The organism is Streptacidiphilus sp. MAP12-20, from assembly GCF_041262525.1.
Taxonomy (GTDB): domain Bacteria; phylum Actinomycetota; class Actinomycetes; order Streptomycetales; family Streptomycetaceae; genus Streptacidiphilus.
Genome location: NZ_JBGCCK010000011.1, coordinates 169504 through 226186, shown reverse-complemented (window position 1 = coordinate 226186; position 56683 = coordinate 169504). Strand labels below are relative to the sequence as shown.

53 protein-coding genes and 1 pseudogene (2 of these 54 running past the window's edge) are annotated in these 56683 nt (G+C 71.1%); 14 read left to right on the top strand and 40 right to left on the bottom strand.

Annotated features, from left to right (window positions below):
• On the bottom strand, positions 1-1341 hold the 5' portion of the coding sequence (locus tag ABIA32_RS17610) for an aldehyde dehydrogenase (protein ID WP_370096189.1). Its footprint begins 45 nt before the window's first position; the window shows 1341 of its 1386 coding nt (coding positions 1-1341); the start codon lies at positions 1339-1341; its stop codon lies beyond the left edge, outside the window.
• Positions 1342-1367: 26 nt separating this feature from the next.
• Positions 1368-2741, bottom strand: coding sequence for a glutamine synthetase family protein (locus tag ABIA32_RS17605; protein WP_370096111.1), 1374 nt, complete (start codon positions 2739-2741; stop codon positions 1368-1370).
• 85 nt (positions 2742-2826) lie between these two features.
• Between ABIA32_RS17605 and ABIA32_RS17600 the strand changes: the two genes are divergently transcribed.
• From ABIA32_RS17600 to ABIA32_RS17590, 3 genes are all read left to right on the top strand, one after another.
• Positions 2827-3579, top strand: coding sequence for a FadR/GntR family transcriptional regulator (locus ABIA32_RS17600; RefSeq protein WP_370096187.1), 753 nt, complete (start codon positions 2827-2829; stop codon positions 3577-3579).
• Between the two features lie 372 nt (positions 3580-3951).
• Positions 3952-4692 carry a gamma-glutamyl-gamma-aminobutyrate hydrolase family protein gene (locus ABIA32_RS17595; protein WP_370096109.1) on the top strand — a complete coding sequence of 247 codons (741 nt, stop codon included), beginning with the start codon at positions 3952-3954 and terminating at the stop codon, positions 4690-4692.
• A gap of 76 nt (positions 4693-4768) precedes the next feature.
• Entirely contained in the window at positions 4769-6826 is a 2058-nt protein-coding gene (locus tag ABIA32_RS17590) for an alpha/beta fold hydrolase (RefSeq protein WP_370096107.1), read from the top strand.
• A 16-nt stretch (positions 6827-6842) separates the two neighbouring features.
• On the opposite strand, the gene ABIA32_RS17585 is transcribed toward ABIA32_RS17590, so the two are convergent.
• A complete protein-coding gene (locus ABIA32_RS17585) occupies positions 6843-7754 on the bottom strand; it encodes an SDR family NAD(P)-dependent oxidoreductase (protein WP_370096106.1) in 912 nt (303 codons plus the stop codon).
• A 199-nt stretch (positions 7755-7953) separates the two neighbouring features.
• Between ABIA32_RS17585 and ABIA32_RS17580 the strand changes: the two genes are divergently transcribed.
• Positions 7954-8871, top strand: coding sequence for a 5'-3' exonuclease H3TH domain-containing protein (locus ABIA32_RS17580; RefSeq protein ID WP_370096185.1), 918 nt, complete (start codon positions 7954-7956; stop codon positions 8869-8871).
• Positions 8872-8970: 99 nt separating this feature from the next.
• On the opposite strand, the gene ABIA32_RS17575 is transcribed toward ABIA32_RS17580, so the two are convergent.
• The 6 genes and pseudogenes from ABIA32_RS17575 to ABIA32_RS17550 all read right to left on the bottom strand — a co-directional run bounded on the left by ABIA32_RS17575 (position 8971) and on the right by ABIA32_RS17550 (position 14418).
• Positions 8971-10074, bottom strand: a complete 1104-nt coding sequence (locus ABIA32_RS17575; protein WP_370096183.1) for a chitinase — start codon at positions 10072-10074, stop codon at positions 8971-8973.
• 90 nt (positions 10075-10164) lie between these two features.
• A pseudogene (locus tag ABIA32_RS17570) lies at positions 10165-10734 on the bottom strand (carbohydrate binding domain-containing protein); the annotation flags it as partial.
• Between the two features lie 127 nt (positions 10735-10861).
• Positions 10862-12037 (bottom strand): MFS transporter, encoded by a 1176-nt coding sequence (locus tag ABIA32_RS17565; protein WP_370096104.1) that lies wholly within the window; start codon positions 12035-12037, stop codon positions 10862-10864.
• A 14-nt stretch (positions 12038-12051) separates the two neighbouring features.
• Positions 12052-12975, bottom strand: coding sequence for a hypothetical protein (locus ABIA32_RS17560; protein ID WP_370096102.1), 924 nt, complete (start codon positions 12973-12975; stop codon positions 12052-12054).
• Positions 12972-14183 carry a hypothetical protein gene (locus ABIA32_RS17555; protein ID WP_370096101.1) on the bottom strand — a complete coding sequence of 404 codons (1212 nt, stop codon included), beginning with the start codon at positions 14181-14183 and terminating at the stop codon, positions 12972-12974. The genes ABIA32_RS17560 and ABIA32_RS17555 overlap by 4 nt, the downstream gene beginning before the upstream one ends.
• Complete coding sequence (locus ABIA32_RS17550) at positions 14167-14418, bottom strand: arginase family protein (protein ID WP_370096099.1); 252 nt, start codon at positions 14416-14418, stop codon at positions 14167-14169. Before ABIA32_RS17550 ends, ABIA32_RS17555 begins: the two co-directional genes overlap by 17 nt.
• Before the next feature lie 396 nt (positions 14419-14814).
• Between ABIA32_RS17550 and ABIA32_RS17545 the strand changes: the two genes are divergently transcribed.
• Both ABIA32_RS17545 and ABIA32_RS17540 read left to right on the top strand, forming a co-directional pair.
• The gene (locus tag ABIA32_RS17545; RefSeq protein ID WP_370096097.1) at positions 14815-16197 is read left to right on the top strand and encodes a hypothetical protein; all 1383 of its coding nucleotides are present in this window, start codon (positions 14815-14817) and stop codon (positions 16195-16197) included.
• A gap of 391 nt (positions 16198-16588) precedes the next feature.
• On the top strand, positions 16589-18151 hold the full coding sequence (locus tag ABIA32_RS17540) for an MFS transporter (RefSeq protein WP_370096095.1): 1563 nt from the start codon (positions 16589-16591) through the stop codon (positions 18149-18151).
• A 19-nt stretch (positions 18152-18170) separates the two neighbouring features.
• On the opposite strand, the gene ABIA32_RS17535 is transcribed toward ABIA32_RS17540, so the two are convergent.
• Complete coding sequence (locus ABIA32_RS17535) at positions 18171-18578, bottom strand: hypothetical protein (protein ID WP_370096093.1); 408 nt, start codon at positions 18576-18578, stop codon at positions 18171-18173.
• 277 nt (positions 18579-18855) lie between these two features.
• On the opposite strand from ABIA32_RS17535, the gene ABIA32_RS17530 reads away from it, so the two are divergent.
• Positions 18856-19323, top strand: a complete 468-nt coding sequence (locus tag ABIA32_RS17530) for a GNAT family N-acetyltransferase (protein WP_370096091.1) — start codon at positions 18856-18858, stop codon at positions 19321-19323.
• A gap of 57 nt (positions 19324-19380) precedes the next feature.
• On the opposite strand, the gene ABIA32_RS17525 is transcribed toward ABIA32_RS17530, so the two are convergent.
• On the bottom strand, positions 19381-20043 hold the full coding sequence (locus tag ABIA32_RS17525) for a TetR/AcrR family transcriptional regulator (RefSeq protein ID WP_370096089.1): 663 nt from the start codon (positions 20041-20043) through the stop codon (positions 19381-19383).
• Between the two features lie 112 nt (positions 20044-20155).
• On the opposite strand from ABIA32_RS17525, the gene ABIA32_RS17520 reads away from it, so the two are divergent.
• Complete coding sequence (locus tag ABIA32_RS17520) at positions 20156-20992, top strand: alpha/beta fold hydrolase (RefSeq protein WP_370096087.1); 837 nt, start codon at positions 20156-20158, stop codon at positions 20990-20992.
• 110 nt (positions 20993-21102) lie between these two features.
• On the opposite strand, the gene ABIA32_RS17515 is transcribed toward ABIA32_RS17520, so the two are convergent.
• Together ABIA32_RS17515 and ABIA32_RS17510 are read right to left on the bottom strand one after the other, a co-directional pair.
• Positions 21103-21630, bottom strand: a complete 528-nt coding sequence (locus tag ABIA32_RS17515) for a HEAT repeat domain-containing protein (RefSeq protein ID WP_370096086.1) — start codon at positions 21628-21630, stop codon at positions 21103-21105.
• 80 nt (positions 21631-21710) lie between these two features.
• The gene (locus tag ABIA32_RS17510; RefSeq protein ID WP_370096084.1) at positions 21711-22091 is read right to left on the bottom strand and encodes a VOC family protein; all 381 of its coding nucleotides are present in this window, start codon (positions 22089-22091) and stop codon (positions 21711-21713) included.
• A gap of 262 nt (positions 22092-22353) precedes the next feature.
• On the opposite strand from ABIA32_RS17510, the gene ABIA32_RS17505 reads away from it, so the two are divergent.
• Positions 22354-23652 (top strand): ATP-binding protein, encoded by a 1299-nt coding sequence (locus ABIA32_RS17505; RefSeq protein ID WP_370096082.1) that lies wholly within the window; start codon positions 22354-22356, stop codon positions 23650-23652.
• A 150-nt stretch (positions 23653-23802) separates the two neighbouring features.
• Positions 23803-25863 carry a phosphocholine-specific phospholipase C gene (locus ABIA32_RS17500; protein WP_370096080.1) on the top strand — a complete coding sequence of 687 codons (2061 nt, stop codon included), beginning with the start codon at positions 23803-23805 and terminating at the stop codon, positions 25861-25863.
• A 14-nt stretch (positions 25864-25877) separates the two neighbouring features.
• Here ABIA32_RS17500 and ABIA32_RS17495 read toward each other — a convergent pair whose 3' ends face one another.
• Entirely contained in the window at positions 25878-26996 is a 1119-nt protein-coding gene (locus ABIA32_RS17495; protein ID WP_370096078.1) for a PP2C family protein-serine/threonine phosphatase, read from the bottom strand.
• Positions 26963-27388, bottom strand: coding sequence for an ATP-binding protein (locus ABIA32_RS17490; RefSeq protein ID WP_370096076.1), 426 nt, complete (start codon positions 27386-27388; stop codon positions 26963-26965). The genes ABIA32_RS17495 and ABIA32_RS17490 overlap by 34 nt, the downstream gene beginning before the upstream one ends.
• Positions 27389-27700: 312 nt before the next feature.
• On the opposite strand from ABIA32_RS17490, the gene ABIA32_RS17485 reads away from it, so the two are divergent.
• Positions 27701-29176, top strand: a complete 1476-nt coding sequence (locus ABIA32_RS17485; protein WP_370096074.1) for an MFS transporter — start codon at positions 27701-27703, stop codon at positions 29174-29176.
• A 14-nt stretch (positions 29177-29190) separates the two neighbouring features.
• On the opposite strand, the gene ABIA32_RS17480 is transcribed toward ABIA32_RS17485, so the two are convergent.
• Positions 29191-31251, bottom strand: a complete 2061-nt coding sequence (locus ABIA32_RS17480) for a phosphocholine-specific phospholipase C (RefSeq protein ID WP_370096072.1) — start codon at positions 31249-31251, stop codon at positions 29191-29193.
• A 278-nt stretch (positions 31252-31529) separates the two neighbouring features.
• Here ABIA32_RS17480 and ABIA32_RS17475 point away from each other — a divergent pair, with 278 nt between their 5' ends.
• Complete coding sequence (locus ABIA32_RS17475) at positions 31530-32828, top strand: multidrug effflux MFS transporter (protein ID WP_370096070.1); 1299 nt, start codon at positions 31530-31532, stop codon at positions 32826-32828.
• On the opposite strand, the gene ABIA32_RS17470 is transcribed toward ABIA32_RS17475, so the two are convergent.
• The 22 genes from ABIA32_RS17470 to arc form a co-directional block, all read right to left on the bottom strand.
• Complete coding sequence (locus ABIA32_RS17470) at positions 32747-33061, bottom strand: hypothetical protein (RefSeq protein ID WP_370096068.1); 315 nt, start codon at positions 33059-33061, stop codon at positions 32747-32749. The genes ABIA32_RS17475 and ABIA32_RS17470 overlap by 82 nt on opposite strands.
• Before the next feature lie 170 nt (positions 33062-33231).
• Positions 33232-33846 carry a TetR/AcrR family transcriptional regulator gene (locus ABIA32_RS17465; protein WP_370096066.1) on the bottom strand — a complete coding sequence of 205 codons (615 nt, stop codon included), beginning with the start codon at positions 33844-33846 and terminating at the stop codon, positions 33232-33234.
• A gap of 37 nt (positions 33847-33883) precedes the next feature.
• A complete protein-coding gene (locus ABIA32_RS17460) occupies positions 33884-34681 on the bottom strand; it encodes an ABC transporter permease (RefSeq protein ID WP_370096064.1) in 798 nt (265 codons plus the stop codon).
• Positions 34678-35766, bottom strand: coding sequence for an ATP-binding cassette domain-containing protein (locus tag ABIA32_RS17455; protein WP_370096062.1), 1089 nt, complete (start codon positions 35764-35766; stop codon positions 34678-34680). Before ABIA32_RS17455 ends, ABIA32_RS17460 begins: the two co-directional genes overlap by 4 nt.
• A gap of 202 nt (positions 35767-35968) precedes the next feature.
• Entirely contained in the window at positions 35969-36625 is a 657-nt protein-coding gene (locus ABIA32_RS17450) for a PadR family transcriptional regulator (protein WP_370096060.1), read from the bottom strand.
• Positions 36626-36690: 65 nt separating this feature from the next.
• Entirely contained in the window at positions 36691-37377 is a 687-nt protein-coding gene (locus ABIA32_RS17445; protein WP_370096058.1) for a transglycosylase SLT domain-containing protein, read from the bottom strand.
• A gap of 7 nt (positions 37378-37384) precedes the next feature.
• Positions 37385-40258, bottom strand: coding sequence for a DEAD/DEAH box helicase (locus ABIA32_RS17440; RefSeq protein WP_370096056.1), 2874 nt, complete (start codon positions 40256-40258; stop codon positions 37385-37387).
• Between the two features lie 146 nt (positions 40259-40404).
• Entirely contained in the window at positions 40405-41373 is a 969-nt protein-coding gene (gene tatC / locus ABIA32_RS17435) for a twin-arginine translocase subunit TatC (RefSeq protein WP_370096054.1), read from the bottom strand.
• A 51-nt stretch (positions 41374-41424) separates the two neighbouring features.
• Positions 41425-41712, bottom strand: coding sequence for a Sec-independent protein translocase subunit TatA (gene tatA / locus ABIA32_RS17430; RefSeq protein ID WP_370096052.1), 288 nt, complete (start codon positions 41710-41712; stop codon positions 41425-41427).
• Positions 41713-41827: 115 nt separating this feature from the next.
• Positions 41828-42055 (bottom strand): hypothetical protein, encoded by a 228-nt coding sequence (locus tag ABIA32_RS17425; protein WP_370096051.1) that lies wholly within the window; start codon positions 42053-42055, stop codon positions 41828-41830.
• Positions 42056-42228: 173 nt separating this feature from the next.
• Positions 42229-42465 carry a hypothetical protein gene (locus ABIA32_RS17420; protein WP_370096049.1) on the bottom strand — a complete coding sequence of 79 codons (237 nt, stop codon included), beginning with the start codon at positions 42463-42465 and terminating at the stop codon, positions 42229-42231.
• Positions 42462-43409, bottom strand: coding sequence for a helix-turn-helix transcriptional regulator (locus ABIA32_RS17415; RefSeq protein ID WP_370096047.1), 948 nt, complete (start codon positions 43407-43409; stop codon positions 42462-42464). Before ABIA32_RS17415 ends, ABIA32_RS17420 begins: the two co-directional genes overlap by 4 nt.
• Entirely contained in the window at positions 43406-44404 is a 999-nt protein-coding gene (locus tag ABIA32_RS17410) for a helix-turn-helix transcriptional regulator (RefSeq protein WP_370096045.1), read from the bottom strand. Before ABIA32_RS17410 ends, ABIA32_RS17415 begins: the two co-directional genes overlap by 4 nt.
• A gap of 173 nt (positions 44405-44577) precedes the next feature.
• Complete coding sequence (locus ABIA32_RS17405; protein ID WP_370096043.1) at positions 44578-44949, bottom strand: FKBP-type peptidyl-prolyl cis-trans isomerase; 372 nt, start codon at positions 44947-44949, stop codon at positions 44578-44580.
• Positions 44950-45036: 87 nt separating this feature from the next.
• Positions 45037-46041 (bottom strand): FKBP-type peptidyl-prolyl cis-trans isomerase, encoded by a 1005-nt coding sequence (locus tag ABIA32_RS17400; RefSeq protein ID WP_370096041.1) that lies wholly within the window; start codon positions 46039-46041, stop codon positions 45037-45039.
• Between the two features lie 91 nt (positions 46042-46132).
• Positions 46133-47494: a Pup--protein ligase gene (gene pafA / locus ABIA32_RS17395; RefSeq protein WP_370096040.1), complete on the bottom strand. Its 1362-nt coding sequence runs from the start codon at positions 47492-47494 to the stop codon at positions 46133-46135.
• A gap of 52 nt (positions 47495-47546) precedes the next feature.
• Complete coding sequence (gene prcA / locus ABIA32_RS17390) at positions 47547-48314, bottom strand: proteasome subunit alpha (protein ID WP_370096038.1); 768 nt, start codon at positions 48312-48314, stop codon at positions 47547-47549.
• A gap of 82 nt (positions 48315-48396) precedes the next feature.
• The gene (prcB, locus tag ABIA32_RS17385; protein WP_370096036.1) at positions 48397-49242 is read right to left on the bottom strand and encodes a proteasome subunit beta; all 846 of its coding nucleotides are present in this window, start codon (positions 49240-49242) and stop codon (positions 48397-48399) included.
• Positions 49194-49850, bottom strand: coding sequence for an endonuclease VII domain-containing protein (locus tag ABIA32_RS17380; RefSeq protein WP_370096035.1), 657 nt, complete (start codon positions 49848-49850; stop codon positions 49194-49196). Before ABIA32_RS17380 ends, prcB begins: the two co-directional genes overlap by 49 nt.
• A complete protein-coding gene (locus tag ABIA32_RS17375; protein WP_037606618.1) occupies positions 49804-50022 on the bottom strand; it encodes a ubiquitin-like protein Pup in 219 nt (72 codons plus the stop codon). The genes ABIA32_RS17380 and ABIA32_RS17375 overlap by 47 nt, the downstream gene beginning before the upstream one ends.
• Before the next feature lie 218 nt (positions 50023-50240).
• Positions 50241-51752 carry a depupylase/deamidase Dop gene (dop, locus tag ABIA32_RS17370; RefSeq protein ID WP_370096033.1) on the bottom strand — a complete coding sequence of 504 codons (1512 nt, stop codon included), beginning with the start codon at positions 51750-51752 and terminating at the stop codon, positions 50241-50243.
• Positions 51753-51932: 180 nt separating this feature from the next.
• Entirely contained in the window at positions 51933-53699 is a 1767-nt protein-coding gene (arc, locus tag ABIA32_RS17365) for a proteasome ATPase (protein ID WP_370096031.1), read from the bottom strand.
• Positions 53700-53917: 218 nt separating this feature from the next.
• Here arc and ABIA32_RS17360 point away from each other — a divergent pair, with 218 nt between their 5' ends.
• Positions 53918-54220: a ferredoxin gene (locus ABIA32_RS17360; RefSeq protein ID WP_370096029.1), complete on the top strand. Its 303-nt coding sequence runs from the start codon at positions 53918-53920 to the stop codon at positions 54218-54220.
• A 208-nt stretch (positions 54221-54428) separates the two neighbouring features.
• Positions 54429-55766: a cation:proton antiporter gene (locus ABIA32_RS17355; RefSeq protein WP_370096027.1), complete on the top strand. Its 1338-nt coding sequence runs from the start codon at positions 54429-54431 to the stop codon at positions 55764-55766.
• A gap of 109 nt (positions 55767-55875) precedes the next feature.
• On the opposite strand, the gene ABIA32_RS17350 is transcribed toward ABIA32_RS17355, so the two are convergent.
• Complete coding sequence (locus ABIA32_RS17350; RefSeq protein ID WP_370096025.1) at positions 55876-56469, bottom strand: hypothetical protein; 594 nt, start codon at positions 56467-56469, stop codon at positions 55876-55878.
• Positions 56470-56653: 184 nt separating this feature from the next.
• On the bottom strand, positions 56654-56683 hold the 3' end of the coding sequence (locus ABIA32_RS17345) for a tRNA (adenine-N1)-methyltransferase (RefSeq protein WP_370096023.1). The gene runs 936 nt beyond the window's last position; 30 of the gene's 966 nt are visible here — the last part of the coding sequence; the start codon falls outside the window, past its right edge; the stop codon is at positions 56654-56656.

Below are 56683 nucleotides of genomic sequence, written 5' to 3'. Positions count from 1 at the left end.
GGTGAGGGCCTCCGGGCCCAGCTCGCGGCCCAGGCCCGACTCGCCGAAGCCGCCGAAGGGCGTCCAGTAGCGAACGGAGCTGTGCGAGTTGATGGAGAGGTTGCCCGCGTTGACGCCGCGGGCCATGCGCAGCGCGCGGCCGATGTCGCGCGTCCAGAGCGAGCCGGAGAGGCCATAGCGGGTGGCGTTGGCCAGGCGCAGCGCGTCCGCCTCGTCGGTGAACGGGAGGACGACGGCGACGGGGCCGAAGATCTCCTCGGTGGCGGCGCGGCTGCCCGGGTCCTCGGGCGCGAGCAGGGTCGGCGCCTGCCAGAAGCCGGGGCCCTCGGGCGCGGTTCCCTGGGCGAGCACCGGCACGTCGTCCGTCAGGTAGGAGCGGACGCGTTCGCGCTGGAGCGCGGAGATGAGCGGGCCCATCTCGGTCGCGGCGTCGCGCGGGTCGCCGACCCTGACCGCCTCGATCGCGGGGGCGACCAGCGCCAGGAAGTCGTCGTAGACCTCACGCTGGACCAGGATCCGGGTGCGGGCGCAGCAGTCCTGGCCGCTGTTGTCCAGGAAGGACATGGGCGCGGAGGCGGCGGCCCGTTGCAGGTCGGCGTCGGCGAAGACGATGTTGGGGCTCTTGCCGCCGAGTTCGAGGGTGACCCGCTTCAGTTGGGTCGCGCAGCGGGACATGATCTGCTTGCCGACCGCGGTCGAGCCGGTGAAGACGATCTTCCGAATGTCGGGGTGGTCGACCAGCGCCTGCCCGGTGATCCGGCCGTGGCCGGGCAGCACCTGGAAGAGACCCTCGGGGAGCCCGGCGGCCAGCGCGATCTCCTGGAGCAGCAGCGCGGTCAGCGGCGTGGTCTCGGCGGGCTTGAGCAGCACCGCGTTGCCGGCCGCGAGCGCGGGAGCGAAACCCCAGGCGGCGATCGGCATCGGGAAGTTCCACGGTGCGATGACGCCGACGACGCCCAGCGGCTCGTGGAAGGTGACGTCGAGGCCCCCGGCGACGGGGATCTGTCGGCCCATCAGTCGCTCGACCCCGCCTGCGGCGTATTCGAGCAGGTCGCGGGCGTTGCCGGCTTCCCAGCGGGCGTTGCCGAGGGTGTGGCCGGCCTCGGTGACCTCCAGCTCGGCGAGCTCGTCGAGGCGCGCGTCGATGCCGTCGGCGAAGCGGCGGAGCAGGCGGGCGCGGTCACCGGGGGCCAGCGCGGCCCAGCCGAGCTGGGCCTTGGCGGCACGTCCGACGGCGGCGTCCACCTGTTCGGGTGAAACGGTCGGAACTTCCGCGACAAGCTCCTCGGTCGCGGGGTTCAATACGTGCAGGGATTCGGGGAGGTCAGTCAGAACAGTCAGAGACGACAGATCAGTCACGGGGCGGCTCACATGCGCTCGAAGGAGCGGAAGCGCTCCCAGTCGGTGACGGCGGTGTCGAAGGCGTCCTGCTCGACCTGGGCCATCGTCAGGTAGTGCTGCACGACATCAGGCCCGAAGGCGGCCTTGGCCAGATCGCTGGCGGCCCACAGCTCGGCGGCCTCGCGCAGCGTGGTCGGCAGGTGGGCGTAGTCGCCGGCGTAGGCATTGCCGGTGCAGGGTTCGGGCAGTTCGAGGCGCTGCTCGATGCCGTGCAGTCCGGCGGCGATCATGCCGGCGACGGCGAGGTAGGGGTTGACGTCCCCGCCCGGCGCACGGTTCTCGAAGCGCAGCGACGGGCCGTGGCCGACGATGCGCAGCGAGCAGGTGCGGTTGTCCTTGCCCCAGGCGACGGCGGTGGGGGCGAAGGAGCCGGGGCGGAACCGCTTGTAGGAGTTGATGTTCGGCGCGTAGAGGAGCGTCAGCTCGCGCATGGCTGCGAGCTGACCGGCGAGGAAGTGCCGCATGAGCTCGCCCATGTGACCCTGCTCGTCGGCGAAGGCGGGCCGGCCCTCGGCGTCGCGCAGCGAGAGGTGGATGTGGCAGCTGTTGCCCTCGCGCTCGTTGTACTTCGCCATGAAGGTGAGCGCCATGCCCTCCTGGGAGGCGATCTCCTTGGCGCCGGTCTTGTAGACGCTGTGCTGGTCGCAGGTGGTCAGCGCCTGGTCGTAGCGGAAGGCGATCTCGTGCTGCCCGAGGTTGCACTCGCCCTTCGCGGACTCCACGACCAGTCCGGCGCCGCCCATCTCGTTGCGGATCCGGGCCAGCAGCGGCTCGATCCTGGCGGTGGCGAGGAGGGAGTAGTCGGCGTTGTACTGGTTGGCCGGCGTGAGCGCGCGGTAGCCGCGGTCCCATGCCTGCTCGTAGGTGTCGCGGAAGACGATGAACTCGAGCTCGGTCCCGGCCCAGGCGGTCAGGCCCAGCTCGGCGAGGCGGTCGAGCTGCTGCCGCAGGATCTGCCGGGGCGAGGCGGCGACGGGTGAGCCGTCCTCCCAGGCCAGGTCGGCGGTGACGAGCGCGGTGCCCGGCTGCCAGGGCAGCAGGCGCAGCGTGTCGAAGTCGGGGAGCAGGGCGAAGTCGCCGTAGCCGCTCTCCCAGGAGGCCATGGCGTAGCCGTCGACGGTGTTCAGCTCCACGTCGACGGCGAGCAGGTAGGCGCAGCCCTCGGTGCCGTGCGCGACGACCTCGTCGAGGAAGTGGCCGGCCGCGAAGCGCTTGCCCTGGAGCCTGCCCTGCATGTCGGTGAAGGCCAGGGCTACGGTGTGGATCTCTCCTGACGCGACCAGGTCGCGCAGCGCGTCGAGGGTCAGCCGCCCTCGGGGGGCGGGCGCTTGAGAAGTCATGAGTAGTGCCTCCGGGTGCATCTGTACCGGGTCGGGCGCTTTAAAGGTATGGCCTTGTACCATTGGAAGGGAAGGGGGTGCCATGATCGAAAATGACGCGTCGGGCGCGGGCACGGACCCGTACGCCGCGGTGCTGCGTCCCGTTCGCTCCGGGAACACCTTTGAGGAGACCGTGCAGAAGGTGCTGCAGCTGGTCCGGCTGGGTCTGGTGCCCGTCGGCGAGCGGCTGCCGCCCGAGCGCGAGCTCGCCGAGCGACTCCAGATCAGCCGGGTGACGCTGCGTGAGGCCCTCAAGGTGTTGCAGGACGCGGGCGTGCTGGAGGTCCGTCGCGGCCGCTACGGCGGCGCGTTCGTGCTGGCCCCGGCGCCCGCGCCGCTCGTCTCCGACGGCGGCGAGGAACTGCGTCGGCGCGCGGTCGAGCTGGGCGACCGACTCGAGGACACCCTCCTCTTCCGCGAGGTGCTGGAGGTCGGCGCGGCGGAGCTGTGCGCGGCGCGCCCGCCGTCGGGCGCCGAGGCGGAGCGGCTGCGCGAGCTGCTCGCCGCGACCGGCAGCGCTTCGCTGGCGGAGTACCGGCGCATCGACACCCGGCTGCACCTGGCCGTCGCCGAGCTGAGCGGTTCCCCTTCCGTCGCCACGCAGTACGCGGCGGTCAGGGCGACGGTCAACGAACTGCTGGACTGCATACCGCTGCTCCCGCCCAACCTGCAGCACTCGCAGCGCCAGCACGAAGAGCTGGTCGAGGCCATCCTGGCCGGCGACCAGGGCCGCGCCCGCGCCGCGATGCGCCAGCACCTCGCCGGCACGGCGGCCCTCCTCCGCGGCTTCCTCGCCTAGCGGCGCGCGCCCCTCGCCCCGGCTTCGCCGGGATCGGTACAACACCTGCCCCTTGTCCGCTCTCCTCGCAGTCTCACGCACCGTCACTCGGCCCGGAAGGCCAGATCCCGCCCTCACCGAAACCGCTGTGGAGCTCGCCAGAAGCCATCCCATTCCCCTGTCCGCCCAGTTCCGACGCGGAAACACCCGGCCCGCACCCACTGCGCCCCCGCCGGGGCCATCCCCGCCCCGGCACATCCTCGTCCCCGCCCCCTTGCGCCGTCCCCACAGATCTGACGTTCCGGCATCCGGCCGGCAGGGCCCGGCACCCGCCAGTCCCGCCCCCTTCCATTTCCAGCTCCCCCGTCGAACACCGCCCCCGGAGGTCCGCCCGTGCCCCGCCCGCTCATCGGCATCACCACCTACGTCTCCCCCGCGAGTTGGGGCGTCTGGCGGGATGCGCCCGCCGACCTGCTGCCGCGGCGCTACCCCGCGCTCGTACAGTCAGGCGGCGGTCTCGTCGCGATGCTGCCACCGGACGAGCACCCCTCCGCCGCGGCGGAGGCCGTCGCCCGGCTGGACGGCCTGATCATCGCCGGGGGTCCGGACGTCGCCCCCGAGCACTACGGCGCGGCGGCCGACCCGCACACCCAGCCCCCCACACCGGAGTCGCGCACGCGAGACGCCTGGGAGCTCGCCCTCGTCGACGCCGCGCTCGACCGCGGGCTGCCGCTGCTCGGCATCTGCCGCGGCATGCAGCTGCTCAACGTCGCCCTCGGCGGCGATCTGACACAGCATCTGCCCGACCTGCTCGGCGGCAGCACGGAGCACTCACCCACACCCGGCGTGTACGGGCGTCACTCGGTCAGCGCGCTCCCCGGCACCCGTACCGCCGCGATCCTCGGCACGGAAGAGATCGACGTGCCCACCTACCACCACCAAAGCGTCGCCAAGCTAGGACGCGGTCTGCTCGCCTCCGCGCACTCCGCCGACGGCACGGTCGAAGCCGTCGAGGGCGAAGGCCCGGGCTTCCTGCTCGCCGTCCAGTGGCACCCCGAACAGGGCGACGACCCGAGGCTGGCCCAGGCCCTGGTCGACGCCGCCGCGAACTCGGCGCCCACGGCACGCGGCTGACAGTCGAACGCTCCGCTGGTGGCGAACACCGAACGAACCGCTGGTCGGAAGCCTTTCGTTTGGCAAGACTGACCGCATGCCAACCAACGACACTCAGCGGCCGACCCCTTTCCACAACCTGGATGACTTCCTCGCTGTCCCCCGCGTTTCCGGCCTCGCCCTCTCGCCGGACGGATCGCGCCTGGTAACCACCGTCGCCGAGCTCGCCACGGACCGCACCCGCTTCATCTCCGCGCTCTGGGAGCTCGACCCGCAGGGCGTCCGTCAGGCGCGGCGGCTGACCCGGTCCGGCAAGGGCGAGTCCGCGCCGCGGTTCCGCGCCGACGGCACGCTGCTCTTCGTCTCCGCCCGGCCCGAGGCCGACCCGGCGAAGGGCGAGCCCGAGGCGAAGGACGCCGCACTGTGGGCACTGCCCGCCGACGGCGGCGAGGCCGAGCGGGTGCTGACCCGGCCGGGCGGGATCGCCGGCTACGTCACCGCGCGCGACTCCGACCGGCTCGCCTTCACCTCCGGCCTGCTTCCCGGAGCCGAGGACACCGAGGCGGACGCGAAGCTGCGCACCGCGCGCGAGGAGGCCAAGGTCTCCGCGCTGCTGCACGAGGGCAACTCGCTGGTCCGCTACTGGGACCAGGATCTGGGGCCGGACACCCCGCACGTCTACGCGGTGGCCGGTGGCGCCGAGGAGCTCCACGCCGCCGCGGCCCAGGCCGTCGACTGCGGCGTCAACGACCCGAGGGAGCCCGCGCTCGCCGTCTCCCCTGACGGCACGCTGATCGCCTACTCGGTGCTCGTCGGCGCTGAGAGCGGCGAGTTCCGCGGCTCCGTCGTGGTCGCCGACGCCGCGACAGGCAAGCAACTGCGCCGGATCGAGGCCATCGACGCCGAGTTCGGCGCGCCCGTGTTCACCGCCGACTCGCGCTCGCTGATCGTCGAGCGCAACAGCATCGGCGAGTTCGAGCGCAGCAGCGCCGCGACGCTCTGGCTGATCCGGGCCACCGACGAGCAGGACGGCGGTCGCGATCTGCTGCCCGACTTCGACAACTGGCCCGCCAGCGCCGTGGTTTCGCCGACCGCAGGCGCCCCCGTCGTCTTCTTCGTCGCCGACGAACAGGGCCACTCCCCCGTCTTCCGGCTCGACACCGCCGACGGCACAGTCACCCGGCTCACCGCCTCGGGCGCCTACACGGACATGGTCGTCGCCCCCGATGGCGAGACCCTCTACGCGCTGCGCAACGGCATCGACGCCCCGCCCGCCCCGGTGCGCCTCGACGCCCGCCAGGCCGACCAGTCCGCGCCGGTCGCCCTGCCCTCCCCCGGCGGCGTCAGCGAACTGCCGGGCCGGCTGACGGAGGTGCACACCACCGCCGAGGACGGCACGGCGCTGCGCTCCTGGCTGGTGCTGCCGGAGGGCGCCTCCGCCGAGCGGCCCGCGCCGTTCCTGCTCTGGGTGCACGGCGGACCGCACGGCAGCTGGAATGCCTGGACCTGGCGCTGGAACCCGTGGATCGCCGCCGCCGCCGGGTACGCCGTGCTGATGCCGGACCCGGCCCTCTCCACCGGCTACGGCCAGCAGATGCACGAGCGCGGCTGGGGCGACTGGGGCGGCACGCCGTTCCACGACGTCATGGCCCTCACCGACGCGGCGCTCGAGCGCGAGGACGTCGACCCGAACCGCACCGCCATGATGGGCGGTTCCTTCGGCGGCTACATGGCCAACTGGATCGCCACGCACACCGACCGGTTCAAGGCCATCGTCACGCACGCCAGCCTGTGGAACCTCGACTCCTTCGGCGGCACCACCGACGCCCCGTTCTTCTGGCGCCGCCACTTCGGCGACCCGCTGACCCGCCCGGAGCGGTACCTGGACTCCTCCCCGCACCGGCACGCGGCGAACATCCGCACGCCGATGCTGGTCGTCCACGGCGACAAGGACTACCGGGTGCCGATCGGCGAGGCGCTCGCGCTCTGGAACGACCTGGTGCGCTTCGAGGTCCCGGCGAAGTTCCTCTACTTCCCCGACGAGGGCCACTGGGTGCTGCGGCCCAACAACGCCAAGGTCTGGTACAGCACAGTGCTCGCCTTCCTCGCCCACCACGTGCTGGGCGAGGAGTGGCAGCGCCCCGAACTGGTGTGACCCGCTGGGAGAAGCCTCAGAGCGCGTAGCTGACGCCCGTCAACTCCTCCGACACCGACCACAGCCGACGCTGTACGTCGGTGTCGTGGGAGGCGCGGTTCGACCTGGTCAGCTGCGGCGCACCGCGCAGCTCCTGGAAGCCGTCCGGTCCGTAGTACTGCCCGCCCTGCGCCTGCGGGTCACTGGCCGCGCGCAGCGTCGGCAGCGCGCCCTGGACGGCGGGCTGGGCGAAGAACGGCTCGACCAGCAGCCGGTTCAGCGGCTGCAGCAGGCTCGGCAGATGGCGGGTCAGTTCGGTGCTGGAGTAGCCGGGGTGCGCGGCCAGGGCGATCGTGCGGGCACCGGCCGCGTCCAGGCGGCGCTGCAGCTCGTACGTGAAGAGCAGATTGGCCAGCTTGGACCGCCCGTACGCGGTCAGCCGACTGTAGCTGCGCTCGGACTGCAGGTCGTCGAAGTTGACGCCGCGCCTGGCCAGCTGGTGGGCCAGGCTGGCGAGCACCACGATCCGCGAGCCCGGCACGTCCGTCAGCCGGTCCAGGACGAGACCGGTGAACGCGAAGTGACCCAGGTGATTGGTGCCCAGCTGGAGCTCGAAGCCGTCGGCGGTCTTGCTGTACGGGGTGTACATCACGCCGGCGTTGTTGATCAGCAGGTCGATCCGCTGGTGCCGCTCGCGCAGCTCCACCGCGGCGGCCCGGACGGACTCCAGCGAGGCCAGGTCCAGCGCGAGCAGCTCCGTCTTGCCGCCCTGAGCGCTGATCTCCTCGGCGGCGGCGCCCGCGCGCTTGGGATCCCGGCAGGCGAGCACGACCGTGGCCCCGCGCGCGGCGAGCACCTTCGCGGTCTCCAACCCCAGGCCGCTGTTCGCGCCGGTGACGACGGCCACGCGGCCGCTCTGATCGGGTACGTCGGCTGCGCTCCAGGCCATCGGTGGCCCTCCGGATTCCGAAATGGGGACTCTGGCGTGAACTCTTGCAGCGAGCCCTGAAGTAAACACTGTAAACACTGAGAACGCTCCGATCCTGCGCCCCCCGCCGCCGCGCTGTCAAGCGCGCGCTGTCACTGCCGTGCGGCAAGATGAGCCCATGAGCCGAACCGCCACCAGTGCCCCCAGCGCCCCCAAGCTGATGCTGCTGGATTCCGCGAGCCTCTACTACCGCGCCTACTTCGGCGTGCCGGACTCCCTGCGCTCCCCCCAGGGCGAGCCGGTCAACGCGGTCCGCGGCCTGCTCGACTTCATCGCCCGGCTGGTCACGGACCACGCCCCGGACCAGCTCGTCGCCTGCATGGACGCGGACTGGCGCCCGCAGTGGCGGGTCGATCTGATCCCCACGTACAAGACCCACCGCGTCGCCGAGGACCCTGCCGCCGCCGAAGCCGGCGAGGAGGAGACCCCGGACACGCTCGCCCCGCAGATCCCGGTCATCGCGGCGGTCCTCGACGCCCTCGGCCTGGCCCGCGTCGGCGTCGCGGACTACGAGGCCGACGACGTGATCGGCACACTGGCCACGCGGCACCAGGGTCCGGTCGACGTGGTGACGGGCGACCGCGACCTGTTCCAGCTGGTCGACGACGCGCGCGGGGTCCGCATCCTCTATCCCCTCAAGGGCGTCGGCACCCTCCAGATGACGGACAACGCGCTGCTGATGGAGAAGTACGGCGTCACCGGCGCCCAGTACGCCGACATGGCAGCCCTCCGCGGCGACCCGAGCGACGGCCTCCCGGGCGTCCCCGGCATCGGCGAGAAGACAGCCGCCAAGCTCATCGCCCAGTTCGGCGATCTCCCCGGCATCCAGGCCGCCGCCCTCGACCCGGCCTCCAAGCTCACCCCCACCCAGCGCAAGCGCCTCATCGACGCCACCCCGTACCTGGCGGTGGCTCCCAAGGTCGTCCAGGTCGCCGCCGACGTCCCCCTCCCCGACTTCGACCCCACCCTCCCCAGCGAGCCCCTCGACCCGATGGCCCTGGAGGAACTCTCCGCCCGCTGGGGCCTCGGCACCTCCCTCCAGCGCGTCCTCGACGCCCTCGCCCAGGCGGGAACGTAGGCCGAGCCAACGCGGACCAGGGACGACCAAGGCGGGGCCGCGGGAGCATCCCACGCTTCCCGAGACCCCGCCACCCCGGCGCGCGAGCTCAGCGGGACATCAACGTCCCTGGAGCGACTTGACGTTGTCGCCGAAGCTCCAGCCCTGTGAGCCGTCCCAGTTGATCGACCACGTCATGATTCCCTTCAGGGCACCGCCGAAGGCGTTCCACGACTGACCGACCAGGCTCGGCGTCATATAGCCACCGCCCGCGCCGGACTGGGCCGGAAGGCCGGGCACCTGCTTGTCGTACGGCACCTTGATCGTGGTGCCCTGGATGACCAGGCCGTTGTTCAGGCACGTGGTCTGCGCGGTGAAGCCCTGGACGGTACCGGCCTGGTAGGAGTCGCCGGAGCAGCCGTACATGCTGCCGTTGTAGTACTGCATGTTCAGCCACCACAGTCGCCCGTTGTCGACGTACTTCTTGACGATCGGCAGGTAGGAACCCCAGATCGACCCGTAGGTGACGCTTCCGCCGGTGACGTACGCGGTTTCGGGGGCCATCGTCAGGCCGAAGCCCGCGGGCATCTGGGCCAGCACGCCATCGATGATGCGCTCCAGGTTGGCCTGGGAGTTGGACAGCGTGTTGACGTTGCCGCTTCCGGTCAGGCCCGTCTCGATGTCGATGTCGATTCCGTCGAAGTTGTACTTCTTGAGGATCGGGACGACGGTCGCCACGAACCGGTCGGCGACGGTACTGGAGCTCAGGTCGATGCCTGCGGCGGCCCCGCCGATCGACATCAGGATCGTCGCCCCGGCCGCCTTGGCCTGGCACATCTCGGCCGGGGTCGCGACCTTGACGTTGGTGTCCATGCCGTCCTGCCACTCGACGGTGCCGTCCGAGAGGATCACCGGGAAGGCGGCGTTGATGACGTTGTAACCGTGCACGGCGATCCGGCTGTCGGTGATGGGGATCCAGCCCATGCCGGGGTGAACGCCGTTCGCGGCACCGTCCCAGTTCTCCCAGTAGCCCTGCAGGACCTTGCCCGACGGCCTGGGCTTTGTGGCGCAGGTGTCGCCCGGCGGCGTGGTGGTGGGCGGGGCGGTCGTGGGAGGCGTGGTCGTGGGCGGGGCAGTGGTCGGCGGCGCGGTCGTGGGAGGCGAGGTGGTGGGCGGTGTGGCGGTCGGCGTGGGGCTGCTGCCGCCGGGGCCGGTGAGCGACACGTCGTCCGCGTAGTACGTGGGCTGCCCGTACCAGCCGTGCAGGTAGACAGTCACCGATGTGGTGTTCGACCCGGTGGTGAAGCCGACGCTGAGCTGGCTGTACGACGGACTGCTCGGCGTCCAGGTGGACGGATCACTGGTGCCGCCGGTGCCGGTGGCGCCCAGGTAGACGTAGCTGCCCTGGACGTAGGCGCTCAGCGTGTACTGGGAATTGGGCTGCACGCTGATGGTCTGCGTGCACTGGGCGTCGTCCTGGCCGACCGGCGTGGCCTTCAGCGCGGAGGCGCCGGAGTGGACGGGGCTGCTGACGACCGTGCCGGAGCCGCTGGAGCAGGTCCAGTCGGTGAGTCCGTTCTCGAACCCGGGGTTGGCCACCAGGTTGGTGGTTACCGCACCGGCGGTGACGGAGCCGGCTACGAGGATGCCTGCGCCGATGACGGCGGCGGCGCTCACCCCCGCGAGTGAGCGCCTCAGGGCAGTTGGTCCGTGTTCGGCGCGGCTGGTCGGGTTCACCTGCGGTGCGCGTCCCACGATCGCCCTCTGCGGGCGGGGGGCTCGGAGCGGCTCGCTCCCGGCCTGGTCGCCTTCGAGGCGGGCTGAAACCGGACAGGGGCGGACATCACCCGGCAGGCGTGTCGTACGCGACCTCCGACGGAACATGCAGTGCTCCCTTCCCGCCGAGCGCCATGGACATGACCAACGCGTGGGGGCGCGACGCCCGGCTCTGGGTGAGGTGGGGACATGTGGGGTATGCCGAACCGGATCGTAGAAGGGGCGGCGAGGCCCGTCAATAGGTCTGGACCAATGCAGTTGCGCCCTGCCGTGGCCGGCGGGCCTCCCGGCTCAGACCGGGACCTCCTCCGGCACTGCTGCCGCGCCGACGGCCGGGGCCTCGTCCAACACGCCGCGTACGGAGGGGAGCAGCCAGAGGCCGAGCATGCCGAGGAAGGACACCACCCCGGCGGCGGTCAGCAGAGCCAGGTTGCCGACGGCCGAGGACATGAGCGGCACCAGCATCAGACCGAGGGGCAGCAGCGCCACCGAGACCAGGTAGTCGTAGCTGAAGATCTGACCGAGGATGGCGTCGGGGACCCCCGAAGGCCCCCACTCCGGCCACCGCGACGACCAGCACGCGCCGCAGCCTGAGCCGGTTGGCCAGCACCGCACCGAGCAGCGTCCCCCCGCCGATCGCCGCCTGTACGTAGCCCCAGGAGTGCGCTCCTCCGTACCGCTGGTCGACCACGAGGGCGCCGGCGACCAGGAACGGCGCCCACACCAGCAGGTGCCAGACCGCCGCGTACGCGTCGACCGCGACCAGCCAGCGCTGGCTGCGGAAGTACTGCCAACTGGAACGCATCTGGGCGAGCACCGAGTCATCGGTGCTCCCGTGGGCGTCGGCTGCCACGCGGAGCATCAGCACCGCCGACGCGGCGTAGCCCAGCGCGCATGCGCTCCAGGCCCCGGCCTGTCCCGTCACCGGCGCCAGGGCGCCCACGAGGGCGGGGCCGACGATGCTGCTCAGGGAGCCGACCAGGCTGCGGATGCTGTTGGCTGCCTGGAGGTTGGCCTGCTCGACCGTCCTCGGGAACAGCGACCGGTACGCCGGAAACAGCAGGGCCTGGTTGGCGCCGTTGACGGCGGCGACGAGGCAGAGCGCCGCCTCCGAGGCACCGTGCATCCAGAGCAGTGCCGCCACGAGCGCGCAGGTGCCCGCGCTGACCACATCGGCCGCGATGACCAGCCGTCGGCGCGAGAAGCGGTCGCTGACGACCCCACCGACGAAGAGGAACAGCACCGCCGGGGCGGCCTCGGCCGCCAGGACGGCGCTCAGCGCATGCGGCCCGTGCGACGTCGACAGCACCGTCATCACGAGCAGCACGGGCACGGCCGGGCCGGCCAGCGCCGAGCAGATCCTGCTGGTCAGCAGCGTCCGGAACGCAGGCTCAGGGGGTACGGAGAGCACAGGCTCGACGTCCTTCAGGAAAGGCGCCCGGCGGCGCGGTCGATGCGGGCGAGTCTTGCCGTCAGCGAATCGAACTGGTCCGCGCCGACAGCGCCTTGTTCGAATCGCGCGGTGCCGCCCGTCGTGGCCAGGACGAGCCCGGTGCGGTCGACAGCAGGCGACGCGCCGCTGCGGAAGTAGGGGCGTCTCCCGTCGGCGGAGGCGAGGACCGCATCAGTCCAGCGGAGCTTCTCCAGCACCACCGGGACGTACCCTCGGTCGACCCACGCCGTGTCGGCTCCGTAGGAGAGGGCGGACCAGCCGCCCTGGGCCGCGGCGACCGCGAGGGCGTGGAGGAAGGCCCGCCGACAGTCGGCGAGGCCGCGCTCCAGGCTGTACACGTCGCCGACGAGCGTCCGCTCCAGGCTCGGCCGCCGACCCGCGACCAGGAGGTCCAGGCGTGACAGGTCGTCGGACCGGAGCAACGCGGCACCGCAGGTACGGTTCCCCTGCCGCACCAGCGCGACCACGGCATGCGGCGGGGCGAGCCGGCGGAACTGGGCCAGGTTCTGCGCGCCGTGCGGAGCACGGCCGCGCGAGTACAGCTCCCGGACCAGGATCGGGAAGTAGAACTCCTCCTCCAGCCGGTCCAGCCCGACCTCGCTGACGCTGGTGAGCGCAAGGCTCAGCCGGTTCGCCCGCCAGGCCGCGAGCGAGGCAGACAGCGCGAGCCGGCTCTTCCGGTCGCCCGATCGCGGGTCGGCGAGCAGGTCCCGTACGCAGTGCCACTCGGAGGCCAGCGGCCGGAAGCCGGTGCGTCGCAGCACCAGCGCGGCCCGGGACTTCGGCTCGGCCGACACGAGCACGCTCCGACGTCTGCTCAGCAGTACCGCGCTTGCCACCTCCGCCGGATCGGAACCCAGATGGTGGATCCTGGTCGCCCCAGTCATCCTGGTCACCCCAGCCGTTCCATGAGGTCCGTCGCCACCGCAGCCGACACCCGGAACCGACGACTGGTCACCTGGTGCGAGAAGACGAAGTCGCCGTCCAGCCGCCGTCCGAGGATCCCCGGTCCGCGCAGCACGGCGGGCGACTCCTGCCGCGCCGTGCCCGCCATGGCATACGGGTAGCGGAAGACGGAAGCCTGCGCGGCCACCGAGTCCAGCAGCCGGGACAGCGCGTCCAGGGAGCCCAGTTCGGCGACGGTGGCCGGCAGGAAGACCAGCCGCCGAGCGATGTCCTCGGCCACCGGGCAGTCACCGCTCAGGTCCGCGCCCGCCGGTTCCAGGTACGGCGGGGTGACCGGATGCGTGAGCAGGGGGATCCGCTCCGCCATCGCCACCCGGTGGAGGTCGCGCGCCGAGACCGGGTAGTCGGCGGGCAGGAGGAACGGCACCACCACCGTGACGCCCGGTGTGTCGGCGGCGCGGGGCGGCGCCAGCGGCTCCAGCGCGGTGGCCGAGGCGACCCGCTCCCGGACCCGCTCCACCTCGTCGACCCTGGCAACATGATGCTCCTTGAGCCAGGAGACCTGGAGGTCCAGAGCCGACGCCAGCCGGTCGGCGGAGGTGTACCTCCTCGCACGGCGGGTCCAGCTGAGGTTCTCGTAGTGGTGCCGCAGGATGCCGCGCAGCTCGTCGTACAGACCGCCGTCCTCGACCAGCAGCAACCCGCCGCCGCCCGGAAGGCCGAGCGGCTTGGCCTGTCCGAGGCTGATCACCGCAGCGGCGAAGCCGTCCACCGCCCGCGACGCGGCCGGGGCCCCGAAGACCGAGAGAGTGCAGTCCAGCACCCTGGGCCCGGACACCGAACGCAGCTCCGAGGCGAAGTGCTGCGCTCCGACAGTGCCGCCCCAGGGCTGGATCAGGACCGAGGGGTCCTCGCCGGCCGGCCCGATCGGTTCGCCCCTGCGGTCCACGTCGTAGAACTCCGGACGTCCACCGATCCCCTCCACCGCGCTGGTCAGCGTCCAGCAGCCGAGGCCCGGCAGCCGCACCGGACCGCCGCGGCCCGCCGGACGGGACGCAGAGAGCGCATCGAGGAGGAGGGAGAGCGCGGCACTGCCGGAGTCCAGCAGCAGCATCTTGCTGTAGCCGAGCCAGTCCTGCAGGGGCGTCGGTGGGGCCGCGGGGTTCGCGCGGTTGGTGGAGTCAGCGTAGGCAGGCATCGATCGACCGCATGAGGAGATGAGCGGCCGTGGCGGCGTCGGCTACGCCCGCCGACTCGGCCGGCGCGAACTCGGTGAGCATGAACTGCCGCACGCGTCGCCCGTGCGCGGCCGCCGCCTCGATCACAGCCTGGAGCTCGCCGGGGCCGAGACCGTCCGGGAGCGGATTGGTGACGCTCCGCATAATGTGCGGATCCAGCACGTCGATATCGACGGAGAGCGCCGTGTCCTCCATAGTCCGCGCACCGAGTGGAATCCCACTCACAGCCGACTCGAGGCGGACCGGCCGCCGTCACCTTGGGAGGGCCCCTCCAGCGGGTACGCGATGCCCCCGCCGCCGCGGTCGGCGCAGGAGCCGTCTACATTCATGTAGACGTCATAACCGGAATCAAGATCCCGTCACATGTTCGACCCTTAGATTGCTTCCGGCGAGCACCCACCCCAGCTCACTGGCCGTCGCCAGGCCTCAGTGCTGCGGCGCACGCCCGCCAAACCGGACCACCGCCGGGCGCAGATGTAGGCCACGCCTCCTTATTGAGCTTTCGGAGCAGAACGACAATGACCCATACGCGGGAGCGTCGCCGCCTCTCGCCCGCACCCCGGCACAGGTCAGTACGGTGAGCGACCAGTGGTGACAGTCAGCAAGGAGCAGGGCGCGGTCACAGCCGCCCTCCCCGGGGTGCCGTCACGGCCCGGGACGGTTCGGTGGGCGGGCGCGGACCGTCTCGCGAGCGCACTGGCCACTCCTGTTACCGCGGTCTCGGTGTCCGTGCTGGGCGTGCTGCTGATGGTGCTGGTGGGAGCAAGCGCGCCGAACGATCACACGGTCGCGGTACGACTGCCGCTCTCCGTCCTTCCACCCATGTCAGCGGGCGCCTCCACCCTGGTGATGTGCGGCGCGATAACCGCGCAGGCCCTCGGACTGCTGGGCATGCTCGCAGCGACGCGCCGCGGATGGCGACCCGGCGTACCGCGCTTGTTCGCGGCCGGTACCGCTGCTGTGCTGCTCTGCAGCTCCATGACTCCCACCGGCTCCGCGGACGTCGCGAGTTATGCCGCCTACGGCCGCATCGCCGCTCTGGGCGCCGATCCGTATCGCGTGAGCCCGGCAGACCTGGGCGGGAGCTACGCGCAGTTGGTCAGCCCCAGCTGGCTGCATACTCCCTCCGTCTACGGGCCGGTGGCGACCTGGATCCAGGAGGCGGCCGCGGCGGTCGGCGGCGACCGACCCTGGCTGACGATATGGCTGCTGATGCTCGCCAACGCGGCCGCATTCCTGGCCGCCGGTCTCCTGCTGGTGCGCGTGGCCGAGGATCGAAGCCGCGCCGCCCTGCTGTGGGTGGCCAATCCCGTCCTGATCGGGCAACTGGTCGCCGGCGGTCATCTGGACACCTTTGTGGCCGTCCTTGCCGCCGGAGCCGTGCTCGTCAGCATACGTACGGGCGCGTGGCACCGGGACGCGACCGCCGGCGTGCTCCTCGGGCTGGCCTGCGGTCTCAAGGTCAGCGCCGGTCTTGTCGTCGCGGGGCTGATCCTCGCGCTGCTGTGGGAGCGCGCCTGGGCCCGGGCGCTCCGCCTGTCCGCCGCAGCGGTTTCCACCGTGACGGTGCTCTACGCCGGCTACGGACTCCACGCCCTTGCCCCTTTGCGTGCGGCCTCCCATCTGGTTTCGGTCCCCTCGCTCTGGCAGGCCGTCCAACATCTCGGGAACTCCACCGTGGGCGGGGCCGTGACGGAAGCTGCTATCAGCGTGGCATGGCCGGTGGCGACGATCGTGATCGCCCGGCGACTTCAGCCCCGGCTGCCACAGGCCACACCCCTCGTGGTGGGAATCCCGTTCGTCCTGACCTTGGCATGGGTGCTGGCCGCCCCGTGGGCCATGCCCTGGTACAGCGCCGTCAGCTGGCCTTTCGCCGCCGTACTCCGTCGCAACGCGCTCGTCGGATGGCTGCTGGCGGCCACGACCTTTCTTGCACTGATGCACAACACCGGCGGACGAGGATGGTCCTGGTGACGCCGCGCAGTGGAGGCGACTCCATGCCCCTGAACCGTCCCTCGGCGCCATCCGCCCCGCCATCTGCCCCGCCATCCGCCCCGCCATCTGCCCCGCCATCCGCCGGAGGTGCTCCGCAGTCGGCGCCCCACCGCTGACCGACCCGGGCATGCCCACCCGGCCGACCGACCGCCCCGCGGCTGCTCCGGCAGCAGCCGACTGCCCAGAACTGATTCCGACGCCAATGATCCGCACGCCCCGCGCCAGCCTCCTGACCCTCCCGGCCATCAGTCCCCCGGTCGACAGGGTCACCATCCCCAACCCCCGCCAGGGCCGAAGCCTGGAGTCGGTCGGCCGAAGGCCGGTTCGCCCTGCGCGCTGGTCGTGGCGGACGTGGTTGCGCCATCCGGTCGTGGCGGCCGTGCTGTTCGCGGGATCGATCCAGGCCGGGTGGGCTCTTTGGCTGGCCACCGACGGCGGCGACATGGCCGCTCAGTACGCCTGGGCGCAATTCGCCGCGGCCCATCCGGGGTCGGTCTACGATCTCGCCTGGTACGGCGGCATGCACCTGGCCTCCTACAGCGTGCTCACCCCCTACCTGATGGCTCTTCTGGGAGTGCGCGCCACCGGAGTCGTAGCCGGGACCCTCGCCGCGGCCCTCCTCGCACGGCTGCTGATGCGCTCAGGGGTCCCTCGCCCGCTCTTGCCCGCGCTGTGTGGCGCGGCGGGGTTGGCGTGCAACACGGCCTCCGGGCGGATCACCTTTGCCGTCGGCGCGTTCTTCGCGCTCGCTGCGGTGCTGACCGTCTACGAGACCCGCGGGGCAGCCGGACCGCGGGCTGCGATCGCCGGCCTGCTCGGCCTGCTCGCGACCCTGGCCAGCCCGGTGGACGGCCTGTTCCTCCTGGCCATTGCCCCCGCCCTGTTCCTGACCGGCAGACGTGCGGCTGCCGCCGTCCTGGCCGCCGGACCACCCCTGGTCGTGGGAACCACAGCTCTGCTCTTCCCCTTCTACGGCGTTCAGCCCTACATCCTGCTCCAGCTCACCCTGGTACTGGCCACCACCCTGCCGCTCGCGCTGCTCGCACCGGCGTCCTGGCGGGCGGTGAGGATCGGAGCCTGGACCTACGCGCTCGGCAATCTGCTCACGGTTCTGATTCCCTCCCCCATAGGCAGCAACGTCGAACGGCTCGCGCTGCTCTTCGCGGCAACCCTGCTGCTGGCCGCGGCAAGGGTCTCCAAAGGGCGTCGGGCACGCGCACTGTGGATCACCTTCGCGATCGCACTGTCCTGGCAGACCATCCAACCGCTGACGGACATCTTCGTCGCCGCACCGGCTTCCGGATGGACGCAGTACGCCAAGCCCTTGGCCGCCGAACTGACCAGACTCGGGGCCGACCAGGGCCGCGTCGAGGTCGTGGGAACCGCGTCGCACGTCGAGGCATCAAGCCTCGCGGCCACGGTGGAACTGGCCCGGGGATGGAACCGACAGGCGGACCTCATACGCAATCCGCTCTTCTACAACGGCACCCTCGACGACACCAACTACCACGCCTGGCTCCGGAACTGGGCAGTGGACTACGTCGTGCTCCCCGATACGTCATTCGACTACGCCTCGACGACCGAGAGCCGCATCGTCGCCTCCGGGCGGCCGTGGCTCGAGCCGGTGTGGAGCGACAAGCACTGGAAGGTGTACCGGGTCGCGGACGCACTTCCGCTCGCCGACGCTCCGGCCACCGTGGTCGACGCGGGACAGGCCGCACTCACGCTCCAGGTGTCCACGCCCGGAACCGTGCTCGTCCGGATCGCCTGGTCGCCCTGGCTGTCCGTGGTCGGCACAGGGACGGGATGCCTCACAGCCGACGGCCCCTGGACACGACTGACCGTACAAACCCCGGGAACCCTGCAGATCGGCACCAGCTACGCACATCCCACGGGCAGCCCGTGCCCCGAGATCGTCGCGAGCGGCGGCTGAGGCAGGTAGCGCGGGCCCCTCAGACGCTCTCAACCGACTGCTGTCGAGCCTTCGTTGCGCTGACAAGGACCCGCTCTCGCGCCGGGCGCAGCACCACCACGGCCACCGCGATCGCCGCGACCAGAAGCCCCGCGCCGACGCCGAAAGCGAGGTGGTAGCCGGCCAGCAGCGCCTCCGTGGGTGTGCTGCCATGTCGCGAGGCAGCCCCGCTGCGCCCCGCGGCCAGGGCGGTGAGCACGGCCGCGCCGCCCGCGGAGCCGAGCTGGGCCGTGGTGTTGTAGAGCCCCGAGGAGAGCCCTGCGTCCTCCTCCCGCGCGCCGGACATGGCCAGTCCCGCCGCCGCGGGCATCGCCAGGCCGCCGTGCGGCGCGCCGGTTGGAGGCGGGACCCCAGCGGCGGCCCTGGACGGCACCGGAGCGGTCCACATCTTCTCGGTCGGTACGCCGAACGGGGATCTGGACGAGTCGTGGCCCGGTGCCAGCGCCGGTTGGCAGACGGCCGATCGGACGAGCGGGACGCCGAACACCCCGCCGGTCGGAGTCTGACGGATCGATCCAACGCTCGGGCGAAGGGTCTGTCGCAGACGGCGGTCTGCGACAGGCCCCTCGCGAGGGCCAGGCGCGGTTCGACCTGGCCAGGGCACGAAATGGATTGCTGAGCTCCTGGATCTGTTGCCGGAGCAAACGGATACGTATCGTGCCGCCATGATGCCCGTCTCACCCTGGCTACGGCTGGAGCAGGTAACGGCTGCGAACGTCGACGCAGCCTGCGCGCTGCTGGTGCGCCCCGAGCAGAGTGGCTTCGTCGCCCCGGTGGCGCGGTCTCTCGCCGAGGCGTACGCACACGGATCCCATGCCTGGCCGCGCCTCGTCTTCGACCGGGAGCAGTTGGTCGGCTTCGTCATGGGGAGCTTCGATCCGCTCAGCCCGGTCGAGGCGTTCCGCTGCGGGATCTGGCGACTGAACATCGCCGCCGACCACCAGCGCCGCGGCTACGGTCGCTTCGCGGTCGCCGCGATCTGCGCCGAGGCCCGCAGCCGGGGCGAGCGCCGCGTCAGTGTGCTGTGGGTGCCGGGCCATCACGGCCCGGAGTACTTCTACCTGCGTCTCGGCTTCCGCCCGACCGGCGAGATGTTCTACGGGCAGGTGGCCGCCGAGCTGCGGCTGGCTTAGCGCAAGCGATCCGGAGACGCGCGGCGCCGCGTCGCACCCGGATCGCGCCCCCGCAGGTCAGGGCCCCTCGGTGGCTGCCCGGGTGAGGGTCGTCGCGGTGTGCACCGCGCTCGCGATGGCCTGGTCGGGGGCGAGGCCGCAGAGGTCGGTGAGGGTGAAGAGAGCTTCGGCGCTGATGACCACGGCCAGGTCGCGCTTCAGCTGCGCGAGCGACTCGGGGGCGGTCGCGCCGAGCGTCTCCGCCAGGGGGGCGAGCGCGTGGTCGATCAGGCCGACGCGGAGGGCGGGGCGCGCGCCGACGGTCGCGGGCTGGGTGATCGTCGCGGCGATCATGGCGCGGGTGGCGCCCTGGTAGGTGAGGACCATGCGGAGCAGATGTTCGGTCGCGGCGGCGATGCGTTCGACCGGGTCGGTCGAGTCCGCGACGGACGCGAGGGCCTCGGCCGGGGTGGGCCACTCGCCGACCATGGCCTCCTGGAGCAGGCTCGCCAGATCGGGGAAGTAGCGGTAGGCCGTCGCCTCGGAGACCAAGGCGGCCTTGGCGACCTCGGGCATGGACAGCTCGCGGCCCGTGCGCATCTGTTCGGCGGCCGCCTGCAGGATCGCGTTCCGCGTGCGCAACTTCTGATTGGCCCGACCGCCACCGCCACCGCCACTGCCACTGCCCGTGGGCGCGGGGGCGGGGGCGGGGGCGGGCGTCTTGGGTTCGCTCATCTGCATGAGGACAAGCATAGCAAGTTCGCCCTGGTAATGAGAGAGCACTTGCATAAAGCCGTGAGGGCGCTCTACATTCATGACAGTTAACTCTCACCAAGCAAGAGGAGTCCTTGTCATGACTGCCCCCGCCCCTGCCGGCACGACCCGCACGATCGAACTCCGCGACGGACTCACCCTCACCGTCCAGGAGTTCGGCGAGAACACCGACGGCACCGGAGTGCTGATGCTGCACGGCGGGGCCGGTCCCCGCTCGATGGCGGGATTCGCCGCCGGAATGTCCCAGCACGCCTACGTGGTCGTGCCGACCCACCCCGGCTTCGACGGCACCCCTCGCCCGGGCCGGACCGACACCGTCGCCGACCTCGCCACCGCCTACCTCGACCTGCTCGACGAACTCGACCTGCGCGGCGTGATGGTGGCCGGCAGTTCGGTCGGCGGATGGATCGCCGCCGAGATGGCACTGCGCGACAACCGCGGCCGGATCGCCTGCCTGACCCTGCTCGGCTCCACCGGCATCGCTCCCGAGCCGCCCGTGCAGCTGGCGAACCCCGCCGAGATCGGCCCGGCCAGGACCGGCGAACTGGCCTTCCACAACCCCGACCTGCGCATCGACCCGGCCGCGCTCAGCGCGGAGCAGCTCGCCGCCATGGCCGCCAACCAGCGCACTCTCGCGATCTACGCGGGGGACCCGTTCTGCCACGACCCGAAGCTGCGCGGCCTGGACCAGCCACGACGGATCGCCTGGGCGCCGGCCTGGAAGCGGCTGGCCGCACCCAGCCGGGCGAGAAGTTCGGTGATACGGCGGCGCAGGGTGCGCTCGCTGCTGCCGAGCGGACGCCACGCGGACGAGCCGTCCCTGGTGGCCGCGACCGCAGGCCCCGGCTACGACACGGTCACCGGCCTTGGCTCCCCCACCGCCGGCGTCGACGGCGCGTGGGCGGCGATGAAGTAGTCATCCGCCGCGCGGCGGAGGCGACGTGGTGCGGGGCGGTCCGTGGACTGCCCCGCACCAGCGTTTGCTCCCGTTCTCGACCGGCCTGGGCCCGCTCTCAGGGCGCTCTCTCAGGGCGCGGTCCGGCGGTGGATCGGCCCGCCGGGCGCATACCAGCCGGCCTTCTTCCTGACGGCGGGCGAAGGATCGTGGTCCCGCGCGTCGACGAGCGCCTCGGCCGCTTCGGCGTGGCTGTGCACCCAGAGGCCGACGAGCTCCGCGGCCCTGGCCCGCACCTGGGCGTCCGGGTCCTGGCGCAACAGCCGGATGCCACGCGGCAGCACGGCGACCCGGTCGGGGCGGCAGGCGTCGGACTTGCACCGGTCGCAGGAGACGGCGTGCACGGCGGCGACCCGCACGCGCGCGTCGGGATCGTCGAGCATGGCGACGAGGTCGTCCAGCGCGTCCTCGACGAGCAGATGGTCGAGGAGCTTGCAGCAGTTCTCGCGGACCACGGGGTCGGCGTGGCCCAGTCCCCGCCGGATCGCGGGCAGCACGTCGGCGCCGCAGCGCAGCAGTTCGCGGAAGGCGACCGGGCGCCGCGGCTCGCTGCCCAGCGCACACACCAGGGTGTCCGCGCGCGTTCGTGTGGTGGACATGTGCTCTCCCTTCCGCCCGAACGAGTCTGCGTACCAACCCGCCGCGCCGACAACCCATTTGTTACCGAGCGCGGGCCCTCTCAGGCGCGCTCGGCCGCGCCGCGCTCCACGCAGAGCTCGTTGCCGTCCGGGTCGAGGAGGGTGACCCAGCCGGTGCCGTCGGGGCGGCGGTGGTCCTCGTGGAGGGTCGCGCCGAGGGCGAGGAGGCGGGTGACCTCCTCGTCGCGGGTGCGGTCGGTGGGGGCGAGGTCGAGGTGGACCCGGTTCTTGACGGTCTTGCCCTCGGGCACGGTGATGAAGAGAAGGCGCGGCCAACCGCTGTCCGGCGGCGCCAGGCTGGCCTCTGGATCGCCGGGGAAGTCGTCGTCGGCGAGCGGCCAGCCCGTCACCTCGGACCAGAATCCGGCCAGCGTGTAGGCGTCGCTCGCGTCGAAGGTGATGCTGTGCATGAGGGAGCTCAACGGTTCTCCTGAGGACGAGTCACTGTGGCCTGGTCATCCTGCCACCACCGGTGCCTCCTGATGCTGTGTCACAACCGGCCTCGGGCGGCGCTGATCCAGGGCCTGCGCTACTTCGCGGCGCGCCCGCCGCGCGGTTGAGCGACGCGGCGCAAGCCGCAACCGCGTACGGTTCGTCCACGCCGCATTGTCCGAAGCGGAGTGGGACGAACCGCAGGAGCTGCTTCTAGGGTCACCGGAACCCGAGCAGAAGAGGGGCAGCCCCGTGAACTGGCTCATCCACGACTACCGCGAGGACGACCTGGCCGCCGTCGTCCACCTGATCGACAGCACGGCAGGTCTCGGCCAGGAGTCCGTGTTCTCGCTCGCCGAGTGCATCGCCGCGCTGACCTCGCGCCAGCCGGCCGTCGTCGCCGTGCACGACGGGGTGCCGATCGGGGCGGCGCTCGCGCAGGTCGCGGGCGCGGGTGAGCGCGCGTGGGTGATGCGGATCGCGATCGCGCCCGCCTGGCGCGGACGCGGCCTGCCGAGCGCGCTGCTGCGCGAGCTTGAGCGGCGGCTGGTGGACGCGCGGGTGCGGCGGATCGCCTACGTGCTGCCCGAGGAGGAGCTGCTCGGCGAGGGCCTGCGCAACGCCGGCTACGAACGCCGTCCGGCCGCGGCGTACTTCGAGAAGACCGAGCCGGCCGCAGGCTCCGCCGCAGGATCGCTGGAGGAGCTGGGCGGGCGGGTGCTCGGCGGCGACCTGTGGGAGCAGGTCGCCGGGATGACGGCGGAGAAGGACCTGATCGAGCGCCGGATCGTGCTGCCGCTCGCCGAACCCGAGCGCGCCGCCCGGCACGGCGTGCGGCCGCCGCGTGCGATCACCCTCTTCGGCCCACCCGGCACCGGCAAGACCACCTTCGCCCGCGCGATCGCCTCGCGGCTGGGCTGGCCCTTCGTCGAGCTGCTCCCCTCCCGCCTCGCCGACGAGGGCAATCTGGCGGCGGCGCTGCGCAGCGCCTTCACCCGGATCGGCGAGCTGGAGCGGGTGCTGGTCTTCATCGACGAGGTCGAGGAGATCGCCCCGGTGCGCGGCGAGGCCGGGCAGGGCGGCGGCGGGGGCGTGGGCGGCGGTATGCACGCGATGCACGGGGTGACCAACGAGCTGCTCAAGCTGATCCCCGGCTTCCGCGAGCGCGACGGCCGGCTGCTGGTCTGCGCGACCAACTCGGTCCGCTCGATCGACCCGGCGTTCCTGCGCACCGGCCGCTTCGACTACGTGATCCCGATCGGCACCCCCGATCCGGCCGCGCGCGCCGCGATCTGGTCCCGCTACGCGCCGGCGCTCGGCCGCACCGATGTGGACGTGACGGCGCTGGTCGAGGCGAGCGAGCGCTTCTCCCCCGCCGACATCGAGCACGCCGCGCGCCTGGCCGCGCAGACCGCGTTCGAGCGCGACGACGCCGAGGCGGGCGCGAGCACGGCCGACTACCTGGACGCGATCGCCGCCAGCCGACCGACCGTCACCACCGCGATGGTCGAGGCCTTCCGCGCCGACATCGGCTCGCACGCCCGACTGTGAATCCTGGGGCGAGAGTTACTGTTTGGTAACGAGTCTGGTCCAAGCGTTCGCTTTGTTTCATCCCGCTGCCACTTTGTTACCGGGCAGTCGTCATCTGGCTGTTCGAGAGTCCCTGGGTTGGAGTCGCGTTCTCTCGTTCCGGAGGCCATTGTGGCGCCCGTCACTCGTCGTACCTTCCTCGGTTCCGCCGCCGCGCTCGGCGCGGCCCTGGGCCTGGAGTCCCTGCCCGGCAGCGCCACGCGCGCGGCGGCGGCAACCACCGGCACCATCACCGACGTCAAGCACGTCGTCGTGTTGATGCAGGAGAACCGCAGCTTCGACCACTACTTCGGCGCCATGAAGGGCGTGCGCGGGTTCGGCGACCGCGCCACCATTCAACTGCCGGGCGGTGACAGCGTCTTCAACCAGCCCAACGGGTCCGGACGCCAGTACCCGTGGCAGCTCAGCGCGACCAACACCTGGTGGTGGGGCGCGAGCAAGGAGCAGCTGGCGCAGTGCGACGGGTCGCTCGACCACTCGTGGTCGACCCAGCACTCGGCCTGGAACAACGGCAAGATGGACAACTGGGTCTCCGCCAAGAACTCGGTGCGGACGCTCGGGTTCATGGCCCGAAGCGACATCCCGTTCCACTACGCGCTGGCCGACAACTACACCATCTGCGACGCCTACCACTGCTCGATCCTGTCGGCCACCGGCCCCAACCGCACCTATCTGTGGTCCGGGCAGATCGACCCGTCGGGCGCGGCCGGCGGTCCCGCCTACGACGGCGGCTCGGAGTCGGGCCTGAAGTGGCAGACCTACGCCGAGGCGCTGCAGAACGCCGGGATGAGCTGGAAGGTCTACCAGAACGCGAGCGACAACTACGGAGACAACGCGCTGGCCTACTTCTCCCAGTTCAGCAGCGCCCCCTCGTCCAGTCCGCTGGCCCAGCACGGCATGGGCTCGGTGCCGTCGACCGGCTCCACGCCCGACGACATCGCCGCCGCCATCAAGGCCGACGCGCTGGCCGGAACGCTGCCGCAGGTCTCCTGGGTGGTCTCCAACCAGCTCTTCTCCGAGCACCCGGACGGCCCGCCGGAGAACGGCGCGCACTTCGTCAACCTGGTCGTCCAGGCGTTGGCCGCCGATCCCGATGTCTTCGACTCGACCGTGCTGTTCCTCAACTATGACGAGAACGACGGCTTCTTCGACCACGTGCCGCCGCCCGTCGCGCCGTCCGGCACGGCCGGGGAGTTCTACTCCGGCACCAACATCGGGCTCGGCTTCCGCGTCCCGATGATCATCGTCTCGCCGTGGACCCGTGGCGGCTGGGTCGACTCCCAAGTCTACGACCACACCTCGGTGCTGCGCTTCCTGGAGACCTGGACCACCGCCATCGGCACGCCGGCCGCCTGTCCGAACATCTCCACCTGGCGCCGCCAGGTCTGCGGTGACCTGACCGGCGCGTTCGACTTCGCCAACCCGGTCTACGGGCTCCCGGGCCTGCCGGACACCAGCGCGACCATCAGCCAGGCCACCGCCAACACCATGATCAACCCGAGCCCGGGCACCAACTCCCTGCCCACCCAGGAGCCGGGCACCAAGCCCGCCCGCGCACTGCCCTACCAGCCCAACGCCTGGGTCGACCGGATCGAGTACGACGCCAACGGCAAGACCCTGCTCTGGATCGACCTGGCCAACCAGGGCCCGCAGGCCACCGCGTACGCCCACTACTCGCTCTACGCCAACGCCTACCGCAGCGGCGGCCCCTGGCAGTACACCGTCGCCCCCTACAGCAACGGCACCGACGGCAGCACCAGCGACTTCTTCAACATCGGTACCGGCTACGGCGACGGGCAGTACGACCTCACCTGCGTCGGCCCCAACCGCTTCCTGCGCCGCTTCACCGGCAACGCGACGACGGCCGGCAAGAGCTGCGAGGCCACCACGTCCTACGCGCCGGCCCCGGACACGGGCAAGGAGTCGGTCTGGTTCACCATGACCAACACCGGGACCAGCACGGTGACCTTCACCATCACCACCACGAACTACCGCAGCGACGGCCCCTGGACCTACCAGGTCGCCGCCGGGGCGTCGGTCTCGGACTACTTCAACGCGATCGCCTACACCAACGGCTGGTACGACTTCACGGTCACCGTCAGCGGCGACTCGAGCTGGAGCCGCCGCGCGACGGGCCACATCGAGACGGGGAGCGCGAGCGTCAGCGGCTGACGGTCAGCAGCTGATCAGCCGCCGGCGGACAGCGCCATCAGCGCCAGGTCGTCCTGCCGGCTCTCGGAGTACGCGGCGAGGTCGTCGCCCAGGAAGGCGATGACCTTCGCCGGAGAGCACTCCGGCCCGCCTGCGCCCGCCGGGAACCGCTCGGCCAGGCGCGACCTGAGCGGGTAGAAGCGCCCGTCGGCGTCGCGGGCCTCGCTCGCGCCGTCGGTGTAGAGGAGCACGACCTCCTCCGGCGCCAGCCGGTGCCGGAGGAGCTCGCCGCTCGGTCCGCCCAGGTCGCCGAGTCCGAGGGGCAAGGCGGCTGGGGTGCGGAGCGTGCGGACCGCGCCGTCGGCGACCAGCAGCGGGTCCAGGTGGCCGCGGTTGACGACGGTGAGCCCGCCGTCCGCGTCGTACTGGACCAGGATCGCGGTCGCGAAGAGCTCGCCGTCGCCGGTCAGCGCCGCTTCGCGCAACAGCCGCCGGTCCATCCGGGCGGCCACCTCCTCCAGGTCGGCGACCTCGTGCGCCGCCTCCCGAAAGGCGCTCAGCACGGCGGAGACCGTCTCCACCGCCGTCAGGCCCTTGCCTCGCACGTCACCGACCAGGGCCCGGCAGCCGAACGGCGTCGTGGCCAGGTCGTAGAGGTCACCGCTGATCGGCGTGCCGGCCTCGGCCGGACGGTAGAGGGCGGCGGTCCGGAGCCCGCCGACCCGGTCGGGCACCGGGCGCAGCAGGGTCTGCTGGAGCGCCTCCGCGACGGACCGGGCGGCGACCAGGTCGCGGAACTGCCTGCGCCGCTGGCGCGCCAGGGCGGCCGAGACCAGCGCGACCATGCCGGTCACGGCGTAGGCCATGACGTGGTGCTGCTCGGTGACGTGCTGCTGGGGCAGCGCGACGACGGCCTGCAGTCCGAGCGAGACGAGGGCGAGCAGCCAGACGACGCGCGGCCCGCTGGAGAAGGCGGCGAAGGCCGGCAGCGCGATGAAGAGGAAGCCGACGGCGAAGCGACCGGCCGGCGTGACCTCCAGCAGCAGGCCGACCGCGACGAGCGCGAGGGGCAGCGCGCGGACCCAGCGCGGCGGCGTCGGAATCCCCCCGGCGAGCGCGGTCAGACGGCTGGACGGACTTGGAACCACACCCATTTCCCGCCCTCCTCCCGCTCGCATCCCCACTCGTCGCTCAGCGCCTGGATCAGGTCCAGCCCGCGCCCCGACTCGGCGGGCCCGTCCTGCGGAACGCGTTCCGCCATGGGGACGGACGAGGTCGGCCGCAGCGCGCGGGGGTCGCTGTCGAAGACCGCGCAGTACATCGTGCCCGTGCCGGAGTCGACCGAGAGCTCGACGGTGACCTGCGCACCGACCGTGTGTTCCACGGCGTTGGCGACCGCCTCGGTGACCAGCAGCTGGCCTCGGTCGGCCACGTCCTGGTCATGCGGAGCGGCGAGCGCCGCGACCGTGTGGCGGGCCTGGGAGGCCGCCCTGGCGTGGCGGGGGAGCCGCAGGATCGCGGCCGAGCTGCGGGCATGCGCGTTCATGTCGTTCCCCTCGGCAGGACGGGCGCGGGCACCGGCGGTGAGCCGTAGGAAAGGGAGCGGCGGCGGGGCACCACCTCGCCGACGCCGCTCCCCCTCTGTCCTCGAGCCTAGGCGGACGAGCCCGCCGTTCCCTGTGCCCAAAGGTGGATCCCCGACGGCCGAAGGTGTACAGCGCGTCAGGCCGAAGGGCCTGTCCGAGGCTCGAACAAGCCGGACGCGCAGGTGTCGCCGAACGAGCGGCGCCATCCGGACAGAGCGGTGTCTCGCGCACTTCCTCGCGCCCCCGACGGGTTGCCTGGCTAGGCTTCGAACATGGCTCCAGCTCTGCGATTTTCGACCGGCCCCGGTCGGTGGGTCCTGGCCGCCACCGTGCTGGGGTCGGCGTTGGCGTCGATCGACGCGACGGTCGTCGGGATCGCACTGCCCGCGATCGGGCGGGATTTCGGGGTCGGGTTGGCCGCGCTGCAGTGGGTGGTCACCGCCTACACGCTCACGCTCGCGGGCCTGCTGCTGGTCGCCGGATCGCTCGGGGACCGCTACGGGCGCAAGCGGTACTTCCTGATCGGGGTCGTCTGGTTCGCGCTCGCGTCCGCGCTCTGCGGGCTCGCGCCCAACGCGCCGACGCTCATCGCCGCCCGTGCGCTGCAGGGCGTCGGCGCCGCCCTGCTCACGCCGGGGAGTCTCGCCATCCTCGAGGCCTCGTTCGTGCCCGAGGACCGGGGCCGGGCGATCGGCGCGTGGTCCGGGCTGAGCGGGGTCGCCACCGCCGTCGGACCGTTTCTCGGGGGGTGGCTCGTCCAGGCCGTCTCCTGGCGGCTGATCTTCGCGATCAACCTGCCGGTCGCCGTGCTGGTCGTGGTGCTCGCGCTGCGGCACGTGCCCGAGTCCCGCGACCCGGGGACCGTCGGCGCGCGGATCGACATCGTCGGCGGGCTGCTGGTGACGCTCGGGCTGGTCGGGCTCACCTACGGCCTGATCGAGGGGCCGTCCAGTGGATGGCGCAGCGGCAGCGTGCTCACCGCGTTGGTCGGCGGCGTGCTGCTGCTGGTCGCCTTCGTCCGGTGGGAGGCGGCGACACCCGCCCCCATGCTGCCGCTCTCGCTCTTCGCCGCGCGGCAGTTCACCGCGACGAACGTGGTCACGTTCGTGATGTACGGGGCGCTCGGCGGCGTGCTCTTCCTGCTGCCGATCCAGTTGCAGCAGGTCTCCGGCTACTCGGCGCTCCAGGCCGGGATCTCGCTGCTCCCGCTGACGCTGATGATGCTCGCGCTCTCCGCCCGCTCCGGCGCGCTCGCCGCGCGGATCGGACCTCGGCTGCAGATGAGCGTCGGGCCCTGCCTGGTCGGGCTGGGCATCGGACTGCTGGCGGCCGTGAACGGCTCGGGCTCCTACGTCACCGAGGTGCTGCCGGCCGTGCTGGTGCTGGGCCTCGGGCTGGCCGCGACAGTGGCGCCGCTGACCTCCACGGCGCTCTCCTCCGCACCGGCCGCGCACGCGGGCATGGCGTCGGCCGTCAACAACGACGTCGCCCGCGCCGCCTCGCTCATCGCGGTCGCCGTGCTCCCGGCGCTCGCCGGGATCACGGGTTCCGCATACCTGCATCCCGCCGAGTTCTCGGCGGGCTTCCACCGCGCCTCACTGATCTCGGCGGCGCTCTGCGTGCTCAGCGGCCTGCTGGCCGCGGCGCTCATCCGCAACCCCGTCCGCGCGAAAGCGACGGAGGCCGAGGAGGCAGCGCCGCAGCACAGCTGCGGTCTGGACGCGCCGCCGCGTCACCAGGGCGGCTGATCAGCGGCTGACCGTCAGCCGCTGACGCTCGCGCTGCCGGTCTCGATGTGACCGGTGACGCGGCGGCTCCAGCTGGAGTCGCTGCTGACGGTGACCGTGAAGTCGTACCAGCCGTTCTGGTACGCCACCGCGTTGAAGTGGTCCGAGACCGTCGCCCCGGCCGCGACCTGGTAGGTCCACGGTCCGTCGGTGCGGTAGTTGTTGGACTTGACCGTGAAGGTGACGCTGCCGGTGCCGGTGTTCGTCAGGTGCACCCAGAGCGCCTCCTGCCCGGTGTCCGGTGCGACGGCGTAGCTGGTGGTCGCCTCGCAGGTCTTGCCGGCCGCCGTGGTGTTGCCGGTGAAGCGGCGCAGGAAGCGGTTCGGGCCGACGCAGGTGAGGTCGTACTTGCCGTTGCCGTAGTTGGTGCCGATGTTGTAGTAGTCGCTGGTGCTGCCGTCGGTGCCGTTGCTGTAGGGGGCGACGGTGTACTGCCACGGGCCGCCGCTGCGGTAGGCGTTGGCGTAGACGGAGTAGTGGGCGTAGGAGGTGGCCTGCGCACCCTGGTTGGCCATCTTGAGCCAGAGCAGCGTCTTGCCGTTCGCGTCGAACTCGAGGTGGTCGACCCAGGCGTTGGGCTGGTAGGGCAGCGCGCGGGCGGGCTTGGTGCCGGACTCCTGCACGGGCAGGGAGTTGGTGGTCGGGCCCGGGTTCGGCAGCGGGTCGCAGTTGGCCTGCCCGAAGACCGCGCTGGTGGCGGGCAGGGCGGGAACCCCGTAGACCGGGTTGGCGAAGTCGAAGGCGGCGGTGAGGTCGCCGCAGACCTGGCGACGCCAGGCAGAGATGTTGTTGCAGACCGCCGGGGTGCCGAGCGCTGCGGTCCAGGTCTCCAGGAAGCGGATCACCGAGGTGTGGTCGTAGACCTGGGAGTCGACGAAGCCGCCGCGGGTCCAAGGGGAGGCGATGATCATCGGGACGCGGAAGCCGAGGCCGATGTTGGTGCCGGAGTAGAACTCGGCTGCGGTGCCCGAGGGCGCGGCGGGCGGCGGGACGTGGTCGAAGAAGCCGTCGTTCTCGTCGTAGTTGAGGAACAGCACCGTCGAGTCGAAGGTGGCGGAGTCCGCCGCGAGCGCCTGGACGACGAGGTTGACGAAGTGCGCGCCGTCGTTCGGCGGGCAGTCGGGGTGCTCGGAGAAGGCCTGGTTGGCGACGACCCAGGAGACCTGCGGCAGCGTCCCGGCGAGCGCGTCGGCCTTGATGGCGGCGGCGATGTCGTCCGGGGTGGAGCCGGTGACGGCCGGCACGGAGGCCATGCCCTGCTGGTAGAGGGCGCTGCTGGTAGAGGCGCCTGTGAACTGGTTGAAGTAGGCGAGGCCGTTGTCGCCGTAGTTGTCGTTGGCGTTCTGGTAGACCTTCCAGCTCACCCCGGCGTTCTGCAGGGCCTCGGCGTAGGTCTGCCAGGACAGGCCGGACTCGGAGCCGCCGTCGTAGGCGGGGCCGCCGGCGCTGCCGGAGGGGTCGATCCAACCCGACCAGAGGTAGGTGCGGTTGGGGCCCGTCGCCGACAGGATCGAGCAGTGGTAGGCGTCGCAGATGGTGTAGGCGTCGGCCAGCGCGTAGTGGAACGGGATGTCGCCGCGCGAGAGGTAGCCCATGGTGCGGTTGGAGCCCTTGGCGGAGATCCAGGAGTCCATCTTCCCGTTGTTCCACGCCTTGTGCTGCGTCGACCAGGAGTGGTCGAGCGAGCCGTCGCACTGGGCGATGGTCTCCGAGGTCTGCCCCGAGGCGGGCGCGGTGGTGCTCATCTGCCACGGGTACTGGCGACCTGACCCGTTGGGCTGGTCGAAGACGTTGTAGCCGCCGGACAGTTGGACGGTGGCGCGGTCGCCGAACCCGCGCACGCCCTTCAAGGTGCCGAAGTAGTGGTCGAAGCTGCGGTTCTCCTGCATCAGCACGACGACGTGCTTGACGTCGGTGATCGTGCCAGTGGTCGCTGCCGCGGCGCGTGGGGCGCTGCCGGGCAGGGACTCCAGGCCCAGGGCCGCGCCGAGCGCGGCGGCGGAACCAAGGAAGGTGCGACGAGTGACGGGCGCCACGAGAGTCCTCCGGAACGAGAACGAGAGAGTTCGACGTGGGGACTATGGAGCGCGCAAGTGACCTGAGCCCCCATCCAAGGTGGCAGGGACATGAAGCGGAGCCTACCGTTTGGACCAGACTCGTTATCGCTTTGTGATGTTGGAACTCGCCTGTCGCTGACCCGCCCTCAGATGAGCGCCCGACCCGAGCTTCTCCAGATACCTTCCAAGAAAGGTAGTCTGAATCCATCCGACCGCCGCTCGGCCGATCCGACCCCACCCGCAAGGAGCCGTCCGACGTGGACTCCGCCGCCTCCCTCCCGTTCACCGAGGCCATACCGGCCCCCAGTGACGGCGACGACGAGCCCCTCCGAACCGGCGGTCTCCGCCTGCTGCTCATCCTCGGCGCGCTCTCCGCCTTCGGGCCGCTGAGTCTCGACATGTACCTCCCCGGACTGCCCCAACTGGCCGGGGACTTCCACGTCTCCGACGCCGCCGTCCAGCTCACCCTCACCAGCTGCCTCATCGGTCTGGCCCTCGGCCAGCTGGTCGCCGGTCCGATGGCGGACGCGTGGGGGCGGCGCAGGCCGCTGCTGATCGGGCTGGCCGCCTACGCGCTGGCGTCCGTGCTCTGCGCGCTCGCGCCCTCGGTCGAGACGCTGACCACGCTGCGGATCGTCCAGGGCCTGGCAGGCGGCGTCGGCATCGTGATCTCCCGTGCCGTCGTCTCCGACCTGCACAAGGGCGTCGCGGCCGCCCGGTTCTTCTCCGCGCTGATGCTGGTCAACGGCACCGCACCGATCCTCGCGCCGGTCATCGGCGGACAGTTGCTGCGCTTCACCGACTGGCGCGGGGTCTTCCTCGCGCTCGCGCTGATCGGCTGCCTGCTGCTGGCCGCGGCGGCACTGGGCCTGCGCGACACGCTGCCCCCGGCCGGGCGCAGGCGGGGCGGGCTCGGCGAGACCCTGCGCGGCATGGGCGCGCTGCTGCGCGGCCGTGCGTTCGTCGGCTACGCGCTCTGCGGCGGCTTCGCGCTGGCGGCGATGTTCGCCTACATCTCGGGCTCGTCGTTCGTGCTGCAGAACGTCTACGGGCTCGACGCGCAGACTTTCAGTTTCGTCTTCGGCAGCAACGCACTGGGCATCGTGCTGTTGGGGCAGCTCAACGGGCTGCTGCTGCGCCGCTTCGCGGTCGAGACGCTGCTCCGCGCCGGGCTGCTGCTGAGCGCGACGGGCGGGCTCGGCCTGCTGGCGTCGGTGCAGTTCGGCTTCGGCCTGCCCGGCGTGCTGGCCAGCCTCTTCGTGCTGGTCTCCAGCATCGGCCTGATCGGCCCGAACTCCACCGCGCGGGCCATGGAGGGCCACCCGGGCCGGATCGGCGCGGCCTCCGCGCTGGTCGGCCTGCTGCAGTACGGCGTGGGCGGCCTCGCCGCCCCGCTGGTCGGCCTCGGCGGCAGCGGGACGGCGCTGCCGATGGCGAGCGTGGCGGCGTCCTTCGCGCTGGCGTCGGTGCTGGTCTACGCGCTGCTGGTGGGCAGGCGCTCGACCGGGGGCTCGACCCCGGTACCGATCCAGCGGACCACGTCCGCCGCGCGGTAGGCCGCGCCCTTCGGGGCGAGCGCGGCGAGAAAGCCGAGGTCCTTGCCGAGCGTCAGCAACGGCGGCTCCTCGCGGCCGCCGGGGCGGCGCTGGCCCAGCCGGACGGTCGCCAGCAGCCCGTTGCAGAGACACTGCCGCCCTGCCGTGTCGGCGGCCTGCCCGCCCTTGCGGACGTAGGCCGCGACCGGCTCCGCGGAGCAGCGGTAGTCGAGTCCGCCGTCGGCGCGGCGCACGGGCGGCCGGTTGCACGATCAGGGGCGCGGGGCTCTGCTTGATCAACTGCGCGCGCGGCAAGCCACCGGGGAGGTGGGTCCCCGAACGAGCAGGGCCATCGGCACGGCGGCAGGTGGTTACGCGCGCGCAGTTGATCAAGCAGAGCCCCGCGCCCCCAGATCGTGCAACCTCAGCTGGTGAGGCCGCGTTCGACGAGATCGAGGGTCGATTCCAGGACCGCTGCGAAGTCCTCAGGACCGCAGCTGGCGAGGGGGCCGTCGATGGTGAGCAGCGCCAGCCCGTGCAGGGCAGCCCACGCCGGCAGCTCGGCCCCGGGCCTGCGCTCCGCCGGTATCAGGCCGACGGCCAGCAGCGCGTCCAGCGCCGCGCCCACGGTCTGGAAGGCGCGGTACTCCCCCAGTGCCTCCGGGCCGACGGCCAGTTCCCGTGCGCCGTGGCAGAAGGCCGTGCGGAAGAGGCCCGGTTCCGCCTGGGCGAAGCCCACATACGCCGCGCCCAGCGCCCGCAGCCGCTCCCGTGGCCCGACGACGGCGTCCAGCGCGGCGTCCAGCGCGTCCGCCAGCAACTCGTGGCCGCGCTCCTTCGCGACGCGCAGCAGCTCCTCGTGGGAGGAGAAGTGCCGGTAGGCCGCCGCCGCGGAGACGCCCGCGCGGCGGGCGGCCTCGCGTAGGACCACCGCCTCCGGGCCGCCCTCGCGGGCGAGAGCGACCGCCTCGCGGGCGAGCGCGTTGGCGAGGTCGCCGTGGTGGTAGCGGGCGCGGGCGGAGAACCGGGAGTGGGGCACACCCCGATTCTGCCGCCCGCGACGCGGAAACGTGACGTCAGACGGACTTCTGGTAGGAACGGAAGGTCCGCATGGAGAGCCAGATCGCACCGGCTGCCAGCAGCACCAGCCACCCGCCGTGGCTCAGCACGGACCACCAGTCGGCGTGCTCGGACATCGCCGCACGGCCCGCCTCCAGCGCCCAGTTGACCGGGTTGAACCGGGCCACGACCTGCATCCAGTGCGGCATCAGACCGGTGGTCATGAAGGCGGAGGAGAGGAAGGTCAGCGGCAGCAGCATGAAGGTGTTGATGCCGATGATCGACTCACGCTCCCGCACCAGCATGCCTATCGCATTGGAGAAGGCCCCGAAGACCGCGCCCAGCACGGACGAGGCGACGACCAGCACCAGCAGGCCCGCTGCCCCGCCGGGGTAGTGCGCGCCGCCGAGCCAGCCCAGCAGCACGATGACGACCGACTGGAAGGCCGTGGTCAGTGTCTGCATCAGCACATTGGCGTTCATGATCGCGCTGCGGTGCACCGGCGTGATCAGGAAGCGGTTCAGGGTGCCGCGCTCGATCTCCTCGAGCGTGCCCATGCCGGCCCACATGTTGGAGGAGACGGCGCTCATCACGATCACGCCGGGGACCAGGTAGTCGAGGTAGCTGCCCGCGCCAAAGCCCGGGATCTCGACCACCCTGCGGAACAGTGCGCCGAAGAGGAAGAGCCAGATCACCGGCTGGATCAGCGTGATGATCAGGTACGCGGGCTGCCGCAGGAACGCCATGAACTGGCGCTGCGTCATGAACCACGTCTCGCGCACGGCCGCGGAGGGAGCGAAGACTGCGGTGCTCATCGGGAGGCTCCTTCGGCCGCGTGCTCGATCACGTTCTCGGCGGCCGCGAAGCTGCGGCCCGCGTAGCGGAGGTAGACGTCGTCCAGCGAGGGACGGGAGACCGTGACCGCGGCGACGCTCGCGCCGATCCGGTCCAGTGCGGCGAGCACGGCCGGGACCGCCGCGGCGCCGTCGTCCGCGCGAGCCGCCACCCGGCGGCCGTCGACGGTGATGTCCCTCAGGCCCGACACCGCGCCGAGCGCGCCGACCACCGGCAGCTCGTCGGCCGCAGGACGCGACAGTTCCACCGCCACCGCGTCGCCGTGCAGTTCGCCCTTGAGCGCGTCGGGCGTGCCCTCGGCGACGATACGGCCACGGTCGACGATGGCGAGGCGGGCGGCGAGCTTGTCGGCCTCCTCCAGGTAGTGCGTGGTGAGCAGGATGGTCAGGCCCTCGGCGCCGGCGAGACGCTCGATCTCCTCCCACATCGCCGTGCGGGCCTCCGGGTCGAGGCCCGTGGTCGGCTCGTCGAGGAAGAGCACCTGCGGGCGGTGGACCAGCCCGATCGCGACGTCGAGGCGGCGCAGCATGCCGCCCGAGTACGTTTTCACCTGACGCCTGGCGGCCTCGGTGAGGTCGAACCGGGCGAGCAGCTCGTCGACCCTGCGGGTCAGTTCGACGCCGCCCATGCCGTAGAGGCGGCCCTGCAGCAGCAGGTTGTCACGGCCGGTGGCGACCGGATCCGCGCCGGAGCGCTGGGCGACGACGCCGATGGCTCGGCGGACCTTGGCGTGTTCGCGGGCCACGTCGAAGCCGGCCACCGTCGCCGTGCCGGAGTCGGCGGCGGCCAGGGTGGTGAGGATCTTGACGGTGGTGGACTTGCCCGCGCCGTTCGGGCCGAGCAGGCCGAAGACGATGCCGGGCTCGACGCTGATGCTGAGCCCGTCCAGCGCGCGGACGCCCTCGGGCGCGGCCTTGCCGCGGCCCTTGGGGTGGTAGGTCTTGACGAGGTCGACGGCGTGCACGGCCGCGCCCGCCCCGCCGCTCTGTTCGGCGGCGCGGTCGGGGACGGCGCCGGGTGACGGCGTCCTGGTGTCGGTGTTCATGACGGGGTTCCTCCGGTCGTGACGGCTTGGTGCTGCCGATCTACGGCGGGGGATCCGGGCTACGATGGGGATGCGTGTTCCTCGTAGCTACCAGATCCTGTTGGTGATGCTGTCTGTTGCCGCAGGCCGGTCGCGAGGTCCCGGCCCCCGCTGGTGTTGCCGCACCGGGCGGGGGCCCTTTTCGGTTGTCGGTTCTTCCGGCTCAGAGGTCGGGATGCGGCAGTTCCGCCGCCCGTGCCTCCAGCTCCGTCCACTCCTGGGGTGGCCGGCCGGTGGCGTGGTACTCACGCCAGCCGTCCAGGCCGCTGAGCGTGCCGGCGTCCATCTCCTCGATCAGGCCGAGCAGCCACGCCCGCTCCGCGCGTTGCATCGCGAGCGCGTACTCGGCCTCGATCAGGAAGACCCGCGGCAGCACCGCGACACACTGTTCCAGCGCGGTGACCTGCGCTGACACACTGTCATCGAGCGCCGCCAGCCGCTTGCGCAGCAGCGCGGCGACCTCGTCCGGCGGGAAGGTGCCCGCCAGCGAGAGGCCGGCCTCGAACTGCGGATACTCCTTCGCCGGGACGCTGAGCAGCTCCGACAGCCAGTCGTGCAGCTCGGCGCGACCGGCGTCGGTGAGGCCGTAGACCGTGCGCTCGGGCCTGCGGCCGTCGCGCTCGGTACCCGCGGCCTCGATGAAGCCATGTCGTTCCAGGTTCTGGACGACGGTGTAGAGCGAACCGAAATTGATCTTGATGCTGCCCTGCTTGCCACGCTGGCGCAGCACCTGTGACATCTCGTAGGGGTGACGCGGATGCTCACTGCAGAGCGAGAGCACGGCCAGGGCGAGCGGATTGCTCAGCTTGCGCTTGCCCACCCGAGCCACCTCCTCACTTACTCGTAGCCGAGTATATGACCACGGGTATAGCGCGTGTCAATACGCTATATCGCGATAGCCTTCCCGGCCTTCTCCCAGTTCGAGTTCAGCGTGTCCAGGTACTGCCGCGCCTGCGGGCCGAGCGCCACGCCGCGCGCGAAGGCCCGCATGTTGCCGGGACCGGTGTTGTACCCGAGGGCGAGGAGCTGGTCCTTGGTGAGCCCGCCGGCGCGATCGGCCGGCAGCTGCGCGGCCAGCTCGTGCAGGTACCAGGCCTCGGCCTGGATCGCGAGATCCGGGTCGTCGGGCAGCTCGAGCCAGGACCGCCCGGCGAACGAGCGGCCCTGCTTCACCTCGTCGAAGGTGGCCTGGTGCATGTTGGCGACGCCGAGCGAAGCGGTCGGCTTCAGCTTCAGCCAGGACCGCTCGAAGGAGGGGTCGTGCGGCTTGTAGTCCTCGTTGTAGAGCACCGCCATCACCAACTGCGGGTCCACACCCGCCTGCCCGGCGCGCTCGCGCACCTGGGCCGCGAACTGGGCCGGGTCGTAGCTGCCGGTGTACCAACTGCCGCCCGTCCCGGACGGCTTGGGCACACCGGAGGCCGGGGCGGACGTGGGCCCCCGGCCGCCCGGCGAACCGGTAGGACCGGCGGCGGGCCCTGACGAATGCGTGTCCTGACCGTGCGACACCCCCCAGAGCAACAGCCCGGCCACCGGAATGACCACCCACCAGCCACGGGAGGAACGCGCCACGGCCCGCTCACCCCACCGAGGAGTAGGCGATGATCCCGCGTCGGATTCCGTCGACCGCCTTGCGGGCCGCCGAACGCACCGCTCCGTCCTCCGGCGCGGCGTTGGCGATCTGGCCCAGCACGTCGATCAGCTGACGCGTCCAGCGGACGAAGTCGCCGGCCGGCATGTCGGCCTCGCGCAGCACCTTGTCGAGCGGATCGCCCGAGGCCCAGCGGAACGCCGTCCAGGCGAAGCCGAGATCCGGCTCGCGCTGGCCCCAGTTCTCCATGGTGGAGAGCTTGTGCTGCTCCTCCAACGCGTCCAGGTGGCCCCAGAGCCTGATCATCTCGCCGAGCGCCTCACGCGCCTTGCCGTCGGGCAGCTTGACCGCGCCGCCCTCGTCGTCGGCGCGCCGCGACTCGTAGACCAGCGCCGAGGCGCAGGCTGCGAGCTCCGCCGGGGAGAGACCCTCCCAGACGCCCTCACGCAGGCACTCCGAGGCCAGCAGGTCCAGGTCGCCGTAGAGGCGGCCCAGGCGGCGGCCGTGGTCGGTGACGCTGTCACCCGCCAGGTAGTCCAGATCGGTCAGCAGTGCGCAGACCCGGTCGAAAGTGCGCGCGATCGTGTGCGTGCGGGAGCGCATCCGGCGCTCCAGCTGCTCGGTGTCGCGCTTGAGCCGGTCGTAGCGCTCGGCCCAGCGGGCGTGGTCCTCGCGCTCGTCGCAGCCGTGGCAGGGATGCTGCCGCAGCTCGACGCGGAGCCGCGCGAGCTCCGGGTCGTCCGCGGCCGCCGCGCGGCCCTTGCGGACGTGGCCCGGATCGATGTGCCCGGCCTTGCTGCGCAGCGCCGAGGCGAGATCCCGGCGCGACTGCGGACTGCGCGGGTTGAAGCTCTTCGGGATGCGGACCCGTTCGATCGCCTCGACCGGGACCGGGAAGTCGATCAACGCGAGCCGCTTGACCTGCCGCTCTGCGGTGAGCACCACCGGACGCGGGCCGTCGCTGTAGTCCTGCCGGGTGCCGTGCCGGCTGACCGGCGGCAGCCCCGGATCCAGCACCAGCGCGAGCCCGGCGAAGCGGCCGGTCGGCACGTGGATGACATCGCCGGGGCGCAGCTTCTCCAGCGAGTCGGCCGCGCTGGCCCGGCGCTGCGCGGCGCCCTCGCGGGCGAGCAGCGTCTCGCGGTCCTTGAGGGCCCGACGCAGGCCCATGTACTCCTCGAAGTCGCCGAGGTGGCAGGTGACCGCCTCCCGGTAGCCGGCCAGTCCCTCCTCGTTGCGCTGCACCTGGCGGGCGATGCCGACGACGCTGCGGTCCGCCTGGAACTGTGCGAACGAGGTCTCCAGCAGCTCCCGCGCGGTGTGCCGGCCGAACTGGCCGACCAGGTTGACCGCCATGTTGTACGACGGCTTGAACGAGGAACGCAGCGGATACGTGCGCGTCCCGGCCAGGCCCGCCAGGGCGGCCGGGTCGAGCCCCGGCTGCCAGAGCACGACGGCGTGGCCCTCGACGTCGATCCCGCGCCGCCCGGCGCGGCCGGTCAGCTGGGTGTACTCGCCCGGCGTGACGTCGGCGTGGGTCTCGCCGTTCCACTTGACCAGCTTCTCCATGACGACCGAGCGGGCCGGCATGTTGATGCCCAGCGCCAGCGTCTCCGTCGCGAAGACCGCCTTGCACAGGCCACGCTGGAAGAGCTCCTCGACGACCTCCTTGAAGGTCGGCAGCATGCCCGCGTGGTGGGCGGCGATGCCGCGCTCCAGCGCGTCCAGCCACTCGAAGTAGCCCAGCACGTGCAGGTCCTCGGCCGGGATGTTCGAGGTGCGGGCCTCGACGAGCCGGCGCACCTCGGCACGCTCGGCGTCGTTGTTGAGCCGCAGGCCCGCCTGCAGGCACTGCTGGACAGCGGCCTCGCAGCCCGCCCGGCTGAAGATGAAGGTGATCGCGGGCAGCAGGTTCTCGGCGTCGAGCCGGTCGATGACCTCGACGCGGCTGGGCGTCCAGGCGCGCCCGGGGCGGCCGTTGGACATCGAGCGGCCACGGCCGCGCTTCTCGAAGCGGTCCCTGCCGTAGCCACGCCGGTCCTGCTCGGCGCGGGCCAGGCGCACCAGCTCCGGGTTGACGTCGGCCTCTCCCCCGCGTCCTGCGCCGCCGTCGCGCTTGCGTCCCGAGGCGCGCTCCTCGGCGACGCGGGAGGTGAACAGGTCGTACATCTTGTGCCCGGCCAGCACGTGCTGCCAGAGCGGCACCGGGCGGTGCTCGGAGACGATGACCTTGGTGCCGCCGCGCACGGTGTCCAGCCAGTCGCCGAACTCCTCGGCGTTGGAGACGGTGGCCGAGAGCGAGACCAGGGTGACCGACTCGGGGAGGTGGATGATGACCTCCTCCCACACCGCGCCGCGGAAGCGGTCGGCGAGGTAGTGCACCTCGTCCATGACCACGTAGCCGAGGCCGTTCAGCGTGCTGGAGCTCGCGTAGAGCATGTTGCGCAGCACCTCGGTCGTCATCACGACGACGGGAGCCTCGCTGTTGACCGTGTTGTCGCCGGTCAGCAGGCCGACCTTGTCCGCGCCGTAGCGCTTGACCAGGTCCTGGAACTTCTGGTTCGACAGCGCCTTGATCGGCGTCGTGTAGAAGCACTTGCGGCCCTCGGCGAGCGCGAGGTGCACGGCGAACTCGCCGACGATCGTCTTTCCCGAGCCCGTCGGCGCGGCGACGAGCACGCCCTCGCCGCCCTCCAGCGCCTGGCAGGCCTCGATCTGGAACGGGTCCAGCGGGAAGTCGTACAGCTGCCGGAAGGCGTGCAGCGAGCTCGACTCCTCCTTCGCGCGACGGCGGGCCGCGGCGTAGCGCTCGGAGGGGCTGAGGCTCTCCTCGTCCTGCGAGGTCGTGGACGGGTCAGTCACCGCGCCACCTCTTCCCTGATCGGGCGCTGGGGAGCGCGGCTCTGGACATAGGTGAAGTGAAGGAGCATCTCAGCAAGGAGCGTACCCGCCAGGGCCGACACTCCACCTCAAGATTGTTTACGCGCTACCTCGGCCCGGGCCACCGCTCAGGTGACGTCGTCCGGGTGGTAGACCATCGGCTCGCCGGCGGCCAGCTCGGTGGCGTTGACCGGCTCCGGGATCGGCAGGTCGTCCGCGCCGAGCGCGGCGGGACGCAGGTCGAGCGAGGAGGCCTGGTCCGGGTCGAGCAGGCTGTCCGGGTCCTCTGACGCCTTGCGGCGGGCGACGGCCTTGTCCCGCAGGGTGGCTACGCCGACGGCGGCGAAGTAGAGGATGCAGATCGGCACCGCGAGCACGGTCATGGTGAGCGGGTCGCCGGTCGGAGTGGCGATCGCCGAGAAGACGAAGATGCCGAAGACCGCGCCGCGCCACCAGCCGCGGAGCCGGGCGGCGCTGATCACCCCGAGGAAGTTCAGCGCGACCAGCAGCAGCGGGATCTCGAAGGAGAGCCCGAAGACCAGCACCATCCGGATGAAGAAGTCCAGGAAGTCGGCGCCGGAGATGGCGAGGGAGAAGCTGCCGGGGTTGAAGCCGGCCAGGATGCCCAGGGCCTTGGGGAAGATCACGTAGGCCAGGTAGGCGCCGCCGAGGAAGAGAGGCACGGCGGCGACGACGAAGCTCAGGCCGTACTTCTTCTCCTTCTTGTACAGGCCGGGCGCGACGAAGGCCCAGAGCTGGTAGCTCCACACCGGGCTGGCGATGACCAACCCGATCATCATCGAGACCTTGAAGGTGAACGACAGCGGGGAGAGCACGCCGTTGTTGACCAGCAGGCCGTTGGGGCAGGCCGCGGACTTCTGGCCGTACCCCTTCACGCCGGCGATGTGGCAGGCCGGCTGAACCAGTTCGTTGATGGCCCAGTCGTGGATGACCCAGCCGATGATCGTCGCGACGATCAGGCCCAGCACCGAGACGATGAGCCGGTAGCGGAGCTCACGGAGGTGCTCCGCGAGTGGCATCCGGCCGTCGTCGTTCTTCGAAGGCTTCGACTGCGGCCTCTTCTGGGTGTCGCTCACCGTGCGGCTGTGTCCCTGCGAGAAGAGTGAGTTGGAGGGTGGAGCGGCGGATCAGCTCTGAACGGTCGGCTGCTTGTCCTCGACGGGGCGCGCGGAGGCGGTGTCACCCGGGCTGGACTGGATCGTCTTGGGGGCGGCGGCGGCCTGCTCCTCGGACGTCTGGACGTTGGCGACGGTGGCGTCCTTCTTGCCGTCGTCCTTCATGGCGCCGACTTCGGACTTCAGGATGCGCAGGGACTTGCCGAGGGCACGCGCGGAGTCAGGGAGCCGCTTGGCCCCGAAGAGCAGCAGCACGATGACCGCAATGATGATGATTTCAAGTGCGCGGTTTTCGAGCATCGGGGTTCCCTCTTCGTCGTCGTGTCTGCGCCGATGATACGCACCGTGAAGGCACGGTCGTCCAGGGCGTCGCAGCAGATCTTGCCGCTTCGACGCATCTTCGATACTACGCGGATCAGTTTGGGGCTTGAATAGACGGTGAGGCCCCCGTGAACGCGAGTTCTCCACCGAGCCGGGCGACGCCTTCCGCGGCGACCTCGACCTCCCGGCCGGCCCGACCGATCCGGTCAGCGCCGCGCTGCAGGGCACGCGCCAACGCGAGGACCTCGCGGTAGGCGAGCACGGCGAGACACCCGAGCACCAGCAGCCCCGCGGTCGTTAGGCCGATGATCATCCACGTCATGCTCTCAGCTTAGCTCCGAGGGCGGGGAGAACTGCTTGCGCTCCCGCAGGTGGTTGCACCACCAGGGGCGCGGGGAACTGCGCGACAAGCCACCCACGCAAGTAGAGCCCCGAACGCGCAGGGCCATCCGCTCGTCAGTGGTTGCTCGCGCAGTTCCTCGCGCCCCCGAGGCGCTACGCGCCTACGTGCAGCCGCATCGTCGGCACGCCCGCACCCGTCAGCGCAGCGATGATGCGGTCGCCCGCGTGCTTGCGGACCGCCACGCCGCACGCCGGGCAGGTGAAGCTGTAGAAGGTCCGTTCCTTCGTCCGGCCCAGCGCGAGCCGGAAGGCTCGCGCGTCCAGCTCGGCTGTGGAGCGGCAGTCCGGGCAGGATGCCCGAAAGCGACGCGGGGACGCGACCGCGCTCATCCGTCGTACCGGGCCAGGGCCAGGGCCGCGACCTCGCGGGCGCGGTCGGCGAGGGACTGCGGGGAGACGACACGGCCGTCGGGGCCGAGCCGCAGCACCAGGCGGAGCAGGGTCGCCGGGTCCGGCGTGCGCAGCACGATCCGCAGGCCGCCGTCCGGGCGCTCCTCCGCCGCCTCGTGCGTGTAGTACTCGGCGACCCAGCGCCCACCGGGGCCGACCTCCAGGACCACCTGCGGGTCGTCGCTCGACGGGCGGACCAGGCCCTCGGACAGGTCGCGCAGCTCCAGCGGCGGCGGGTCGGACGGGGTGTCCAGCACTTTGATCTCCGCGATCCGGTCCAGCCGGAAGATACGCCGGTCCTCGGAGAGCCTGCACCAGGCCTCGAGATAGGTGTGTCCCTCGGTGACCAGGCGGATCGGGTCGACCTCGCGCTCGGTGAGCTCGCCGCGGCCGGAGGACCAGTACTGCAGCCAGAGCCGCTTGCGCTCGGTGAAGGCGCGGTCGATCTCGGCGAAGACGTCGCCCTCGGCCTCGAAGGTCACCCCCACCCGGGTGCTGCCCTCGGCCACGTCCCCCGCCGCCGCCTCCAGCTTGGCGACCGCGCGGGTCAGCGCCTGGCGGTCGCGCTCGCGCAGGCCCGGCAGCCCGGCCACGGCCCGCGCCGCGACCAGCAGCGAAGTCGCCTCGTCGGCCGCGAGCCGCAGCGGCTGGGCGACGTCGTCGGGGTTGTGCCACCAGATCTGCTCGCCGTCGGTGTCGATGTCGAGCAGATCGCCACCGCGGAAGCTGGTGCCGCACATGGGCAGCACGCTCAGGTCGCGGATCAGCTCGCGCTCGCTGACCCCGAAGGCGCGGGCGACCTCGCTGACCCTGGCCCCCGGCCGCTCCCGCAGGTAGGTGACGAGCGACAGCATCCGCCGCGTCTGGTCGATGGCGCTACTCATGCTCCGACCTCACTCTCGACACTCGAGCCACCCGCGACCGCGCGCAGCCGGGCGATGACCTCGGCGCGCAGCTCGGCCGGCTCCAGCACCACCGCGTCCGGGCCGAACTCGACCAGGTCCGCCGCCAGGCCGTGGCCGTAGGGGATCTCCAGCTCGTCCCACTCGGCGTCCACCGGCTCCGCCGCCAGCGCCTTGGCGCGCAGCGGGAAAGCCGCCTTGCGCCGGACCCGGACGCGGGCACGCTCGGTCGCGCCCTCGCCGGCGAAGCGGGCGACGGTCTGCCGCACGTCCACGTGGTCCGGCACCGGCACGGTGAACTGGCCGCCCTTGGAGCGGACCTTTCCGACGATCCGGCTCAGCCGGAAGACCCGCACGTCCGCGCGGTCCCGGTCCCAGCCGGCCAGGTACCAGTGGCCGTGCCAGAACTCCAGCGCCCACGGCTCAACGGTACGCGGCCCCGCCACGGCGGCGCCGCTCTTGCGGTAGTCGAAGCCGACCGGGCGGCGGTCCCGCGCCGCGACCAGCAGCGGCTCGAACGCGGCCTCGCGCGCGGGGATGCGCGGCTGCAGCGCGGTGCGGCCCTCGGTGTCGTCCTCGGCGAGCGAACCGGCGGCGCGCAGTTTCTGCAGGGCGCCGCTGGCGGCACCCGCCAGCCGGGCCTGCTCCCAGACGCCCGCGGCCAGGCTCAGCGCGGCGGCCTCCTCGGCGTCCAGGTGGATCTCCGGCAGGCTGTTGACGTCACGTCGGGCCAGGTAGCCCAGTTCGCCGTCGAGCGGGTTCTCCACCACCTCGATGACCAGGCCCAGTTCGCGCAGGTCGTCCTTGTCGCGCTCGAACATCCGGTTGAAGGCGTCCTCGCTGACCTGCTCACCCGCCGCCCCCGCCTCGCGGTAGGCCTCGATGGACGACCGCAGTTCCCGCTTGCTCAGCGGGCGCTTGGTGTTCATCAGGCACAGCGCGAGGTTCATCAGGCGCTCGGACTTGGCGATGGGCATCGCTCACCCTTCTCTACACGCGGCACCGACCGCGCCCCGGCACTTTCGACCGGGTATCAACTGACCGTACCGGTAGGCCCCTCGGGCACAAAGCGCACCCCCGCCCTAACGCCGCGCGTGGTAACGCGTGGCGGGGACGGGGGTGCGTGGAACGCGTCAGCGTCGGAGGCGTGTCAGACGCCCAGCAGGTCGACGACGAAGATCAGCGTCTCGCCCGGGGCGATCGCGCCCGGAGCGCCACGGTCGCCGTAGGCGAGGTGGGCCGGGATGATCAGCTCGCGACGGCCGCCGACCTTCATGCCCTGGACACCCTGGTCCCAGCCCGCGATGACCTGGCCGACGCCCAGCTTGAAGCGGAGCGGCGTGCCGCGGTTCCAGCTGGCGTCGAACTCCTCGCCCGTGCTGAAAGCCACGCCCACGTAGTGGACGTTGACGTTGGCCCCGGCCTTCGCCTCGGCGCCGTCGCCCTCCCAGATGTCACGGATCTGCAGCGTGGCGGGGGCCTCGCCGCCCGGGAAGTCGATCTCCGGCTTCTCGATGCTCAAGGTAGTGCTCTCCTCAGAAGGGACGTACGAGGGCAGCCTCTGAATACTGCCTCGTCGGATCGTGCTCGGTAGTGCTCAGCCCCTACGTTACGCGGCGCCGATGATGTCCACGACGAAGACCAGGTTCGCGTTGGCCGGAATGCCCTGGGTGCCCTGGGCTCCGTAACCGTCGGCCGAGGGAATGGAGATCAGGACCCGGGAGCCGACGGTCTGGCCGACCAGGGCCTTGTCCCAGCCCGGGATGACCTGGCCCTTGCCGATCACGAAGCTGGTCGCGCCGCCGTGGTTCCAGGAGGAGTCGAAGACCGTGCCGTTGCTGAGCAGCGCGCCGGTGTACTGGGCGATGAGCTGCTGCCCGGCCTTGACCACCGGGCCGGTGCCCTTGACCAGCACCCCGACGCCGAGCTTCTTCGGGTTCTTCTGGGAGGCCGCGATGGTGAAGCTCGCGGCGGCCTTGTCCTTGACGTTCACGGTGGGCAGATCGGCCGGGGCCGGCTGTGCCGCGCCCTGCGCGGTCGCGTCCCACGGCACGGCCGTGGTGATGTCGAAGACCATGACCAGGGTGTCGTGACAGGTGATCTTCAGCTGCGGGTAGCCGGCGTTGCCGAAGCCCGCCGCCGGCGGGGCCACGACCAGGACGCGGCTGCCGACCTTGTGACCCTGGACCGCCTTGCTGAACATCGGCAGCATCGGCGTCGTGTGCTGGTTGTTGACGGCGGCGCCGCCGCCGTCCGCGTACGAGTTCTGGAAGGTCTTGCCGTCCCAGGTCTGGCCCACGATGTTGAAGCCGACCGCGTCGTCCGCGCTGACCACCTTGCCAGTGCCCTCGGAGAGCGTCTTGACCACGAACTTGCCGGTCGGGCTCCCCTTCGGCACCGTGATCGTGGCGCTCTTGCCGAACTCGCCGGCGACCGTCGGCAGCGGGCTGTCGCTGTCGACCGCGGCCGGAACCGGGAGGCGGGTGGCGGCGGCGCTGCCGCTCGGGCACGGTGACGCGCCGCTCGGGGCGGGCGCGGCCTGCTTGGCGCTGCTCCCACAGCCGGTGAGCAGCAGCGTCGGCGCGAGAAGCAGCGCGGCGGCGAGTCGGCGCACGGTGATCCTTAGGTGGTTGGCGGTTCCGATGGTCCGCGCCACTCTATGGCCTTGCGCCGACTCCCCGCTGAGACCTCAGCCACATCACCGGTCACATTCCGGCAATGAGCTTCTCGACTCGTTCGTCGACGGAGCGGAACGGGTCCTTGCACAACACGGTGCGCTGCGCCTGGTCGTTCAGCTTCAGGTGGACCCAATCGACGGTGAAGTCGCGGCGCTGCTCCTGCGCCCGCCGGATGAAGTCGCCGCGCAGCCGGGCCCTGGTGGTCTGCGGCGGCACCGACTTGGCCTCGAAGATCTTCAGGTCGTTGCTGATCCGCTCCGCCTGGCCGCGGTTCTGCAGCAGGTAGTAGAGGCCGCGACGGCGGTGGATGTCGTGGTACGCGAGGTCGATCTGGGCGACCCGCGGGTGGGACATGCTCATGCCGTTCTTGGCCCGGTAGCGCTCGATCAGCTGGTACTTCATGACCCAGTCGATCTCACGGTCGACCTTGGAGTAGTCCTCGGAGCGGATCGCCTCCAGCGTGCGGCCCCACAGGTCGAGCACCTTGGCGATGGTGCCGGTGCGGATGCCACGGTTGTCGGCGAAGTCGCTGGCCTTCTGGAAGTACTCCTGCTGGATCTCCAGCGCGCTGGCCTCGCGGCCGTTGGCGAGCCGGACCAGACGGGAGCCGGTCAGGTCGTGGGAGACCTCGCGGATCGCCCGGATCGGGTTCTCCAGGGTGAGGTCGCGCAGCACCGTGCCGGCCTCGATCATCCGCAGCACCAGGTCGGTCGCGCCGACCTTGAGCAGGGTCGTGGTCTCGGACATGTTCGAGTCGCCGACGATGACGTGCAGCCGGCGGTAGCGCTCCGCGTCCGCGTGCGGCTCGTCGCGGGTGTTGATGATCGGGCGGGAGCGCGTGGTCGCCGAGCTGACGCCCTCCCAGATGTGCTCGGCGCGCTGGCTGACGCAGTAGACCGCGCCGCGCGGCGTCTGCAGCACCTTGCCGGCGCCGCAGATCAGCTGTCGGGTGACCAGGAAGGGGATCAGGATGTCGGCCAGGCGCGAGAACTCGCCGTGCCGGGCGACCAGGTAGTTCTCGTGGCAGCCGTAGGAGTTGCCGGCGGAGTCGGTGTTGTTCTTGAACAGGTAGACGTCCCCCGCGATGCCCTCCTCGTGCAGCCGACGCTCGGCGTCCACCAGCAGGCCCTCGAGGATGCGCTCCCCCGCCTTGTCGTGCGTCACCAGCTCGGCGACGTCGTCGCACTCGGGGGTGGCGTACTCGGGGTGCGAGCCCACGTCCAGGTAGAGGCGGGCCCCGTTGCGCAGGAACACGTTGCTGCTGCGGCCCCATGACACGACACGGCGGAAGAGGTACCTGGCCACCTCGTCCGGGGACAGTCGTCGCTGCCCCCGGAACGTGCAGGTGACGCCGTACTCGTTCTCCAACCCGAAGATTCGGCGGTCCATGCCTACTTGTTCACCTTCCCCGCCTGATCGAAACCATTGGGAAGAGCTGGTGCTACTCCCCTTCGGTCGCCGCGGCCGAACCGGTCGGCGGCTCCTGATCCTCGGAGGCGGCGCTGGCGTCGCCCTCCAGCAGGCGGCCGAGCTGGGTGCCCAGCAGCCGCTTGAACTTGCGCTGCTGCCAGCGGCTGCGGTCGAGCACCGCCACCTCCAGCTGATCCGGCGTCAGCGTCCGTGCGGCGCCGCCGTTCGGATCCCTGGCCAGGCCGTCGACGGCGAGCTTGAGCGCCTCGGTCAGGCTCATGCCGTCCTCGTGCCGCTGCTCCAGGTAGGTCGCGATGGACTCGGAGCTGCCGCCGACGGCGACGCTGCCGTGCTCGTCGACGACGGAGCCGTCCGGGGTGAGCCGGTAGATCTGGTCGTCGCCAGGGGTCTTGCCGACCTCGGCCACCACCAGCTCGACCTCGTAGGGCTTCTCACCGGTGGACGAGAAGATGGTGCCCAGCGTCTGCGCGTAGACGTTCGCCAGGCCACGCGCGTTGACGTCGGCGCGATCGTAGGAGTACCCGCGCAGGTCGGCGTAGCGGACGCCGCCGATACGGAGGTTCTCGAACTCGTTGTAGCGGCCGACCGCGGCGAAGGCGATCCGGTCGTAGATCTCCGAGACCTTGTGCAGCGCGCGGGAGGTGTTCTCCGCGACGAAGACGATGCCGTCGGCGTAGGTGAGCACGACCACGCTGCGCCCGCGCGCGATGCCCTTGCGGGCGTACTCGGCACGGTCGGCCATGGCCTGCTGGGGTGAGACGTAGAACGGCGTCGACACCGGCGGTCGCCCCTTCTGCTTGTCTTGTCGCTTGTCTTGTCTTGTCGCTTGTCGGTCGGTTACGCGATCAGGTGAGTGGGGGTCAGAGCAGCGCTGCCTGCGGCCCGTCCGGCTGCTCCAGACGGTGGCCCAGTACGGCTCGGGCCAGGTCGCCGACCTCGTCGTCGGCGAGGCGGCGGAAGCCCTCGTCGGTGATGACGGAGACGATCGGGAAGATCCCGCGCGTCAGATCCGGCCCGCCGGTGGCGGAGTCGTCGTCGGCGGCGTCGTAGAGGGCCTGGATGACGAGCGTGGCCGCCTGCTCGGCGGAGAGGTCGTGCTTGTAGAGCTTCTTGAGTGAGCCCTTGGCGAAGAGCGAACCGGAGCCGGTGGCGGCGAAGCCCATCTCCTCGGAGCGGCCGCCGGTGACGTCGTAGGTGAAGATCCGGCCCTTGCCGAGGTCCAGGTCGTAGCCGGCGAAGAGCGGCACCACGGCGAGGCCCTGCATGGCCATGCCGAGGTTGCCCCGGATCATGGTGGTGAGCCGGTTGGCCTTGCCCTCGAGGGAGAGCGAGGTGCCCTCGATCTTCTCGTAGTGCTCGAGCTCCAGCTGGAACAGGCGCACCATCTCGACGGCGAGACCGGCGGTGCCGGCGATGCCGACCGCGGAGTACTCGTCGGCGGGAAAGACCTTCTCGATGTCGCGCTGCGCGATGATGTTGCCCATGGTGGCCCGGCGGTCACCGGCGATGATGACCCCGCCGTCGAAGGTGGCGGAGACGATCGTGGTCCCGTGCGGGGCCTCGATCGGCGCCATCCCTGCCGGCAGGCTGCGGCGTCCGGGCAGCAGCTCGGGCTGGTGGTCGGCGAGGAACTCGATGAACGAGGACGACCCCGGCGTCAAGAAGGCAGCCGGTAGACGCCCGGTGCCACGAGTGTTGGCTTCCATCGGTTCCCTTCCAGGTAGTCAGCGGCCCGGCGGAGTGCGTCCGGCCGATCCTTCATCTGCCCCAGCGCCGCGTTGCAGGCGAAGCAGAGGATGCCTCGGACCCTACCCGTTTCATGGTCGTGATCCACATGTTCCGGCTTCGGTGACAGGCAGATCAGGCAGATCAGGCAGACGCCCAACTGAGCCTTGAGCATGGCGTCATAGTCAGCCTCCGTCATGCCATACGTGCGCCGGAGATGACCCCGCCGGCCTTCCGCCCTCCGGCATGACTTGCATCGAGTCACCAGACCATCCGGCGATTTCTTGTGGCGGTGCCACTCGGCGAGCGCCTTGAGCTCTCCACAGCCGGTGCACCGTATGGTGCCTTCCGGGACGGCCTTCAGGGCTCGGCGCTCCGAGCGCCTTCTTGCGTCCCACGCCTTCTGATATTCGGCGGCGCAGGCGCGGCAATAGATCTGGAGGCCGTCAGGCCGGCCGGAATGCCGAGCGAACTCCTCGCACGGCTTGACATTCTCGCAACGAGGGCACTTCTTCCGATCAACCTTGGATTCCAAGGTCAATCTACTCTCCGCCCTTCTGAACAAATCCGCGCACGAAATCCTCGGCATTGGACTCGAGGACCTCGTCGATTTCGTCCAGAACGGCGTCCACGTCGTCGTCCAGCTTCTCCTTGCGCTCCTTGAGGTCGGAGGCCTCGTTGGCCTCGACTTCGGTCTCCTCGACCTCCTCCGAGGAACGGTTCGCCCGCTGCTGACCGCCGCCGGTGTCCTTGGTCGCCATTGCCCTCACCCCGCTCGGTTGACTGGTTCCGTTCGCTGGCCCTGCTGGTCAGACCCTATACACGCGGTACGGAAGTTGCCTCGTGTTTGACCTGTAGTCGATGAACGTCGATTACTGCCCGGATGATGCCCAACCCGTCAGCGTTCACCCATCGTGAACGCTTGCCGCCAATCGGTTACGCCGAGCGCGTACACGTGTTCCGACGGGAACTCTCGCGCTCAGCCGCCGCTCAGCACCCGTACCAGCTCCTCCGCCGTGCGGCAGCGGTCCAGCAGGGCCTTGACGTGGTTCCGCGTCCCGCGCAGCGGCTCCAGAGTCGGTACACGCTGCAACGAATCCCGCCCCGGGATGTCGAAGATGACCGAGTCCCAGGACGCCGCCGCCACGTGGTCGGCGTACTGCTCCAGGCAGCGGCCGCGGAAGTAGGCCCGGGTGTCCTCCGGGGGCTTGTGGGCGGCGCGCAGGATGTCCGCGTCGTCCAGCAGCCTCTCCATCCGGCCACGGGCCACCAGGCGGTTGTAGAGGCCCTTCTCGGCCCGTACGTCCGCGTACTGGAGGTCGACCAGGTGCAGCCGGGCGTCGTCCCAGTCCAGGTCGTCGCGACGACGGTAGCCCTCGAGGATCTCCTTCTTGGCCACCCAGTCCAGTTGGCGCGAGAGCGACATCGGATCCCGCTCCAACCGGCCGAGGACGTCCTCCCAGCGGTCCAGGACGTCGCGGGTCTGGTCGTCGGCGTCCTGGCCGTAGCGGTCCTCGACGTACTTGCGGGCCAGCTCGCAGTACTCCATCTGGAGCTGCACCGCGGTCAACTTGCGCCCGCTCCTCAGCTGGACGAGCTGCTGCAGCGTCGGGTCGTGGGAGACCTTGTGCAGGGTGCGCACCGGCTGGTCGACGACCAGGTCGACGCTGATGAAGCCGTCCTCGATCATCGACAGCACCAGCGCCGTCGTGCCCAGCTTGAGGTAGGTGGAGATCTCGGAGAGGTTGGCGTCGCCGATGATCACGTGCAGCCGGCGGTACTTCTCCGCGTCGGCGTGCGGTTCGTCGCGGGTGTTGATGATGGGCCGCTTGAGCGTGGTCTCCAGGCCGACCTCGACCTCGAAGTAGTCGGCCCGCTGACTGAGCTGGAAGCCCTGGGCCGAGCCGTCCTGGTTGATGCCGACCCGTCCGGCGCCGGTGACGACCTGGCGGGAGACGAAGAAGGGCGTCAGGTGCCGCACGATGTCCGCGAACGGCGTGGACCGCTTCATCAGGTAGTTCTCGTGGGTGCCGTAGGAGGCGCCCTTGTTGTCGGTGTTGTTCTTGTAGAGGTGGATCGGCTGCGCGCCGGGCAGCTGAAGGGCGCGGTTGGCCGCCTCCTCCATGATCCGCTCGCCGGCCTTGTCCCAGAGCACGGCGTCGCGGGGGTTGGTGGTCTCCGGCGCGGAGTACTCGGGGTGGGCGTGGTCCACGTAGAAGCGGGCGCCGTTGGTCAGGATGATGTTGGCGAGGCCGATGTCCTCGTCGGTCAGCTGGCTGGCGTCTGCCGCGTCCCTGGCCAGGTCGAAGCCGCGCGCGTCGCGCAGCGGGTTCTCCTCCTCGAAGTCCCAGCGGGCCCGCCGGGCCCGGTGCATCGCCGCCGCGTAGGCGTTGACCACCTGGGACGAGGTGAGCATGGCATTGGCGTTGGGGTGGCCAGGAACGGAGATCCCGTACTCCGTCTCGATACCCATGACGCGCCGTACAGACATGCGGCCCTCCTTCGCGCTACCGCGGACGAACCCGTGCGGTAACCCGAGACTAGAACTGCGGGCTGACAACCGGGAGATCGCTGACACGAACGTCCGGCTGCGAGGGCCCACGGGCTCCCGCAGCCGGACGGTTTTGGACTGTGCTGTCTTGCTCGTACTGCCTTGCCCTGAGGTGCTGCCTTACAGGTACTGACCCGTGTTGGCCACGGTGTCGATGGACCGGCCGGACTCGGCGCCCTGCTTGCCGGTGACCAGCGTGCGGATGAAGACGATCCGCTCGCCCTTCTTGCCCGAGATCCGGGCCCAGTCGTCCGGGTTCGTGGTGTTGGGCAGGTCCTCGTTCTCCTTGAACTCGTCCACACAGGCGGCGAGCAGGTGGGAGACGCGCAGACCGCGCTGGCCGTGGTCCAGGTAGTCCTTGATCGCCATCTTCTTGGCCCGGTCCACGATGTTCTGGATCATGGCGCCGGAGTTGAAGTCCTTGAAGTACAGGACCTCCTTGTCACCGTTGGCGTAGGTGACCTCCAGGAAGCGGTTCTCCTCGGACTCGGTGTACATCCGCTCCACCACGGCCTGGATCATCGCGGCCACGGCGGCGTCGATGGAGCTGCCGTGCTCCTTGACGTCGTCCGGGTGCAGCGGGAGCGAGTTCTTGAGGTACTTGGAGAAGATGTCCTTGGCCGCCTCGGCGTCCGGCCGCTCGATCTTGATCTTGACGTCCAGGCGGCCGGGCCGCAGGATCGCCGGGTCGATCATGTCCTCGCGGTTGGAGGCGCCGATGACGATGACGTTCTCCAGGCCCTCCACACCGTCGATCTCGGCCAGCAGCTGCGGGACGATGGTGTTCTCCACGTCCGAGCTGACGCCCGAGCCTCGGGTGCGGAAGAGGGACTCCATCTCGTCGAAGAAGACGATGACGGGCGTGCCCTCGCTGGCCTTCTCCCTGGCCCGCTGGAAGACCAGGCGGATCTGCCGCTCGGTCTCACCGACGTACTTGTTGAGCAACTCGGGGCCCTTGATGTTGAGGAAGTAGCTCTTCCCCTGGGGCCGGCCGGTGACCTCGGCGACCTTCTTGGCCAGCGAGTTCGCCACCGCCTTGGCGATGAGCGTCTTGCCGCAGCCGGGCGGGCCGTAGAGCAGGACGCCCTTGGGCGGCCGCAGCTCGTACTCCTTGAAGAGGTCGGCGTGCAGGTACGGCAGCTCGACCGCGTCGCGGATCTGCTCGATCTGCTGGCCGAGGCCGCCGATCCGGTCGTAGTCGATGTCCGGCACCTCTTCGAGGACCAGCTCTTCGACCTCGCTCTTCGGCACGACCTCGTAGACGTATCCGGAGCGCGGCTCCATCAGCAACGCGTCGCCGGGGCGCAGCACGATGTCGCGCAGCGGTTCGGCGAGCCGGACCACCCGCTCCTCGTCCGTGTGCCCGGTGACCAGCGCGCGTTCGCCGTCCTCCAGCACCTCCTTGAGCGTCACGATGTCGCCGATGCTCTCGAACTCCATCGCGTCCACGATGTTGAGAGCCTCGTTGAGCATGACCTCCTGGCCGCGCCGCAGCTCGTCCAGCGGAACGCTCGGGCTGACGTTCACCCGGAGCTTGCGCCCACCGGTGAAGATGTCGGCGGTGCCGTCCTCGTTGCCCGACAGGAAGGTGCCGAAGCCGGCGGGCGGCTGCGCCAGCCGGTCGACCTCCTCCTTCAGGGCCACGATCTGGTCCCGCGCCTCGCGCAAGGTCGAGGCGAGCCGCTCGTTCTGGGCGGTGACGCCGTTCAGGTTGGTCTGCAGCTCGACAATCCGCTCTTCGAGGATCCTCGTGTGCCGCGTGGGCTCAGTGATCTTCCGGCGCAGGACTGCGATCTCCTGCTCCAGCATCGAGATCTGGTTCTGTGCCTCTTCAGAACCCCGTGCGGGCCTGCCGCCTCGGGCGTAGTCGTCTTCGTGGGCTGCCACGGTCCTCACCTCCTCCGGGGGGAGCTGACGCTTCCAGACCCTACCTGCGCCTGGGAGTGTTGAAACCCCTTGATCAGAAACTCGGAAGGGGTGTGTCCGATCTTCACCCTTGCGCACGTCCCCTCAACAGGGGCATACCCACTCGTTACGAGCTCGAAAGCGGTCAGTTGTACGCTGACAACGTCAGAAGCCATCGAGAAATGAGAATGGCGGCGGGGATGTCCACCAGCACCGGCAGCGAGACCACGGCGGCGCTCGAAGTCTGGATCGACCAGGACCTGTGCACGGGCGACGGGATCTGCGTCCAGTACGCACCGGAGGTGTTCGAGCTCGACATCGACGGGCTCGCCTACGTGAAGGGCACCGACGAGGAGCTCCGGGTCGACCCCGGCGCCTGTGTGCCGGTGCCCTTGACGCTGCTTCAGGACGTGGTGGATTCGGCCAAGGACTGCCCCGGCGACTGCATCCACGTCCGCCGGGTCAAGGACCAGGTCGAGGTCTACGGACCTGACGCGGAGTAGGGCGCGCAGCTTCGAACCACCCCTCGCCACGTGACGAAGATCACATGACGGGGGGTGAGCTGTCTCGGCGTCAGCGCGGACGGCCGGAGCGCGAGCCCAACGATCATGACCTAGTCAGTCCGAAGTTATCCACAGGAGCGCCGCACCACTGCGCTGTGGGTGCCCTTCTCGGATAGCGTGCTTTCGCCGAAGCGATCCGGGGGGAAGCATGGGCACCGAGGTCCAGATCACCCATCTGATGGCGGCCGCAGCCGTCATCCTGTGCGCCGCGCAGATCGGCGGCAGACTCGCGCGGTGGCTGCGTCAGCCGACGGTCATCGGCCAGTTGCTCGCGGGGCTCGCGCTGGGACCGACGGTGCTCGGACACCTGCCCGGCGGGCTCGCCCACACGCTGTTTCCGCCCTCCGTCTCGTCGGCGCTCTCGGGCCTCGCCCAACTGGCGCTGGTCCTCTTCCTCTTCGCCGTCGGCTGCGAGCTCGATCTGCGGGTCGTCCGCAGCCGCACCCGGCTGGTGCTGACCGTCGCGGCCGCCGCCTTCGCGGTGCCGATGGCGGCCGGTGTCGCACTGGCGCTCACCTGCCGGGCCCAGGTCGCCGCCCTGGGCGGGCCGCGCTCCGCGCAGCTCGGCCCGGTGCTGTTCCTCGGGGTGGCCCTGTCGATCACTGCCGTCCCGGTGCTGACCGCTGTCATCCGCGAGAACGGTCTGCAGCCGACCCGGGTCGGCGTCGTCGCCTTCGCGGCGGCCGGCCTGATCGACGTCCTGGGCTGGTCGGTGCTGACCTTCGCGCTGCTGACCGGCGGCTCCCAGCGCGGGTTCGCCTGGCCGGCGCGGCTCGGGCTGTTCGCCCTGCTGGTGGCGGCGCAGCTCACGCTCCGGCCACTGCTGCGCCGGATGCTCACCAGGACCGCGGGTGATCCAGGGCTACGGCTCGGCGTCCTGCTCGCCTACGCCTGCGCGGCGGCCTGGGCCACCAGCGCGCTCGGCCTCCACACCATCGTGGGGGCGTTGCTCGCCGGCGTCTGCCTACCGCGGACCACCGCGGAGGGTACCGTTCCGGCGGTCGTCGTGGAACGCCTGCACGGGCTCGGCTCGCTGCTGCTGCCGTTCTTCTTCGTCCTGTCGGCCCAGGCCGTGGACATATCCGCGATACCGCCCGCCGGGCTGCTCGCACTGCTGACGGTCACCGTCGTGGGGATCACGGTCAAGGTCGCCGGCGGCACGCTCGCGGCCCGCGGCTCGGACCTGTCGGGCAGGGAGCGGCTGCTCGTCGGCATCCTGCTGAGCACCCGCGGCCTGACCGAGCTGATCGCCCTGAACGCGGGCGCCCAGGCCGGCTTCATCGGCGGTGCGCTCTACAGCGTCTTCGTGCTGATGGCCCTGATCACCACGGTGCTGACGCAACCCCTGCTGAGCCTGCTGATCGACCGCCCTCTCCCCCGACCGGGCGGGGCCACGGACGGGGTCCCCCGTCGGAGGACCCCGCCGCGGGGCGGCGACCCGAAAGGGGGCGATCCCAGGACGGGAGCGGCCGTCGGCTCGGCGTAGCCCGGACCGCGCCGCCATCGCGGACCCGACCCCGGGTCAGCTGGCCGGCGGCGCGGACATCTTGGGCTCGGACGTCCTGGGCTCGGACATCCTGGGCTCTGAGCCCGCCTCAGACCTGGTTCTGGTTGGCCGTGACGGCGGGGTCGCCCCAGCTGCCGTTCGCCGCGAAGGTCCAGTCCAGTGTCTCGTGGACGTCCGGGCAGCAGTTCGGGACGTCAGCCGTCGAGTAGCCGCTGACGACCGCGTGGATGCTGCCGTCGGAGCGCATCGCCATGCTGCGCACGGTGAGGCGGCGGGCCGGGTCGAGGAGGCGCACGACCGCGGTCGAGCCGGCTTCCAGGACGAACAGGCCGTCCGGCGGGGTGCCGCCGGTCGCGTCGCAGCGGGCCGCGACCACGGTGACCGGCACCCCCGTGCCGGGCAGGGTGGCGGCGAAGCGCTGGTCGATCTTCACCGGCTGCCCGGCGCAGTCCAGCGGCAGGGTGACCTTGCTCGGGTCCGGTGCGGCGGCTGCGCCGACCTGGTGGGCGGCGCCCGGGGCGGCCTGCTGCGCGGCGCCGGCCGGACCCACCGCGAGCGCGGTGCCGACCACGGCGGCGATGCCGGCGGCGGTGGCCACCCAGTGCAGCGGTCTGCTGCGGGCGTGCGCAGGAGGACTGGCCGGAGTCGTCACGGTCTCCTCCCCCGCACCGCTGGTCGCCACGGCCGCATCCTGCTCGCTGGACCTCGCCACCACCTGCACCACCAGGGCACACCCCGCTTCCCGCGCGTTCGAGGGCAGCATCGTCCCACAGTCCGGACGCGGGCAGAACAACGGGGAAGCGACGATTCCGTCGCTTCCCCGTGTGCGCTGCCCCGCCCGCTGTCCGAGGCGCGGGACGAACCGGTCAGTCCCGGTCGAAGTCCTCGACGTACTC

Excerpts from the sequence above, each read along its gene's own strand:
- ABIA32_RS17530 (WP_370096091.1), top strand. The coding sequence starts at position 18,856 with ATGATGCCCGTCTCACCCTGGCTACGGCTGGAGCAGGTAACGGCTGCG.
- ABIA32_RS17550 (WP_370096099.1), bottom strand. The coding sequence starts at position 14,418 with ATGGAGGACACGGCGCTCTCCGTCGATATCGACGTGCTGGATCCGCAC.
- prcB (WP_370096036.1), bottom strand. The coding sequence starts at position 49,242 with ATGGAAGCCAACACTCGTGGCACCGGGCGTCTACCGGCTGCCTTCTTG.
- ABIA32_RS17515 (WP_370096086.1), bottom strand. The coding sequence starts at position 21,630 with ATGTCCACCACACGAACGCGCGCGGACACCCTGGTGTGTGCGCTGGGC.
- ABIA32_RS17490 (WP_370096076.1), bottom strand. The coding sequence starts at position 27,388 with ATGAACGCGCATGCCCGCAGCTCGGCCGCGATCCTGCGGCTCCCCCGC.
- ABIA32_RS17380 (WP_370096035.1), bottom strand. The coding sequence starts at position 49,850 with ATGCCGAGGATTTCGTGCGCGGATTTGTTCAGAAGGGCGGAGAGTAGA.
- ABIA32_RS17420 (WP_370096049.1), bottom strand. The coding sequence starts at position 42,465 with ATGAGCGCGGTCGCGTCCCCGCGTCGCTTTCGGGCATCCTGCCCGGAC.
- ABIA32_RS17415 (WP_370096047.1), bottom strand. The coding sequence starts at position 43,409 with ATGAGTAGCGCCATCGACCAGACGCGGCGGATGCTGTCGCTCGTCACC.
- ABIA32_RS17555 (WP_370096101.1), bottom strand. The coding sequence starts at position 14,183 with ATGCCTGCCTACGCTGACTCCACCAACCGCGCGAACCCCGCGGCCCCA.
- ABIA32_RS17425 (WP_370096051.1), bottom strand. The coding sequence starts at position 42,055 with ATGACGTGGATGATCATCGGCCTAACGACCGCGGGGCTGCTGGTGCTC.
- ABIA32_RS17605 (WP_370096111.1), bottom strand. The coding sequence starts at position 2,741 with ATGACTTCTCAAGCGCCCGCCCCCCGAGGGCGGCTGACCCTCGACGCG.
- ABIA32_RS17455 (WP_370096062.1), bottom strand. The coding sequence starts at position 35,766 with ATGAACACCGACACCAGGACGCCGTCACCCGGCGCCGTCCCCGACCGC.
- ABIA32_RS17460 (WP_370096064.1), bottom strand. The coding sequence starts at position 34,681 with ATGAGCACCGCAGTCTTCGCTCCCTCCGCGGCCGTGCGCGAGACGTGG.
- ABIA32_RS17535 (WP_370096093.1), bottom strand. The coding sequence starts at position 18,578 with ATGTGGACCGCTCCGGTGCCGTCCAGGGCCGCCGCTGGGGTCCCGCCT.
- ABIA32_RS17585 (WP_370096106.1), bottom strand. The coding sequence starts at position 7,754 with ATGGCCTGGAGCGCAGCCGACGTACCCGATCAGAGCGGCCGCGTGGCC.
- ABIA32_RS17520 (WP_370096087.1), top strand. The coding sequence starts at position 20,156 with ATGACTGCCCCCGCCCCTGCCGGCACGACCCGCACGATCGAACTCCGC.
- ABIA32_RS17580 (WP_370096185.1), top strand. The coding sequence starts at position 7,954 with ATGCTGCTGGATTCCGCGAGCCTCTACTACCGCGCCTACTTCGGCGTG.
- pafA (WP_370096040.1), bottom strand. The coding sequence starts at position 47,494 with ATGGACCGCCGAATCTTCGGGTTGGAGAACGAGTACGGCGTCACCTGC.
- ABIA32_RS17495 (WP_370096078.1), bottom strand. The coding sequence starts at position 26,996 with ATGGGTGTGGTTCCAAGTCCGTCCAGCCGTCTGACCGCGCTCGCCGGG.
- ABIA32_RS17525 (WP_370096089.1), bottom strand. The coding sequence starts at position 20,043 with ATGCAGATGAGCGAACCCAAGACGCCCGCCCCCGCCCCCGCCCCCGCG.
- ABIA32_RS17590 (WP_370096107.1), top strand. The coding sequence starts at position 4,769 with ATGCCAACCAACGACACTCAGCGGCCGACCCCTTTCCACAACCTGGAT.
- ABIA32_RS17410 (WP_370096045.1), bottom strand. The coding sequence starts at position 44,404 with ATGCCCATCGCCAAGTCCGAGCGCCTGATGAACCTCGCGCTGTGCCTG.
- ABIA32_RS17360 (WP_370096029.1), top strand. The coding sequence starts at position 53,918 with ATGTCCACCAGCACCGGCAGCGAGACCACGGCGGCGCTCGAAGTCTGG.
- ABIA32_RS17375 (WP_037606618.1), bottom strand. The coding sequence starts at position 50,022 with ATGGCGACCAAGGACACCGGCGGCGGTCAGCAGCGGGCGAACCGTTCC.
- dop (WP_370096033.1), bottom strand. The coding sequence starts at position 51,752 with ATGTCTGTACGGCGCGTCATGGGTATCGAGACGGAGTACGGGATCTCC.
- ABIA32_RS17485 (WP_370096074.1), top strand. The coding sequence starts at position 27,701 with ATGGCTCCAGCTCTGCGATTTTCGACCGGCCCCGGTCGGTGGGTCCTG.
- tatA (WP_370096052.1), bottom strand. The coding sequence starts at position 41,712 with ATGCTCGAAAACCGCGCACTTGAAATCATCATCATTGCGGTCATCGTG.
- ABIA32_RS17355 (WP_370096027.1), top strand. The coding sequence starts at position 54,429 with ATGGGCACCGAGGTCCAGATCACCCATCTGATGGCGGCCGCAGCCGTC.